37 protein-coding genes and 1 rRNA gene are annotated in these 43400 nt (G+C 67.9%); 9 read left to right on the forward strand and 29 right to left on the reverse strand.

Annotated elements, in window-relative coordinates; all coding sequences use genetic code 11:
* Positions 1–111 precede the first annotated feature (111 nt).
* From QTN24_RS03960 to QTN24_RS03970, 3 genes are all read left to right on the forward strand, one after another.
* Positions 112–615 (forward strand): DciA family protein, encoded by a 504-nt coding sequence (locus tag QTN24_RS03960; RefSeq protein ID WP_124683210.1) that lies wholly within the window; start codon positions 112–114, stop codon positions 613–615.
* Between the two features lie 141 nt (positions 616–756).
* Positions 757–1929: a M20 aminoacylase family protein gene (locus QTN24_RS03965; protein ID WP_409558974.1), complete on the forward strand. Its 1173-nt coding sequence runs from the start codon at positions 757–759 to the stop codon at positions 1927–1929.
* A gap of 13 nt (positions 1930–1942) precedes the next feature.
* Complete coding sequence (locus QTN24_RS03970; RefSeq protein WP_313835355.1) at positions 1943–2647, forward strand: hypothetical protein; 705 nt, start codon at positions 1943–1945, stop codon at positions 2645–2647.
* A 71-nt stretch (positions 2648–2718) separates the two neighbouring features.
* On the opposite strand, the gene lpxC is transcribed toward QTN24_RS03970, so the two are convergent.
* The 18 genes from lpxC to coq7 form a co-directional block, all read right to left on the reverse strand.
* A complete protein-coding gene (gene lpxC / locus QTN24_RS03975) occupies positions 2719–3636 on the reverse strand; it encodes a UDP-3-O-acyl-N-acetylglucosamine deacetylase (RefSeq protein WP_313835356.1) in 918 nt (305 codons plus the stop codon).
* A gap of 154 nt (positions 3637–3790) precedes the next feature.
* On the reverse strand, positions 3791–4297 hold the full coding sequence (locus QTN24_RS03980) for a peroxiredoxin (protein ID WP_124683206.1): 507 nt from the start codon (positions 4295–4297) through the stop codon (positions 3791–3793).
* A 405-nt stretch (positions 4298–4702) separates the two neighbouring features.
* On the reverse strand, positions 4703–5893 hold the full coding sequence (ftsZ, locus tag QTN24_RS03985) for a cell division protein FtsZ (protein WP_124683205.1): 1191 nt from the start codon (positions 5891–5893) through the stop codon (positions 4703–4705).
* 197 nt (positions 5894–6090) lie between these two features.
* On the reverse strand, positions 6091–7323 hold the full coding sequence (gene ftsA, locus QTN24_RS03990; RefSeq protein ID WP_061955279.1) for a cell division protein FtsA: 1233 nt from the start codon (positions 7321–7323) through the stop codon (positions 6091–6093).
* Positions 7320–8231: a cell division protein FtsQ/DivIB gene (locus QTN24_RS03995; protein WP_313835357.1), complete on the reverse strand. Its 912-nt coding sequence runs from the start codon at positions 8229–8231 to the stop codon at positions 7320–7322. Before QTN24_RS03995 ends, ftsA begins: the two co-directional genes overlap by 4 nt.
* Positions 8232–8286: 55 nt before the next feature.
* Complete coding sequence (locus QTN24_RS04000; RefSeq protein ID WP_313835358.1) at positions 8287–9270, reverse strand: D-alanine--D-alanine ligase; 984 nt, start codon at positions 9268–9270, stop codon at positions 8287–8289.
* Positions 9267–10682, reverse strand: a complete 1416-nt coding sequence (murC, locus tag QTN24_RS04005) for a UDP-N-acetylmuramate--L-alanine ligase (RefSeq protein WP_124683202.1) — start codon at positions 10680–10682, stop codon at positions 9267–9269. The genes QTN24_RS04000 and murC overlap by 4 nt, the downstream gene beginning before the upstream one ends.
* Before the next feature lie 10 nt (positions 10683–10692).
* Positions 10693–11760 (reverse strand): undecaprenyldiphospho-muramoylpentapeptide beta-N-acetylglucosaminyltransferase, encoded by a 1068-nt coding sequence (gene murG, locus QTN24_RS04010; RefSeq protein WP_124683201.1) that lies wholly within the window; start codon positions 11758–11760, stop codon positions 10693–10695.
* A complete protein-coding gene (gene ftsW / locus QTN24_RS04015) occupies positions 11757–12998 on the reverse strand; it encodes a putative lipid II flippase FtsW (protein ID WP_124683200.1) in 1242 nt (413 codons plus the stop codon). Before ftsW ends, murG begins: the two co-directional genes overlap by 4 nt.
* Positions 12995–14506 (reverse strand): UDP-N-acetylmuramoyl-L-alanine--D-glutamate ligase, encoded by a 1512-nt coding sequence (gene murD / locus QTN24_RS04020; RefSeq protein WP_313835359.1) that lies wholly within the window; start codon positions 14504–14506, stop codon positions 12995–12997. Before murD ends, ftsW begins: the two co-directional genes overlap by 4 nt.
* Before the next feature lie 57 nt (positions 14507–14563).
* The gene (gene mraY, locus QTN24_RS04025; protein WP_124683198.1) at positions 14564–15733 is read right to left on the reverse strand and encodes a phospho-N-acetylmuramoyl-pentapeptide-transferase; all 1170 of its coding nucleotides are present in this window, start codon (positions 15731–15733) and stop codon (positions 14564–14566) included.
* Between the two features lie 12 nt (positions 15734–15745).
* Positions 15746–17146, reverse strand: coding sequence for a UDP-N-acetylmuramoyl-tripeptide--D-alanyl-D-alanine ligase (gene murF, locus QTN24_RS04030; RefSeq protein ID WP_313835360.1), 1401 nt, complete (start codon positions 17144–17146; stop codon positions 15746–15748).
* Positions 17143–18690: a UDP-N-acetylmuramoyl-L-alanyl-D-glutamate--2,6-diaminopimelate ligase gene (locus QTN24_RS04035; protein WP_313835361.1), complete on the reverse strand. Its 1548-nt coding sequence runs from the start codon at positions 18688–18690 to the stop codon at positions 17143–17145. The genes murF and QTN24_RS04035 overlap by 4 nt, the downstream gene beginning before the upstream one ends.
* A complete protein-coding gene (locus QTN24_RS04040; protein WP_124683195.1) occupies positions 18687–20507 on the reverse strand; it encodes a peptidoglycan D,D-transpeptidase FtsI family protein in 1821 nt (606 codons plus the stop codon). The genes QTN24_RS04035 and QTN24_RS04040 overlap by 4 nt, the downstream gene beginning before the upstream one ends.
* Positions 20504–20821, reverse strand: coding sequence for a cell division protein FtsL (gene ftsL / locus QTN24_RS04045; protein ID WP_124683194.1), 318 nt, complete (start codon positions 20819–20821; stop codon positions 20504–20506). Before ftsL ends, QTN24_RS04040 begins: the two co-directional genes overlap by 4 nt.
* Positions 20818–21795 (reverse strand): 16S rRNA (cytosine(1402)-N(4))-methyltransferase RsmH, encoded by a 978-nt coding sequence (gene rsmH / locus QTN24_RS04050; protein ID WP_124683193.1) that lies wholly within the window; start codon positions 21793–21795, stop codon positions 20818–20820. The genes ftsL and rsmH overlap by 4 nt, the downstream gene beginning before the upstream one ends.
* Positions 21796–21802: 7 nt before the next feature.
* Complete coding sequence (mraZ, locus tag QTN24_RS04055; RefSeq protein ID WP_124683192.1) at positions 21803–22231, reverse strand: division/cell wall cluster transcriptional repressor MraZ; 429 nt, start codon at positions 22229–22231, stop codon at positions 21803–21805.
* A 462-nt stretch (positions 22232–22693) separates the two neighbouring features.
* Positions 22694–23317: a 2-polyprenyl-3-methyl-6-methoxy-1,4-benzoquinone monooxygenase gene (gene coq7, locus QTN24_RS04060; RefSeq protein WP_313835362.1), complete on the reverse strand. Its 624-nt coding sequence runs from the start codon at positions 23315–23317 to the stop codon at positions 22694–22696.
* Positions 23318–23660: 343 nt separating this feature from the next.
* Between coq7 and QTN24_RS04065 the strand changes: the two genes are divergently transcribed.
* From QTN24_RS04065 to QTN24_RS04080, 4 genes are all read left to right on the forward strand, one after another.
* Complete coding sequence (locus tag QTN24_RS04065; RefSeq protein ID WP_124683190.1) at positions 23661–24845, forward strand: porin; 1185 nt, start codon at positions 23661–23663, stop codon at positions 24843–24845.
* Between the two features lie 173 nt (positions 24846–25018).
* Positions 25019–26020: a tripartite tricarboxylate transporter substrate binding protein gene (locus QTN24_RS04070; protein WP_313835363.1), complete on the forward strand. Its 1002-nt coding sequence runs from the start codon at positions 25019–25021 to the stop codon at positions 26018–26020.
* Positions 26021–26089: 69 nt separating this feature from the next.
* Positions 26090–26599 (forward strand): MarR family winged helix-turn-helix transcriptional regulator, encoded by a 510-nt coding sequence (locus QTN24_RS04075; protein WP_124683188.1) that lies wholly within the window; start codon positions 26090–26092, stop codon positions 26597–26599.
* Between the two features lie 26 nt (positions 26600–26625).
* Positions 26626–27078: a hypothetical protein gene (locus tag QTN24_RS04080; protein WP_313835364.1), complete on the forward strand. Its 453-nt coding sequence runs from the start codon at positions 26626–26628 to the stop codon at positions 27076–27078.
* Positions 27079–27140: 62 nt separating this feature from the next.
* Here the strand turns inward: QTN24_RS04080 and QTN24_RS04085 are convergent, their stop codons facing one another.
* The 4 genes from QTN24_RS04085 to QTN24_RS04100 form a co-directional block, all read right to left on the reverse strand.
* Positions 27141–28823, reverse strand: coding sequence for a long-chain fatty acid--CoA ligase (locus QTN24_RS04085; RefSeq protein WP_124683186.1), 1683 nt, complete (start codon positions 28821–28823; stop codon positions 27141–27143).
* 194 nt (positions 28824–29017) lie between these two features.
* Entirely contained in the window at positions 29018–29686 is a 669-nt protein-coding gene (locus QTN24_RS04090) for a TetR/AcrR family transcriptional regulator (RefSeq protein WP_216643972.1), read from the reverse strand.
* 51 nt (positions 29687–29737) lie between these two features.
* On the reverse strand, positions 29738–30880 hold the full coding sequence (locus QTN24_RS04095) for an aminopeptidase (protein WP_313835365.1): 1143 nt from the start codon (positions 30878–30880) through the stop codon (positions 29738–29740).
* Positions 30877–32982 (reverse strand): molybdopterin-dependent oxidoreductase, encoded by a 2106-nt coding sequence (locus tag QTN24_RS04100; protein ID WP_124683183.1) that lies wholly within the window; start codon positions 32980–32982, stop codon positions 30877–30879. Before QTN24_RS04100 ends, QTN24_RS04095 begins: the two co-directional genes overlap by 4 nt.
* Before the next feature lie 329 nt (positions 32983–33311).
* On the opposite strand from QTN24_RS04100, the gene QTN24_RS04105 reads away from it, so the two are divergent.
* Complete coding sequence (locus tag QTN24_RS04105; RefSeq protein ID WP_313835366.1) at positions 33312–34508, forward strand: ABC transporter substrate-binding protein; 1197 nt, start codon at positions 33312–33314, stop codon at positions 34506–34508.
* A gap of 177 nt (positions 34509–34685) precedes the next feature.
* Here QTN24_RS04105 and QTN24_RS04110 read toward each other — a convergent pair whose 3' ends face one another.
* The 5 genes from QTN24_RS04110 to QTN24_RS04130 all read right to left on the reverse strand — a co-directional run bounded on the left by QTN24_RS04110 (position 34686) and on the right by QTN24_RS04130 (position 40442).
* Positions 34686–35744 carry an ABC transporter ATP-binding protein gene (locus QTN24_RS04110; protein ID WP_313835367.1) on the reverse strand — a complete coding sequence of 353 codons (1059 nt, stop codon included), beginning with the start codon at positions 35742–35744 and terminating at the stop codon, positions 34686–34688.
* Positions 35741–36739 carry an ABC transporter ATP-binding protein gene (locus QTN24_RS04115; RefSeq protein WP_313835368.1) on the reverse strand — a complete coding sequence of 333 codons (999 nt, stop codon included), beginning with the start codon at positions 36737–36739 and terminating at the stop codon, positions 35741–35743. Before QTN24_RS04115 ends, QTN24_RS04110 begins: the two co-directional genes overlap by 4 nt.
* A gap of 18 nt (positions 36740–36757) precedes the next feature.
* A complete protein-coding gene (locus QTN24_RS04120; protein WP_124683179.1) occupies positions 36758–37690 on the reverse strand; it encodes an ABC transporter permease in 933 nt (310 codons plus the stop codon).
* Between the two features lie 3 nt (positions 37691–37693).
* Entirely contained in the window at positions 37694–38671 is a 978-nt protein-coding gene (locus tag QTN24_RS04125; protein WP_313835369.1) for an ABC transporter permease, read from the reverse strand.
* A gap of 169 nt (positions 38672–38840) precedes the next feature.
* On the reverse strand, positions 38841–40442 hold the full coding sequence (locus tag QTN24_RS04130) for an ABC transporter substrate-binding protein (RefSeq protein ID WP_124683177.1): 1602 nt from the start codon (positions 40440–40442) through the stop codon (positions 38841–38843).
* Positions 40443–40758: 316 nt separating this feature from the next.
* Here QTN24_RS04130 and QTN24_RS04135 point away from each other — a divergent pair, with 316 nt between their 5' ends.
* A complete protein-coding gene (locus QTN24_RS04135; protein WP_313835370.1) occupies positions 40759–41952 on the forward strand; it encodes a M20 aminoacylase family protein in 1194 nt (397 codons plus the stop codon).
* 43 nt (positions 41953–41995) lie between these two features.
* Here the strand turns inward: QTN24_RS04135 and QTN24_RS04140 are convergent, their stop codons facing one another.
* Together QTN24_RS04140 and rrf are read right to left on the reverse strand one after the other, a co-directional pair.
* Complete coding sequence (locus tag QTN24_RS04140) at positions 41996–42931, reverse strand: DUF3047 domain-containing protein (RefSeq protein WP_409558979.1); 936 nt, start codon at positions 42929–42931, stop codon at positions 41996–41998.
* A gap of 250 nt (positions 42932–43181) precedes the next feature.
* Positions 43182–43295: ribosomal RNA gene (gene rrf, locus QTN24_RS04145) — 5S ribosomal RNA — on the reverse strand.
* Positions 43296–43400: the final 105 nt, after the last annotated feature.

The raw sequence follows: 43400 nt of genomic DNA on the forward strand, positions 1-43400 counted from the left end.
CCGGCGGGCCGGCACGGCGCCCTCCCAGTGGCACATCGCGCACACGCGGCCGGGCGGGCGGCCGCGCATTTCGGCCCGTGTCCGGCCGGGATTGCGCGATAGAATGCGCGCATGCGCATGTTCACCCACCACGCCCTCCAGACGCCCAATGCCAAGCCGCTGAACGACTGGCTGGCCAAGTCCGGGCCTGTGTCGTCCCTGATGCGGACGGCGCGGGAACTGGCGTCGCTGGAAGCGGAGGTCTTTGCGCTGCTGCCGCCCGCCTTGCGCGGCGGCATCGCGGTGGCCGGCGTCAAGACCGACAACCGCGGGCCGCAGGCCGAGCAGACGCTGCTGTTGCTGGCAGCCCACGGTGCGGCCGCCGCGCGGGTCCGGCAGGTGGTGCCCACCCTGCTCGCCCGGCTGCAGCAACGCGGCTCGCAGGTGACGGCGATCCGGGTGCGCGTGCAGCCCGAGGTGGGCCGCGCGGACTGGGACACCGGCCCGGTCGAGCGCAAGCCGCGCACGCAGAATCTGCCGCCGGCCGGCCTGCAAAGCATGGACGCGCTCGCGCGCGACCTCGACGACTCGCCGCTCAAGGACGCCGTCCGCGCGTTGCTGGCGCGCCACCGCTGAACCCGCCTCCCGCCGCTGATCCTTCCCTCTCGCCCGTCGTCGGCCAAACCATGACGCCGGGCAATTTGGTGCGTCTTCCCGGCCCATAGAATGGATTCGGTCGTGCTCACGGCCCTTTGCACCGATCAAAGGAGAAGCGCCATGTACCAACGCATGCTGAATGCCATCGCCGAGACCGAGGACAAGTTCGTCCAGATCCGGCACGAGATCCACCAGCACCCGGAAATCGGGTTCGAGGAAACCCGCACCAGCGACCTGGTGGCCCGGCTGCTCGAAGGCTGGGGCTACGACGTGCATCGCGGCCTGGCCAAGACCGGGGTGGTGGGCACCCTGAAGGTCGGCAGCGGCGGCAAGCGGCTGGGCATCCGCGCCGACATGGACGCGCTGCCGATCATGGAGGCCAGCCACAAGGCATGGAGCAGCACGGTACCCGGCAAATTCCACGGCTGCGGCCACGATGGCCACACCGCCATCCTGCTCTGCGCCGCCGAGTACCTGGCCAGGACGCGCAATTTCGACGGCACGCTGAACCTGATCTTCCAGCCGGCCGAGGAATTGCTGTACGGCGGCAAGGTCATGGTCAACGACGGCCTGTTCGAGCGGTTCCCGTGCGATGCGATCTTCGCCATGCACAACATGCCCGGCTTCAAGGAGTGCGAGTTCTACTTCCGGCCGGGCGCGTTCATGGCGTCGTCGGACACGCTGCACATCGAAATCCAGGGCGTCGGCGGCCACGGCGCGATCCCCGAGAAGGCAATCGATGCCACGCTGGTCGCGTGCCATATCGGCACGGCGCTGCAGAGCATTGTTTCGCGCAATGTCTCGCCGTTCGAGGCGGCGGTAATCACCATCGGCAGCATCCAGTCGGGCGAGGCGCCCAACATCATCAACAGCAAGGCGCTGATGAAACTCAGTGTCCGCTCGCTGCATCCCGACGTCCGGACGCTGCTGCTCAAGCGGATTGGCGAAGTTGCGCAACTGCAGGCGCAGAGCTTCGGCGCCACCGCCGAGGTCACGCACGTCAACGGCAGCCCGGTACTGGTCAACGGCGGCGAGGCCACCGAGTTCGCGGCCCAGGTGGCGCGCGAGCTGTTCGGCGCCGACAAGGTGCACACCGACGCCCCGCAACTGCCCGGCAGCGAGGACTTCGCCTTCATGCTGGAAGCCCACCCCAACGGTAGCTACATGATCATCGGCAGCGGCGACCAGCCCGGCTACTGCATGGTCCACAACCCCGGCTACGACTTCAACGACAAGTGCCTGGTGCCAGCCGCCGCCTACTGGTGCGCGCTCGCCGAGCGCTACCTGAAGTGACCGGCGCCCGGCGATGAAACTTCAGGACCTTGCGCTGGCCGCGCTGCTCTGCCTGGTGCTGGTGCCGTTCGCGGTGTTCCCCGACTGGCTGGCGGCCTACAAGACCGTCAATGCGGAGCACGGCATGGTGATGGCGTTCTTCAAGTTTGGCTTCCTGGCGACGCTGGGCGAGGTCATCGGGCAGCGCATACGGACCGGCCACTATCCGGGGCGGGACTTCGGCATCGTGCCCAGGATCGTGGTCTGGGGGATTCTTGGCCTGTTCATCAGCATGGCGTTCAAGGTCTTCGCCGTCGGCGCGCCCTACTTTGCGGAGTACCTGGGCCTGGACGGGGTGGTCGCGGCCATGGCCGGCGAGTTCACGGCGCTGAAACTGGCCGGCGCGCTGGTCATCAGCACGCTGATGAACCTGACGTTCTCGCCGGTGATGATGACCGCGCACAAGGTCACCGACATGCATATCGCCCGCCATCGGGGCGGCCTGCGGGCGCTGTGCCGGCCGATCGCCGTTGCGGACCACCTCAAGGCACTCGACTGGCAGACCCAGTGGGGCTTCGTCATCAAGAAGACCATCCCGCTGTTCTGGATTCCGGCCCACACGCTGACGTTCCTGCTGCCGCCCGACTCCCAGATCCTGTTTGCCGCGCTGCTCGGCGTCGCCCTGGGGATCGTACTGGCCGTAGCCGGCCCCAAGCCGCCGGTGCCCGTGGCCGCGTAACGCATGCCCCAAACAAAAACCCCCGCTCTTGCGAACGGGGGTTTTGATCTGGCGCAGGCGCCAGGGGCAGATCAGGCGAAGGCCGGCTGGGCCTGCGGCAGGAAGGCCACTGGCGCTTCCTCGACCTTGTCGAAGGTCACGATCTCGTAGGCTTCCTGGTCGGCCAGCAGCGCGCGCAGGAGCTGGTTGTTCAGGCCGTGGCCCGACTTGTTGGCGATGTACGCGCCAATCAGCGGATGGCCAACCACGTACAGGTCACCGATCGCGTCGAGGATCTTGTGGCGCACGAACTCGTCGCCGTAGCGCAGTTCCTCGTTGTTCAGCATGCGGTGCTCGTCGAGCACGATCGCGTTGTCCAGGCTGCCGCCGCGGGCCAGGCCCATCTCGCGCAGCGCCTCCACCTCGTGGGCAAAGCCGAACGTGCGGGCACGGGCGATCTCGCGGACGTAGCTGGTATCGGCAAAGTCGATCGAGAACGTCTGGCCGGTCTTGTCGACGGCCGGATGCCGGAAATCGATCGTGAACGCCAGCTTGAAGCCGAAGAACGGCTCCAGCCGCGCCAGCTTGTCGCCCTCGCGCACCTCCACGGCTTTCTTGACGCGGATGAACCGCTTGGCGGCCGGCTGTTCCTCGATCCCGGCCGACTGCAGCAGGAACACGAACGATGCCGCGCTGCCATCCATGATCGGGATTTCCTCGGCGTCGACGTCCACATAGAGGTTGTCGATACCCAGCCCGGCGCAGGCCGACATCAGATGCTCGACCGTCGACACGCGCGCGCCGTTCTTCTGCAGGACCGAGGCGAGTCGCGTGTCGCCAATGGCGCTGGCGGCCACCGGAATCTCCACCGGCTCGGGCAGGTCGACGCGCGTGAACACGATGCCGGCATCGGCGGGGGCCGGCCTCAGCGACAGCGTCACCTTGCGACCCGAGTGCAAACCGATGCCGACCGTCTTCACCACGGATTTGATAGTGCGCTGTTTGAGCATGACGGCCTCAACTATTATTAAAAGCTATTAGGCAAAATTTCCAATAACGCGATGCTACCACCAGTCAGTGTATTGCGCTGCACCACTTTGTGTCCGGGTGTTATGCATTGTTAATGAAAAGCCTAATAAATCACTTTTCCTGACACGGTTCGTGTCAGCCACGCAACGCCTGGAGCACGGCTTCGGCACTGCTGACCTTGAACTCGCCGGGCGCCTCGACCGACAGGTGGGTCACCACGCCGTCGTCGATCACCATCGCGTAGCGCTTGGCACGCACGCCAAGGCCGCGCTGGCTCAAGTCCTGGTCCAGGCCCAGCGCGCGCGCCCATTCGCCGGCGCCATCGGCCATCATGCGGACCTTGCCGCCAGCATTCTGCTCGCGACCCCAGGCGCCCATCACGAATGCGTCGTTGACCGAGTGGCACCACACTTCGTCCACGCCGGCGGCGCGCAGGTCATCGTTCAACTGGACGAAACCGGGCACATGCTTGGCCGAGCAGGTCGGCGTGAACGCGCCGGGCAGCCCGAACACCACGATCTTCTTGCCCTTGACCAGTTCGGCCACTGGAAACGCATTGGGACCGAGCGCGCAGCCGCCGGTCTCGGTCTCGAAGAACTCGTACAACGTGGCGTCGGGGACGCGCTGGCCAACGGCGATCATGGGAATTGTCCTTCAGGGGGGAGAAACCTGCCTGCATCATAGACCGAATGCCGTCGCGGAATGGGGTCGCGACAGGCCGTGCGGCCATGCGTGTGCAGCGGGCATACCTTGTACGGTCGAAACGCCGCGCGGCGCGTTACGGGAACGCGCCGCGCGGGCGGAGACATCCCGCCGCCGGGAGGGCGGGAAACCAGTCCGGGGAGGCGGCCGATGGCCTGCCTGCCCGGCAACGGGATGCGACGGACGACATGCGGCATGGCGCGGCGGCTATTCGCCGTGCGCGCTGACGGGCGACGTCAGTCCAGGCTATCGCCGGGCGGATAGGGAGCGCCCAGGCGATGCGTGACGGACTTCGGACAACCTGCCAGGCGCACGGCCGCAGCCGCCGCCCCGCCGGAGCCCAACTCAGTCTGCCTGCTTGCGCAGGAAGGCCGGGATGTCGTACGTGTCCACGCCCTTTTCCTGCAGCGCCGCGACGTGGGCCGATGCCGACTCACGCGAGCTGCGCCACACCGCCGGGGTGTCCAGGTTGCTGTAGTCGGGCGAGGCATGTGCCGGCGCGGCGGTCAGGCCGGCCATCATCTGCACGGGGATGTTGTCCGTGCCGGTCTTCAGCAGCGTCATCGGCTGCTGCTTCTTGGCCGAACGGCCCAGGCCCGTCGCCACCACGGTCACGCGCAGCGCGTCGCCCATCGAGTCGTCGTACACCGTACCGAAGATCACGGTCGCGTCTTCCGCGGCGTAGCTGCGGATCGTGTTCATGACTTCCTTGGTTTCCGACAGCTTCAGCGAGCGGCTGGCCGTGATGTTGACCAGCACGCCGCGCGCGCCGGACAGGTCCACGCCTTCCAGCAGCGGGCTCGCCACGGCCTGCTCGGCGGCCAGGCGGGCGCGGTCCACGCCGGACACGGTTGCCGTGCCCATCATGGCCTTGCCCTGCTCGCCCATCACCGTCTTCACGTCCTCGAAGTCGACGTTCACCAGACCGTCGACATTGATGATCTCGGCGATGCCGGCCACGGCGTTGTGCAGCACGTCGTCGGCGCACTGGAAGCACTTGTCCATCTCGGCGTCGTCGCCCATCACCTCGAACAGCTTCTCGTTGAGCACAACGATCAGCGAGTCCACCGACGCTTCCAGCTCGCCCGAGCCATGTTCGGCCACCTTGGCGCGGCGTGCGCCTTCGAAGTCGAACGGCTTGCTGACCACGCCCACGGTCAGGATGCCCATTTCCTTGGCCACCTGCGCCACGATCGGCGCGGCACCGGTACCGGTACCGCCGCCCATGCCGGCAGTGATGAAGACCATGTGGGCGCCGCGTAGCGCGTCGGCAATCTGCTCGCGCGCCGATTCGGCGCAGTTGCGGCCCACTTCGGGCTTGGCACCGGCGCCCAGGCCGGTGTTGCCGAGCTGCAGGACGCGCGACGCCGTGGAACGCTTGAGCGCCTGGGCATCGGTATTCATGCAGATGAATTCCACGCCCTGCACACCACGGCTGATCATGTGCTGCACGGCATTGCCGCCCGCGCCGCCCACGCCCACCACCTTGATGATGGTGCCGTCCTGAATCTCCGTTTCGATCATGTCAAAGTCCATCACTGCCTCCGAGAAAAATCAGTCCCCAAACGCTGCGGCCTCCCCGCCGCAACCCTTGGTTCCTGAACAAGAAACCATCAAAGAACTACTCGCCAATACTGCTGAAAAACTGCCTGATCCTGCTCAACGTGCCACGCGCCGATCCGCTGACTGCAACAGGCGCGTTGCACTTAAGAATTTCCTGACACGCTTGCGGCTCAGAAGTTGCCAACAAACCATTCCTTCATGCGTGTCCACACCTGCTTGACCTGCCCGCTCTGCACCGCCACCTTGCGGCCGCGCATCCGCTGCACGCAGCCTTCCTGCAGCAGGCCCATCACGGTGGAATAGCGCGGGCTCTTCACCACCTCGTGCAGGTTGCCGCGATACTCGGGCACGCCCACGCGCACCGGCTTCAGGAAGATGTCCTCGCCCAGCTCGACCATGCCCGGCATCATCGCCGTGCCGCCCGTGATCACCACGCCCGACGACAGGAGCTCCTCGTAGCCGGATTCGCGCACCACCTGGTGCACCAGCGAGTACAGCTCCTCGATGCGCGGCTCGATCACGGCGGCCAGCGCCTGGCGGCTCAGCGTGCGCGTGCCGCGGTCGCCCACGCCGGGCACCTCGATCATGTCTTCCGGGTCGGCAATGGCCTGCTTGGCAATGCCGTACTGCATCTTGATGTCCTCGGCGTCGGGCGTCGGGGTGCGCAGCGCCATGGCAATGTCGTTGGTGATCTGGTCGCCGGCGATGGGGATCACGGCCGTGTGGCGGATCGCGCCTTCGCTGAAGATGGCGATGTCGGTGGTGCCGCCGCCAATGTCCACCAGCACCACGCCCAGTTCCTTCTCGTCCTCGGTCAGCACGGCCAGGCTCGACGCCAGCGGCTGCAGGATCAGGTCGTGCACCTCCAGCCCGCAGCGGCGCACGCACTTGACGATGTTCTGCGCCGCGCTGACCGCGCCGGTCACGATGTGCACCTTCACCTCCAGCCGGATGCCGCTCATGCCGATGGGCTCGCGCACGTCTTCCTGGCCGTCGATGATGAATTCCTGCGTCAGGATGTGCAGGATCTGCTGGTCGGTCGGGATGTTGACCGCCTTGGCCGTCTCGATCACGCGGGCCACGTCCGTCTGCGTGACCTCCTTGTCCTTGATCGCCACCATGCCGCTGGAGTTGAAGCTGCGGATATGGCTGCCGGCGATGCCCGTGAACACCTCGGCGATCTTGCAGTCGGCCATCAGCTCGGCCTCCTCCAGCGCGCGCTGGATGGACTGCACGGTGGCCTCGATGTTGACCACGACCCCCTTCTTCAAACCCTTGGACTCTGACTGGCCCATCCCGATGACCTCGTAGCTGCCGTCGGGGCGCAGTTCCGCCACCACGGCCGCCACCTTCGAGGTGCCGATGTCGAGACCGACCAGAAGGTCCTTGTATTCCTTGCTCATCGAGTTTTCTCCGCGTTCTTACTCTTGAGTCGCGTCGGATTGTTGTTGGAGTGGCCGGCCGAAGCCGCCTGGGCGGCACCCGCTGCCGCCGCCTTCGTTGCTTCCTTGGCCGCCGCCTTGGCCGCGGCCTTCGCCTGGTCCTCGGTCAGGAAGCGCACGTTCGCCGTGCGGATCGCAAAACCGTTGGGGTAGCGCAGGTCGGCGTATTCGATCTGCTTGCCCCACTGCTGCGTCAGCTGCGGCCACGACGCCACGAAGCGCTTGACCCGCGCCTCCATGGCACCGCGGTCCTCGTCGTTCTGCTCGCGGCCGAACTCGATCACCATCCCGTTCGACAGCCGCGCCCGCCACGCATAGCGGCCGGACAGCGCCACCGCCAGCGGCTCGGCCTGGATCGGCCTGAACCACTCGCGCATCGTTTCCAGCTTGGCGACCACGTCTTCCTCGCTGTCCGGCGGGCCGTCCAGCGCCAGCAACTGGGCGTCTTCCTCGGCCTCGGCCGTGTTGGCGACGAACACCTCGCCATAGGTGTTGATCAGCCGCCCGCTGTCCGTGCCGCCCCAGGTGCCCAGCGCCTCGTGCTCTTCCACCTGCACGGCCAGCCCGTTCGGCCATTCGCGCCGCACACTGGCATGGCGCACCCATGGCACCGATTCGAACGCCTGGCGCGCGGCGTTCAGGTCGAGCGTGAAGAAATTGCCCGACAGCTTGTTCAGCGCGTTGGCCCGCACGCTCGGCGCGTTCACGTGGCGCAGCTGGCTGCCGTCCGTGGACGTCAGCTCCACGTGCGTGATGGCGAAAACGGGCCGCTGCGCCAGCCACAGCAGGCCGGCGCCAAGCGCCATGAGCGCCACCAGCGCATAGAGCGCTGAGGCGATCAGGTTGAGCAGGCGCGCGTTGTGCCACATGGTCGTAGGTCGGGCGGTCAGCCGGTTCGGGTCGCGTTGAGGCGAGTTGGTCGGATTACTCGGGTTTCCAGTGCTCGTTCGGATGCAGGTCCAGCGTCGCGGCGGCCAGCACCTGCATCACGAAATCCTCGTAGCTGATGCCCTGCGCGCGCGCCGCCATCGGCACGAGCGAATGGCCGGTCATGCCGGGCGAGGTGTTCATTTCGAGCAGGTACGGCTTGCCGGCGCGCGTCAGCATCACGTCGGCGCGGGCCCAGCCTCGGCAACCCAGTACGCGGAACGCCTCCACGGCCAGCGCGCGGACTTCACGCTCCAGCGCGTCGGGCAGCGTCGAAGGGCACAGGTATTGGGTATCGTCAGTAAAGTACTTATTTTGATAGTCGTAGTTCGACTCGGGCGCCACAATCTTGATGACCGGCAGCGCCTCGGCCGTGGCGCCCTCGCCCACCACGGGGCAGGTCAGCTCGTCGCCGTCGATGAATTCCTCGGCAATCACGTCGGCGTCCAGCCCGGCGGCGCGCGCAAATGCGTCGCGCATCTGGCCGGCCTCGGTCACCTTGGTCAGGCCGATCGACGACCCCTCGCGCGCCGGCTTGACGATCAGCGGCAGGCCCAGGTCACGCACCACGGCGTCGAAATCGGTATCCGCATGCAGCATGGCAAAGCGCGGCGTGGCCAGCCCGTGCGTCATCCAGAGCCGCTTGGTGGCCTGCTTGTCCATGGCCATGGCCGATGCCAGCACGCCGCTGCCCGTGTAGGGCAGGCCAAGCTGCTCCAGCAGGCCCTGCATCGTGCCGTCCTCGCCGTAGCGGCCGTGCAGCGCGATGAACACGCGGTCGAACCTTGCCGCGGCCAGCTCCGCCACGGACTGCAGCGCCGGGTCGAAGCCGTGCGCGTCCACGCCGCGCGCCTTCAGCGCCGCCAGCACGCCGTTGCCGGACATCAGCGAGATCTCGCGCTCGGCCGACTTGCCGCCCAGCAGCACGCCAACCTTGCCCAGCGACTTCGGATCGATATTGGGATGGGCGACGAAGCTCATTGCTGGCCTCCTGCCTGGTGCGACACCAGTTGTCCCGGGACGGCGCCAATCGTGCCGGCGCCCATCGTCACGACCACATCGCCAGGCCGCACGGCATTCAGGATCGACTGGGGCATGTCCTCGATCTGCTCCACGAAAACGGGTTCCACCTTGTTGGCCACGCGCAGCGCGCGGGTCAGCGCGCGGCCGTCGGCGGCCACGATCGGCGCCTCGCCGGCCGCGTAGACCTCGGCCAGCAGCAGCGCGTCCACGGTGCCCAGCACCTTCACGAAATCCTCGAAACAGTCGCGCGTCCGCGTGAAGCGGTGCGGCTGGAACGCCAGCACCAGCCGGCGGTCCGGAAACGCGCCGCGCGCGGCGGCCAGCGTCGCGGCCATCTCCACCGGGTGGTGGCCGTAGTCGTCCACCAGCGTGAAGGTGCCGGCGCCGTCGGGCGTGGCCACCTCGCCGTAGCGCTGGAAGCGGCGGCCCACGCCGTGGAATTCGCGCAGCGCCTTGACGATGGCGGCGTCCGGCACTTCCAGCTCGGTCGCGATGGCAATGGCGGCCAGCGCGTTCTGCACGTTGTGCAGGCCGGGCAGGTTCAGCACCACGTCCAGCGGCGGCTCGGCGTGGCCGTTCAACTGGCGCAGCACCGTGAAATGCATCTGGCCGTCCACGGCGCGCGCATTGATCGCGCGGATCTGGGCGTCCTCGGCAAAGCCGTAGCGCACCACGGGCTTGGAGACGAACGGCATGATCTCGCGCACGTTCGGATCATCGACGCACAGCACGGCAATGCCGTAGAACGGCAGCCGCTGGGTGAACTCCACGAACGCCTGCTTGAGCCGGGCGAAGTCGTGCCCGTAGGTGTCCATGTGGTCGGCGTCGATGTTGGTGATGACCTCCATCACCGGAAACAGGTTCAGGAACGACGCGTCCGACTCGTCGGCCTCGGCCACGATGAAGTCGCCGGTGCCCAGCCGGGCGTTGGCGCCAGCCGAATTCAGCCGGCCGCCGATCACGAAGGTCGGGTCCAGCCCGCCCTCGGCCAGCACCGACGCCACCAGGCTGGTCGTGGTGGTCTTGCCGTGCGTGCCGGCAATGGCGACGCCCTGCTTGAGCCGCATCAGCTCGGCCAGCATCACGGCGCGCGGCACCACGGGGATGCGGCGCGCGCGGGCGGCCAGCACCTCGGGGTTGTCGTTGGTCACCGCGGTGGACACCACCACGGCATTGGCACCGTCCACGTTGGCCGCGTCATGGCCGTGGCAGACGCGGGCGCCCAGCGAGGCCAGCCGCCGCGTGGCGGCGTTGCTGCCCATGTCGGAGCCCGAGACCTTGTAGCCCAGGTTCAGCAGGACCTCGGCGATGCCGCTCATGCCGGCCCCGCCGATGCCTACGAAGTGGATGTTCTTGACGATATGCTTCATTGAATTCGATTTACCTTGCCATCTGGCGGCAGATTTCGGCCACGCGCCGCGTGGCGTCCGGCTTCGCCAGGTGACGCGCAGCGCGCGCCATGTCCTTCAGTTGCCCGCGGTCCAGGCTGGCCAGCGTCTGCGCCAGGCCCTCCGCGTTCAACGCATGTTGTTGCACCAGCAACGCCGCGCCCTGCTTCGACAGGAACTGGGCGTTGGTGGTCTGGTGGTCGTCCACCGCGTGCGGGAACGGCACGAACAGCGCGGCCACCCCGGCGGCCGCCACCTCGGATACCGTCATCGCGCCGGCGCGGCAGATGACCAGGTCGGCGTCGGCATAGGCCGCCGCCATGTCGTCGATGAATGGCACGGTCTCGCCGGCCACGCCCGCTGCCGCGTAGTTCGCGCGAAGCTGGTCGATCTGCTTTGCCCCGGCCTGGTGCGTCACCACCGGCCGGCTGGCCTCGGGCAGCAGCGCCAGCGCCTTCGGCACGACGTCGTTCAGCGCCGCGGCGCCCAGGCTGCCGCCCACCACGAGAATCCGCAGCGGCCCGGTCCGGCCGTCGTAGCGCGACGCCGGATCGGCAATCGACGCCAGCTCGGCCCGCACCGGGTTGCCGGTCCACTCGCTGTCCGGCAGCGCATCGGGGAACGCGCACAGCACGCGGTCCGCCACCCTGGCCAGCACCTTGTTGGTCAGGCCGGCGATGGAGTTCTGCTCGTGCAGCACCAGCGGCCGACCCAGCAGCGACGCCATCATCCCGGCCGGGAACGTGATGTAGCCGCCCATGCCCAGCACCACGTCCGGCTTGACCCGGCGCAGCGCGCCCAGGCTCTGCCAGAACGCGCGCAGCAGGTTCAGCGGCAGCAGGAACTTGGTCAGCAGGCCCTTGCCGCGCAGCCCGCCGAACTGGACGAATTCCATCGGGATGTCGTGCTTGGGCACCAGCGTGGCTTCCATCCCCGTGCGGTTGCCAAGCCAGACCACGCGCCAGCCCTCGTCGCGCAGCGCGTGCGCGACGGCCAGCCCCGGGAACACGTGGCCCCCGGTGCCGCCCGCCATGACGAGGAGGGTGCGGCCGTCGGTCATACCTTGCCCCCGCGCATCAGCACCCGGTTCTCGTAGTCGATCCGCAGCACGATGGCCAGCGCCACGCAGTTCATCAGGATGCCCGAGCCGCCGTAGCTCACCAGCGGCAGCGTCAGCCCCTTGGTCGGCAGCAGGCCCAGGTTCACGCCCATGTTGATGAAGGTCTGCCAGCCGATCCAGACGCCCATGCCCTTGGCCACCAGCCCGGCGAACGTGCGGTCGAGCTGCAGCGCCGTGCGGCCGATGTTGAAGCAGCGGCGCACCAGCCAATAGAACAGCACGATCATGACCAGCACGCCGACGAAGCCGAATTCCTCGCCGATCACGGCCAGGATGAAGTCGGTATGCGCCTCGGGCAGGTAGTGCAGCTTCTCGATGCTGCCGCCCAGGCCCACGCCGGTCCATTCGCCGCGCCCGAACGCGATCAGCGAGTGCGTGAGCTGGTACGCCTTGCCCAGCGCGTTGCTTTCTTCCCACGGGTTCAGGTAGGCGAAGATCCGCTCGCGGCGCCACGGCGACGCCGTGATCAGCAGCCCGAACGCCCCCACCGCCACGCCCACCAGCCCCGCGAACAGCTTGCCGTTGATGCCGCCCAGGAACAGGATGCCCATCGCCACGGCCGCGATCACCAGGAACGCGCCCATGTCCGGCTCCAGCAGCAGCAGCATGCCCACCACCACCACGGCCACGCCCATCGGCAGGAAGCCCTTGGAGACGGTCTGCATCCATTCCTGCTTGCGCACCGTGTAGTTGGCCGCGTACAGCACCACGGCCAGCTTCATCAGCTCCGACGGCTGGAAGTTCATGATGCCCAGCGGAATCCAGCGCCGCGCGCCGTTCACGCCCTTGCCCACGAACGGCACCAGCACCAGCACCAGCAGCACCAGCGCGACGATGAACAGCTTGGGCGCGTACTTGTCCCAGACCTTCACCGGGATCTGGAACGCCACCAGCCCCATCGACAGCCCGATGAACAGCGCGAACGCGTGCCGCACCAGGAAGTGGGCCTCGCGGTAATTGGCGTAGCGCGGGGAGTCCGGCAGCGCGATCGACGCCGAGTAGACCATCACCAGGCCGAACGTCAGCAGCACGATCGCCACCCACAGCAGCGGCTGGTCGTACTCCATCATCCGCGAGCGCGTGGGCTTGACGCCCGACACCGCGTCGCGCAGGCCACCCCAGGCGCTGCCGATGGTGGCGCCGATGAATCCGCTGCGCTTGACCTGCGTGTCGCTCATGGCATGATCCCCCGGGACAGGGCCAGTTCTTCCACCGCGCCGCGGAACACCTGCGCGCGGTGTACGTAGTTGCGGAACATGTCCAGGCTGGCGCACGCCGGCGACAGCAGGACCACGTCGCCGCCCTCGGCCAGCCGCGCGGCGGCCTCGACGGCGGCTTCCAGCGAGTCGGCGTCAACGATCTGCGTGCCGGTGTCGGCCAGCGCCGCGCGGATCTCGCCGGCGTCCTTGCCGATCAGCACCACGGCGCGCGCGTACTGGGCCACGGGCGCGGCCAGCGGCGAGAAGTCCTGGCCCTTGCCCTCGCCCCCGGCGATCAGCACCACGCGCTTGTCCAGCCCGTTCAGCGCTGCCACCGTGGCGCCGACGTTGGTGCCCTTGCTGTCGTCGAAGTACTCGACGTCGTCGATCGTCGCCACCCATTCCACGCGGTGCGGCTCGCCGCGATACTCGCGCAGGCCGTGCAGCAGCGCGTTCAGCGGCAGGTCGATCGCCCGGCACAGCGCCAGCGCCGCCATGGCGTTGGTGGCGTTGTGCATGCCGCGGATGTGCAGCGCATCGGCCGGCATCAGCCGCTTGTGGCGCACCGGCAGGGCGGCCTCGGGCGCGTCGTCCTTCTTGCGGCGGCGCGGCTTCTGGTCGGCTTCGGCCTCGTGGTCGGGCTCGGCCAGGATCAGCCACGGCATGCCGCCGTCGCGCAGCACGCCGTAGCTGCCCACCGTCTCGGGCAGGTCCGTGCCGAAGGTGACCAGCGCGGTGCCCGGGCGGGCCATGTCCATCGTCAGGCGGTCCTGGCGGTTCAGCACCTGCACGCAGCCCTTGCCGGCCGGGCCGAAGATGCGCGCCTTGGCGGCCGCGTAGGCCTCCATCGAGCCGTGCCAGTCCAGGTGATCCTGTGTGAGGTTCAGCACAGTCGCCGCGTGCGGCGCCAACGAGAATGTGTAGGCCAGCTGGAAGCTCGACAGTTCGAGCACCCAGACATCGGGCAGCGTGGCGCTGGCAATGCATGCCGAGAGCTTGTCCAGCGCCGACGGGCTGATGTTGCCGGCCACGCCCACGGTCTTGCCCGCCCGCTCGATCAGGCGGCCGGTCAGCGCGGTGGTCGTGGTCTTGCCGTTGGTGCCGGTGATCGCCAGCACCTTCGGCGCGTAGCCGGACGTGGCTTCCAGGTAGCCCAGTGCCTGCGCGAACAGTTCGATCTCTCCCCAGACCGGAATGCCGCGCGCCTGGGCGGCGTCCAGCAGCGCCTGCGTGGCGGGATCCAGCGGCGAGAGCCCCGGGCTGATCGCCACCAGGCCGATGCCGTCGAGCAGGGCATCCGCGAACGGGCCGCCGACGAACTGGGCCGACGGGAGTTCGGCCTGCAGGAAAGCCAGGTTGGCGGGCGCCTCGCGGGTGTCGGCCACGCGCACGCGGCAGCCGTTCAGGCCGCACCAGCGTGCCATGGCCAGCCCCGATTCGCCGAGGCCAAGTACCAGCACATGAGGTTTCTGCAACACGCCGAACACTTCGATTTCCTGCCTTTTCAGTCCGTAGAGAGAGATTTCCGCCGCATCAGCGCCGCGTCAGCGCAGCTTCAGCGTCGACAAGCCGATCAGCACCAGCAACATGGTGATGATCCAGAACCGCACGGTGACCTGGGTTTCCTTCCAGCCGCCCAGCTCGAAATGGTGGTGCAGCGGCGCCATGCGGAACAGCCGCCGGCCCTCGCCAAACCGCTTCTTGGTGAACTTGAACCACGTCACCTGCAGCATCACCGACAGCGTTTCCACCACGAAGATGCCGCCCATCACGAACAGCACGATTTCCTGGCGCACGATCACGGCGATGGTGCCCAGCGCGCCGCCCAGCGCCAGCGCGCCCACGTCGCCCATGAACACGCGCGCCGGGTGCGCGTTGAACCACAGGAACGCCAGCCCCGCCCCGGCCATCGCCGAGCAGAAGATCAGCAGCTCGCCCGCGCCCGGGATGTGCGGGAACAGCAGGTACTTGCTGTAGACCGCATTGCCCATCACGTACGCGAACACGCCCAGCGCGCCGCCCACCAGCACCACGGGCATGATCACCAGGCCGTCCAGCCCGTCGGTCAGGTTCACCGCGTTGCTGGAGCCGACGATCACCAGGTACGTCAGCACGATGAAGCCGGTCACGCCCAGCGGGTAGCTGATCTCCTTGAAGAACGGGACGATCAGGTTCATCTTGTACGGCACGTCGGCAAACATGCCGCCTTCGATCCAGCCCAGGAACAGGCTCCAGACGCGCACGTTGCTGGCCTCGGACACCGAGAACGCCAGGTAGACCGCGGCCACCAGCCCGATCAGCGTCTGCCAGAAGAACTTCTCGCGGCTCGACATGCCGCGCGGGTCGCGATACACGACCTTGCGGTAGTCATCCACCCAGCCCACGGCGCCGTAGCCGATCGTCACCAGCAGCACCACCCAGATGAAGCGGTTGCCCCAGTCGCTCCAGAGCAGCGTCGACACGCAGATCGAGATCAGCACCAGCACGCCGCCCATCGTCGGCGTGCCGGACTTCACCAGGTGCGTCTGCGGGCCGATGGTGCGCACGGCCTGGCCGATCTTCAACTCGGTCAGCCGGCGGATGACCCACGGCCCGAAGCCCAGGCCGATCACCAGCGCGGTGAGGTTGGCCATCACCGCGCGGAAGGTCAGGTAGTTGACGACCCGCAGGAAGCTGTAATCGTTTTGCAGCCACTGGGCCAGAGCCAATAACATCGTCTTTCTTTCTTAATGAGCGGAAGGTGATGCGACCAGCGCGTCGACCATCCGTTCCATGCGCATGAAGCGCGATCCCTTCACGAGCACGGCGGCCGCACCGGCCACCACACCCTCCCCGTCTGCCTGCAGCGCCTGCGCCAGCGCATCCGCCGTGGCGAAATGCCGGCCCGCGGCGCCGTACGACTGCACCGCGTGCGTGGCCAGTTCGCCGGTGGCCCAGAGCGTCTCGATGCCGCGCTCGCGCGCATAGGCGCCGATTTCCCGATGGAATGCCGGGCCCTGGTCGCCCACCTCGCCCATGTCGCCGATCACCAGCACGCGCGGCGCGGCAAAGCCGGCCAGCACGTCGATGGCGGCGCGCATCGAGTCCGGATTCGCGTTGTACGTATCGTCGATCACCACGGTCCCGGCCGGTGTGTGCTTGACCTGCAGCCGGCCCTTCACGGCCGCGAAGCCGGCAATGCCACGCTGGATGGCATCGACCGCCACGCCGGCGGCCAGCGCGCAGGCCGTGGCGGCCAGCGCGTTGCGCACGTTGTGGGCGCCCAGCAGCGGCAGGCGCAAGTCGAACGCCTTGTCCTCCGCCACCACATGCATGACCTGCACGCCTGCCTGGACCGACACGCTGGCCCGCACGTCGGCCGACGCGTCGGTGCCGAACGCCAGCACGCGCCGCGTGCCGGCCGCCTGGCGCCAGATTGCCGCGTGCTCGCCGCCGCTCTCGGCATCCACCGGAAACACGGCCACGCCGTCGGCCGCCAGGGCCGCGATGGCGCTGGCGTGCTCGTGCGCCACCGCCTCCACGCTGACCATGAACTCCTGGTGCTCGCGCTGGGCGTTGGTGATCACGGCCACGGTGGGCTGGGCGATACCGGCCAGGTAGACCGTCTCGCCTGGGTGGTTCATGCCCAGTTCCAGCACGGCCAGCCGGTGGTGCGCGCGCAGGCGCAGCACGGTCAGCGGCAGGCCGATGTCGTTGTTCAGGTTGCCGCCGGTTGCCAGCCGGTCGGCCTCGCCGACGGCCGCCGCAAAGATGGCCGCAATCATTTCCTTGACCGTGGTCTTGCCGTTGCTGCCGGTCACGGCCACCGTGGGCGGCGTGAACTGGCGGCGCCAGCCGGCGGCCAGCTCGCCCAGGCCGATGCGCGTGTCGGGCACCACCAGCGCGGGCACGTCGACGCCCGGGTCGCGGCTCACCAGCACGGCGGCGGCGCCGCGCGCCACCACATCGGCCAGGAAGTCGTGCGCGTCGAAGCGCTCGCCCTTGAGCGCCACGAACAGGTCGCCGGGCTGCACGGTGCGGCTGTCGGTATGCACACGCGAGAACGCACGCGCGGCATCGCCTGAAATACGCGCGCCGGCCATCCAGCCGGCGGCTTGCTGCAAAGTCGTCATCGGGGTTCCATTCATGCCGATACTCCCCGCGTGCCCAGGGTCAGGCGCACATGTTCGCGGTCGGAGAACGGCCGCTTGCGGCCCTGTATCTCCTGCGTGGCTTCATGGCCCTTGCCGGCCACGAGCACCACGTCGGCCGGGGCGGCGTGCCGGATCGCCTGCAGGATCGCGGCGGCGCGGTCCTCGATCAGCCGCGCGCGGCTGCGGTCCTGCATGCCGTCGGCAATCTGTTCGAGGATGTCGAGCGGGTCCTCGCTGCGCGGGTTGTCGCTGGTCAGCACCACCTCGTCGGCCAGCCGCTCGGCCACGCCGCCCATCAGCGGGCGCTTGGTGGCGTCGCGGTCGCCGCCGCAGCCGAACACGCACCAGAGCCGGCCCTGGCGGGCGTCGGCCACCGGACGCAGCGCGGCCAGCGTCTGCGCCAGCGCGTCGGGCGTGTGGGCGTAGTCGACCACGGCCAGCGGCGCGTCGTGGCCGCCGAACAGTTCCATCCGGCCGTCGACCGGCGCCAGCGTGCGCAGCGCGGCAATCGCGGCATCCCAGGCCACGCCCTGGGCCAGCGCGGCACCCAGCACGGCCAGCAGGTTGCTGACGTTGAAGGTGCCGATCATCGGCGTGGCCACGTCGGCGCTGCCGAAGCTGCCATCGACGCGGAACGCCGTGCCCGACGCCGTGGCGCGCACGTCGGTCGCCCGCAGCCACTGGCCACGGGCCGTGGTGGCGCCGGCCTTGCCGTCGATGCCGTATTCGATGACCTGCGGCGCGCTGACGGCGGCGGCGTTGCCGGCCAGCAGCCGGGTGCCCATCGCATCGTCGCGGTTGATCACGGCCGCGCGCAGCCCGTCCCACTGGAACAGCAGCGCCTTGGCCGCCTCGTACTCGGCCATCGTGCCGTGGTAGTCCAGGTGGTCCTGCGTCAGGTTGGTCAGCACGGCCACGGCAAACCCGGTGCCGGCCACGCGGCCCTGCTCCAGCCCGTGCGACGACACCTCCATGGCGATGGCGCGCGCGCCGGCGTCGTGCAGCTCGGCCAGGCTGGCCTGGAGCTGGACGGCGTCGGGCGTCGTGAATCCGGTGAGCTGCAGCGCGTCCGGGAAGCCGGTGCCCAGCGTGCCGATGGTCGCGCACGGCGTGCCGGTGGCCTGCAACAGCCGCGCCAGCCACTGCGAGCACGAAGTCTTGCCGTTGGTGCCCGTCACGCCGGTCACGGCGAGGTTGCGGCCGGCGATGCCGTACCAGCCGGCCGCGATCGGGCCGGCCAGCCAGTGCAGGCGCGACACCGGCAGACGCGGCACGGCGTCGCCATGCGGCCAGTCGAAGCCGTCAGCCTCGTAGACCACGGCCGACGCGCCGGCGGCGATGGCCTTGTCGATATGCGGACGCCCGTCGGTCGACAGCCGCGCGTTGCCCAGCACGTACGCGAAAAACACGTCGCCCGGACGCAGCCGGCGCGTGTCGCCGGTCAGGCGCGCGCCGGCCGGGGCGTGCGTACGCAGCCAGGCCAGCGCGTTGCTGGCCTGGGTGGACACCTCGATCGGGAGCATCGGCGTTGCCGTCATGGCGTGGCGCTCCAGGGCGGTTCGCTTTCCTGCACCTTGTCGGTGACCATGAGCTGGCGGATCGGGGAATCGGGCTGCACGTTCAGCGACCGCAGCGCGCCGCCGGTGATCGCCGAGAAGACCGGGCCGGCCACCGCGCCGCCGTAGTGGCTGCCGGCGGTCGGCTCGTCCACGCTGACCGCCACGATCACGCGCGGGTTGGACATCGGCGCCAGGCCGATGAACGACGCGCGGTACTTGCTGCGGTCGTAGCCGCGGCCCACGTGCTTGTACGCGGTACCGGTCTTGCCGCCCACGCGATAGCCCATGACCTGGGCTTCCGGCGCCGTGCCGCCTGGGGCGGTCACGGTTTCCAGCATGCCGCGCACGTCGCGCGCCACCTGGGGCGACAGGATGCGCTCGCCGCTGACCGGGCCGTTGGTCTTGAACATCGACACCGGGATCAGCTCGCCGTCGTGCGCGAAGATGGTATAGGCGTGCGCCACCTGGAACAGCGACACGGACAGGCCGTAGCCGTACGACATCGTGGCCTGCTCGATCGGGCGCCAGCTCTTCCAGGGCCGCACGCGGCCGGCCACGGCGCCCGGGAAGCCGATCTTCGGCGCCTGGCCCAGGCCCACGCTGGTGAACATGTCCCACATTTCCTGCGGCTTCATCATCATCGCGATCTTGGTCGTGCCGATGTTGCTCGACTTCTGGATCACGCCGCCCACCGTGAGCGCGCCGTAGTTGTGGGTGTCCGAGATCGTGGCGCCCTCGAACGTGAACTTGCCGGTGGTCTGGATCGTCGTGGCCGGCGTCACGCGGCCCAGCTGCAGCGCCAGGCCCACCGTGATCGGCTTCATCATCGAGCCGGGCTCGAAGGTGTCGGTCAGCACGCGATTGCGCAGCTGTTCGCCCGACAGGCGGCTGCGGTCGTTCGGGTTGTAGGTCGGCCAGTTGGCCAGCGCCAGCACCTCGCCGGTCTGCGCGTCCAGCACCACGGCGCTGGCGGCCTTGGCCTTGTTGCGCTCGACCACGGCCTTGACCTCGTTGTAGGCCAGGTACTGGATCTTGGCGTCGATCGACAGCTGCATGTCCTGCCCGTCGCGCGGCGTCTTGAGAATGCCGACGTCTTCCACCACGCGGCCCAGGCGGTCCTTGATGACCTGGCGGGCGCCGGGGCTGCCGGCCAGCACGCCCTCGCGCGCCAGTTCCACGCCTTCCTGGCCCTTGTCCTCGACGTTGGTGAAACCGACGATGTGCGCCATCGCCTCCCCTTCCGGGTAAAAGCGCTTGTATTCGCGGGTCTGGTGCACGCCGTCGATCTTGAGCGCGGCGATCTTGTCGGCGGCGTCGGGCAGCACCTGGCGCTTCAGGTAGACGAAGCTCTTGTCCTCGTTGAACTTGGTGCGCAACTCCTTCTCGGACATGTCCAGCAGCCTGGCAAGCTGGCGCATGCGCTGCGGTTCCAGGTCGTTCGGCACGTCCTCGGGCACGGCCCAGATGGCCTTGACCGGCAGGCTGGTGGCCAGCACCAGGCCGTTGCGGTCCAGGATCTTGCCGCGCGTGGCCGGCAGTTCCAGCGTGCGCTGGAAGCGCTTCTTGCCTTCGGCCTCGTAGAACTGGTTGCCCGGGCCCTGGATCCACATCGCGCGCCCGGCCAGCGCCAGGAACGCGGCGAACATCAGGAACACCACGAACTTGGAGCGCCACATCGGCAGGCGCAGGCCCAGGACCGGGCTGGCCGAGAACTGGCCGGTGCGCGGACGCGCGGCGTCGCCACGCGGCTTGTTGCCGGTGCGGGCGCGGTTCAGGGACGGACGGGCCAGGCTCATTTCGCGGCGCCTCCGGCCGGCTGCTGGGCATCCGGCGGGGTATCGGGCAACACCACGCCCTGCAGGTACTGGGTGCGGCCGGCCATTGCCGGGGCCATCTTGAGCTGCGCGCGTGCCGCGTCGGCAATCCGCGCGCTCTTGCTGAGCGAGCTTTGCTGGTACTGCAGCCGCGCCCAGTCGATATCGAGCTGCTTCTCCTCGGCCTGCGCGCGCTCCAGCGCCACGAACAGCGTGCGCGCCTGGTGCTGGGCGCTGACCAGCGACAGCGCGCACAGCATCAGCGCGGCCAGCAGGAAGAAGGTCAGGCGGTTCATGCCGGCTGGCCTCCGAGCTTTTCAGCCACGCGCATCACAGCGGAGCGGGCGCGCGGGTTGGCGGCCACTTCCTCGGCGCCGGGCTTGAAGCGGCCCAGCAGCTTCATGGTCGGCTGGGGCAGGTCGGCGGCGCGCAGCGGGGCGCGGCGCAGCGCCGGGTCCGCGTCGCGGCCCGGTTGCGCATGCGCCTGCATGAACCGCTTGACGATGCGGTCCTCCAGCGAGTGAAAGCTGATCACCACGAGGCGGCCTCCGGCCTGCAGCAGTTCGTACGCCGCCGTCAGGCCTCTTTCGAGGTCCTCAAGCTCTTGATTGACGTGAATCCGTAGAGCTTGAAAGGTGCGGGTCGCAGGGTCCTGACCCTTCTCGCGTGTCTTGACGGTTTTCGCCACGAGCGCGGCAAGCTCTGAAGTAGTGGCGACTGGTCCGCCATCGCCGGGTTCGCGCCGGCGAGCAACAATCGCCTTTGCAATCTGTACAGCAAACCGTTCTTCCCCATAGTCTCGTATCACCCTGGCAATGTCCTGCTCGTCCGCCTGCGCGAGCCACTCGGCGGCGGTGACGCCGCGCGTGGTGTCCATGCGCATGTCCAGCGGGCCCTCGAAACGAAAGGAAAATCCCCTCGCCGCCTCGTCGATCTGGGGCGAGCTGATTCCCAGGTCGAGCAGTACGCCAGCCACGCGGGGTCGCCCGGCCAGCCGGGTGCCCATGTCCGCAAAGCTCGCGTGCTCAATGGAGAAGCGGGCATCCTTGATGGTGCCCGCTTCTGCGATTGCTGCCGGATCCTTGTCGAAGGCGACGAGGCTGCCGGCCGGCCCAAGCCGCGCCAGCACGGCCCGGCTGTGACCGCCTCTTCCGAAGGTGCCGTCCACGTAGGCGCCGTCGGGCCGCCAGACGAGCGCGTCGACGGCCTCGTCCAGCAACACGGTGCGATGGCGCAGGGCGGTGGTCCCCGGCGTTTCGGTAGGGGTCATGACCTCTTCAGAAAGAGAAATTCTTCAATGCGTCCGGCATGCCTTGCGCCATCGCCGCCTGTTCCTTGGCGGCGTAGGTGGCGGCATCCCAGACTTCGAAATGGCTGCCCATGCCGAGCAGCATCACTTCCTTGTCGAGCATGGCGGCACTGCGCAGCTCCGGTGCGATCAGCACGCGGCCTGCGCCGTCCATCTCCACGTCGGCGGCGTTGCCCAGGAAGATGCGCTTCCACCAATGCGCATCCATCGGCAGCGCCGCGATGCGGCCGCGAAAGACCTCCCATTCGGGCCTGGGAAAGAGCAACAGGCAGCCATCCGGGTGCTTGGTCAGCGTCACCCGGCCCTCGGCCTGCGATTGCAGCGCCTCGCGGTGCCTGGCCGGAATGGACATCCGGCCCTTGGCATCGAGCGACAGCGCCGATGCTCCCTGAAACAAGCTCTTTCCCCCGGTAACCGCCGGCTATTCCAGCCTTTGGCAGGTCGATTCGTCATTGACCGCAACCGATTGTTCCGACGCGAATGATCGCAGACAGAGGTCGGTTTAACACACAAAAATACACTTCCTCACACTATTTCCCACTTTAGAGGAAGCATTTTGGCCGGTCAAGGCTCGAGATGGGGCAAAAAAGGGGGTTTTTTTAATCAGAACAAAGACTTAGCGCGCCAACTTCACGCACCGCAACAGTGAATCCTTAATGAAATGAAGCACTTGGGGAGCAAAGCAGAGAAACCACCTGAGAACGACTCGCGGGAGGGACTGCTGACGGCGCGGACACATTTGCGTTCCTAGCCGTGGGGAAGGATACAACGTTTTGCCGCCAGCCCCGTCCGGCCAAGGGCTCGCGGCGGTTTTCCACAGGCGGGGCAGGCAGCGACGGCCCGCCCGGCTCGGATGTACTCAGATGCGATAGGCCGTGGTGGTCATCACCCGGGACGCGGCACGCATCAGCGCGCGCACCGGCCCGGGCAGCGGCACGCCGCCGGCATCGCGCGCGGCATCGCCATGGCGGACTTCGTCGTCGCGCATCTGTTCGAGGATCGCGCGCGAGCGGCCATCGGCGGCGGGCAGGCGTTCCAGGTGTCCGGTCAGATGGTGCTCGACCTGGCGCTCGGTCTCGGCGACGAAGCCCAGGCTCACGCGGTCGCCAGCCCGGCCCGCAACAAAGCCGATCGCGAACGCGCCGGCGTACCAGAGCGGATTCAGCAGGCTCGGCCGCGAACCCAGTTCGCGCAGCCGCTCGGCGCACCATGCCAGGTGGTCTTCTTCCTCGCGCGCGGCGGCGTCCATCTGCGCGCGGACCGGCGCGCTGTGCGCGGCCAGCTTCTGCGCCTGGTACAGGGCCTGGGCGCAGACCTCGCCGACATGGTTGATGCGCATGAGGCCGGCCACGTGCCGGCGTTCCTCGGGGCTCATCTGCTCCGCGTCAGGCGCGAGCCGGTCCGCCGGGTTGTCCCGGCCGCCGCGCGTGGCGCCGGCGATGGCGCGCAGCGCCACGTCGAATTCTCTGATCAGCGTGTCCATGCGTGTGTCAATGGAGAGTCTGCGGAGCCGGCACGCGCGATGCCCCACTGATGGGTAGAGGGTTGTCTCGGCACCGTTCCGGGATTTCCCGCATTGTACCCGCGCAGTTTTGTGCAGGTTTGCGCCATGCCATGGCACGGCGTGGTTTCGCTAAGGCCGGGTCCCCAATAACCCTTAGTTGTGAAAACCAGACAAGACGTTTACCACAGGGTCAAAAAAAGAGCGCTTTTGCTAGAGTGGTCGGCAGCTTCCCAGGAAGTCAAGCACGGAAGGATGAAGAGGGCTCACAGGAGGTCCTTCCGCATAGCTTCAACTAATAATTCTTAAGTGGAGATCACCCAGCATGAAAAAATCGCTACTCGCGCTTGCCGCGATGAGCGCTTTTGCCACGGCTGCAAATGCGCAATCGAGCGTGACCCTGTACGGCGTCGTTGACGTGCCGATCGAATACAACAACCACCTGGCACCGGGCGTCAACACCACGCCGGCTGGCCTGAACGCCAGCGGCATCCCGCAATCGCTGCCGGGCGGCGGCAGCCGCGTTGGCCTGCAGACCGGTGGCGGCCTGTCCGGCTCGCGCTGGGGCCTGCGCGGTACCGAAGACCTGGGCGGCGGCAATTCGGCGCTGTTCGTGCTGGAAAGCGGTTTCGGCCTCGATGACGGCCGCTCGCAGCAGGGCGGCCGCCTGTTCGGTCGTCAGGCGTACGTCGGCCTGCAGAGCAACACGCTGGGCCGCCTGACCTTCGGTCGCCAGTACACGACGATGTTCGACATGTTCGCGAACTTCTCGCCGACCGGCTACGCGACGATCTACGAACCGGTGGTGGCGCAGCTTGGCACCAACTTCCGTTCGGACAACACGGTCAAGTACACGGCCAAGGCCGGCCCGCTGACGGCCGAGGCGCACTGGAGCTTCGGCACCGGCGTGGCCGCCATCGGTCCCGTGCCGCTGGCTGGCGCGGGCGCCGGCGAAGTGCCGGGCAACTTCAACAACAACGCGGGCGGCGGCGCCGGCCTGCTGTACATGAGCGGTCCGTTCGGCCTGACCGTTGCCTATGACGAATGGCGTCCGGCCGTCGTGATCGGCCAGCAAGGCCGCTCGCGCAAGATCGGCGTGGCCGGCAGCTACGCGGTGGGCCCGTTCAAGGGCATGATCGGCGCCCGCTACGGCCGCCTGACCGCCGCCGACGGTGCCGAACTGCAGCGCGACAACTACTACTGGGCCGGCCTGAACTACCAGGTCACCCCGCCGCTGGGCCTGACGCTGGCGTACTTCTACGACGACATCAGCCAACTGCGCGCGGCCTCGGGCCTGGCGTCGAACAACCCGGCCAACCCGTGGCAGATCAGCTTCGTGGCCGACTACAACTTCTCGAAGCGCACGGACGTCTACCTGACGGCCGGCTACGTGAAGAACTCGGGCCTGAACTTCGACACCTCGGCCGTGAGCTTTGCCAACGGCTACTTCCTGCAGCAGGGCAAGAACAGCCAGATCGGCGTGGCCGTCGGTATCCGCCACAAGTTCTGACCGCCTCGCGCCGTCGACATTGTTCCTTATCTTCCAAGGCGCCTTCGGGCGCCTTTTTTCATGGCGCGCGGTGAATGTCTCAACGGGTTTCACCTCATCCGCGAAGTGGCGCCCGCCAAACTAGAATGGCCTGCAGACCGGAACACCCGGCCGCCATACCTGGAGACCTTGCCATGCACGCACCCCGCCGGCGCACCCTCGCGCTGTTCCTGTCGATCGCCCTGGGGCCGCTGGCCGCGGCGTCCGTCCATGCCAGCGACGCCTATCCCGCCCGGCCGATCCGGCTGGTCGTGCCGTTCCCGGCCGGCGGCACCACCGACATCATGGCGCGCGCCGTATCGGCCGAGCTGTCGAAGCTGCCCGGCTGGAACGTGGTGGTCGACAACAAACCCGGCGCGGGCGGCAACATCGGCTCGGACATCGTCGCCAAGGCGGCGCCGGACGGCTACACGCTGCTGATGGGCACGGTCGGCACGCACGGCATCAACCAGTCGCTGTACGGCAAGCTGCCGTTCGATCCGATCAAGGATTTCGCGCCGATCACGCTGGTGGCGGCCGTGCCGAACGTGCTGGTGGTCAACCCGGCGTTCGCGCAGCAGAACAAGATCAACTCGGTGAACGACCTGATCGCCTACGCGCGCGCCAATCCGGGCAAGCTGAACATGGCGTCCAGCGGCAACGGCACGTCGATCCACCTGGCCGGCGAGCTGTTCAAGACCCAGACCAAGACGTTCATGGTCCATTTTCCGTACCGCGGCAGCGGCCCGGCGCTGACCGACATGACGGGCGGCACGATGCAGGTGATGTTCGACAACCTGCCGTCGTCGATGCAGCTGATCAAGTCCGGCAAGCTCAAGGCGCTGGCGGTGACCAGCGCCAAGCCGTCGCCGGCGCTGCCGGGAGTGCCCACGGTGGCCCAGGCCGCGAACCTGCCCAACTTCGAGGCCAGTTCGTGGTTTGGCCTGCTGGCGCCGGCCGGCACGCCGCCGGAGATCATCCACCGCATCCAGCAGGAAGTGTCCAAGAGCCTCGGCACGCCGGCCGTGCGCGAGCGGCTGGTGGCCCAGGGCGCCGAGCCCAGCGGCAACACGCCCGAGCAGTTCGCCGCGCTGATCCGCGCCGAGACCACCAAGTGGGCCAAGGTGGTCAAGGACTCGGGCGCCAAGGTCGACTAGGCCGGGCGCCAGCCCGCCCCGGCAGCGCATATACTTGAGGCATCAAATGTTCGAGCTTCCCGGATCACGATGCCCAATCCTTCCGCCGCCAGCAGCGCCGCCACCGAGGGCGCCCCGGTAGACCTGGAAACCAGTGCCGGGGAATCGGAGCACGAGGCGCTGCGGCTCTGGCTGCGCCTGCTGACCTGCACCACGCTGATCGAGGGCGACATCCGCTCGCGCCTGCGCCAGGAGTTCGCGGTGACGCTGCCGCGTTTCGACCTGATGTCGCAGCTCGACCGCCATCCCGAGGGACTCAAGATGGGCGAGCTGTCGCGCCGCATGATGGTGACCGGCGGCAACGTCACCGGCATCACCGACCAGCTCCAGCAAGAGGGCCTGGTCACGCGCGAGGCACTGCCCACCGACCGCCGCGCCTACCTGATCCGCCTGACCCCGGCCGGCCGCGAGGCCTTCTCGCGCATGGCCAGCGCCCACGAGGGCTGGGTGGAACAATTGTTCGCCGGGCTTGCCGAAACGGACAGGCGCGCCCTCTTCCGACTGCTGGGACGCCTCAAAACCAGCCTGAGCTCGCCATGACCCAATCCGCCCGCCCCGCCCGACCCATGCTTCCCCGCGTCCTCCCCGCCATGGCCGCCGCCTGCCTGCTGGCCGCCTGCAGCAGCACGCCCACGCCACCGCAGGTGACGCCGATCAACGCCACGGTCAAGCTGGGGCGGGTGACGGAGAAAACCTTCGTGTCGCGCGTGGAAGTGCCGCAGGGGTCCAGCTACGGTGGCTACAGCAGCGTGGGCGGCGTGGCCGCGGGGGGTGGCGGTGGCGGTGGCGGCGGGGGTGCGTTGGGCGTGGGCTTCGCGGTGGATCTGACCCAGCTTTTCCGCAAGCCGCAGCCGCCGCTGCTGATGGACCTGTTCCAGTACAAGGTCCGTACGGCCGACGGGCTGGTGGCCGAAGTCAACGGCCCCGCCGCGCCGGGCCTGGAGCCGGGCGCGTGCGTCAGGCTGATCTATCCGGACGGGACCACCCAGCCGCAGCTTGCGCCGTCGAACGAGTGTTGAGGAGGGAGGGGGCGGCCCCCCTGCCGCAGTGCGGCAGAGAGGCGCGCGTCAGGCAGCCGTGATCAGGCCGCCTTCCTGCTGTCGCGCAGTTCGCGGCGCAGGATCTTGCCGACGTTGGTCTTCGGCAGTTCGGTGCGGAATTCCACGTACTTCGGACGCTTGTAGCCGGTCAGGCGGTCCTTGCAGTACGCGATCACGTCGGCCTCGGACAGCGCCGGATCCTTCTTCACGACGAACAGCTTGACCACCTCGCCCGAATGCTGGTCGGGCACGCCCACGGCGGCCACTTCCAGCACGCCCGGGCATTCGGCGACCACGCCTTCCACCTCGTTCGGATACACGTTGAAGCCCGAGACCAGGATCATGTCCTTCTTGCGGTCGACGATCTTCGTGTAGCCGCGCTCGTCCATGATGCCGATGTCGCCGGTCTTGAAGAAGCCGTCCGGCGTCATGACCTTGGCGGTCTCGTCCGGGCGGTTCCAGTAGCCGGCCATCACCTGCGGGCCGCGCAGGCAGATCTCGCCCGGCTGGCCCAGCGGCAGTTCGTTGCCGTCGTCGTCGCGGATCGACACCTCGGTGGACGGCAGCGGCAGCCCGATCGTGCCCGAGAACGTGTCCGTATCGGTCGGGTTGCAGGTGGCCGAAGGCGACGTCTCCGACAGGCCGTAGCCCTCGATGATCGGGCAGCCGGTCTTGGCCAGCCAGTTCTTGGCCACCGCTTCCTGCACGGCCATGCCGCCGCCGTTGGCCACGCGCAGGCCCGAGCAGTCGATCTTGCCGAAGTCCGGGTGGTTCAGCAGCGCGTTGTAGAGCGTGTTCACGGCCGGGAACATGTGGAACTTGTACTTCTGCAGTTCCTTGATGAAGCCCGGGATGTCGCGAGGATTCGGGATCAGGATGCTCAGCCCGCCGCTACGCATGCCCAGCAGGCAGCAGACCGTCAGCGCGAAGATGTGGTACAGCGGCAGCGCCGTGATCGTCACCACCTGGTCGATATGGGCGCCCTTGGCCAGCGCCGGCTGCATCCACGCCTCGGACTGCAGCACGTTGGCCACGATGTTCCGGTGCAGCAGCGTGGCACCCTTGGACACGCCCGTGGTGCCGCCCGTGTATTGCAGGAACGCGATGTCGTCCGGCCCGGTATCCACCGGCTTGAGTTCCATGGCGCGCGATTCGGCCAGCACGTCGTTGAAGCGCACGCAGTTGGGCAGCTCCCACGCCGGCACCATCTTCTTGACGTTGCGCACCACGAAATTGACGATGGCGCCCTTCAGCCCGCCCAGCATGTCGCCCATGCTGGCCACCACCACATGCTTGACCGGCGTGGCCGCCAGCACGGCCTGCAGCGTGGCGGCAAAGTTTTCCAGGATGAAGATCGCCTCGGCGCCGCTGTCCTTGAGCTGGTGCTCCAGCTCGCGCGGCGTGTACAGCGGGTTGACGTTGACCACCACGTAGCCGGCGCGCAGCACGGCGGCCAGCACCACCGGGTACTGCAGCACGTTCGGCATCATGATGGCCACGCGCGCGCCCGGACGCAGGCCGCGCGACTGGAGCCACGCCGCCACCTGGCGCGACAGGCGGTCGAGTTCGCCGTAGGTAATGGCGCGGTCCATGCAGATGAACGCGCGCCGGTCGGCGTAGGTACGGAACGAGTGCTCAAGCAACTGGGCCAGCGAACGGAACTGACTGGCGTCGATCTCTGCCGGTACGCCTGCCGGATAGTGTTTCAGCCACAGCTTTTCCATACCGTCTCCTGAATTTCTGAATGGTCGTTCGATTTTTGGGGAATGCTAAACGCGTGCCCCATGTAAAGACAACCCGTTAGACGAAGTCCTCCACGAACGGGAGCGTAGAAATCGTGGATTATGCGGCACCCGGCGCCGGCTTCAAGGGAATACCCTGACAAAATCGGCGCCCATCGCCACAACCTTGGCCGCGGTCAAGCCGGCGGCAGCACCAGCTTCATCATGTTGCGCGCCAGTTCCTGGGCCAGCGCCTCGGCGTCCATGCGGCCGGGCTCGTGCCAGGTGTACATGAAGCCGATCACACCGCCCATGGAATGCGCGGTCACGCGCGCGTCGCCGAACGCGAACACACCGGTGGCGCGCCCTTCCTCCAGCAGGCCGTACAGGTCGCGGTAGAAATCGCGCGCCATGGCGTTGAGCCAGTCCACGGTGTCCGGCTTCAGGTACTGGTTGTCGCGAAAGCTCAGCGCGGCGGCCACGTGGCAGCGCACGCAGCGGCGTGCCATTTCCAGCAGGCAGGCGTGCAGCCGCTCGCGCACGGGCAGCGCCGGGTTGGCGGTCTCGCGGATCACCGGCAAGCAGGTCTGGGCCGATTCGCGGCACAGGATGTCGAAGATCTCGTACTTGTCGGCGAAGTAGTAGTAGACGGCCGGCTTGGTCACGCCCAGCGCCCGGCACAGGTCGTTCATCGTCATGCCAGGGTAGCCCTTGGTGTAGAAGAGCTGCGCGGCCGTGTCCAGGATCTGGCGGCGGCGCGCTTCCTGCCGTTCGGCGATGTGCGAACGCGCGGGGCCGTCGTCGCTCAGGGACGCGGCTTCGGCGGCGCGCGGCGGGCTGCCGGCTTTTCGGGGGGCGTGAGACATGGCCGCCATTTTCGCATGCGTACCGCGCGTCACCATCGGGAAACTCCCGTGTCAGGGTTTCGACGTATCGGCACCGGCGCCGCCGCTGCCGCGCGCGGTGAGCGGCGTGACCTCGGTGGCCGGCGGGGCCAGCTGGCGCAGCGCGGCGTCGCGCTGGGCGGGCGGCAGGTCGCCGATCTGGCGCGCGGCGGCGTAGAAGCGCGTCCAGTCGCCACCGGACTGCGCCAGCAGCGCCGTGAACGCCGGCACCCATTGCTGGTACGTGGCCACGGCGGCCAGGTGGGCGTTGGTCAGCGGCTGGTCGAACCAGCGGTCGTAGCCGGTATAGCCGCCCCATTCGGTCTTCAGCGCCGCGTACTCCTGCCGCAGTTCGTCGAAGATCCGCGCCTTGCCCTGGCGCTTGGCCTCGTCGTCCAGCGGCGACTTGTAGAGCGTGACGAGCTTGTCGCGGGTGCCCAGCAGCATCGTGCGGAACTGGCGGCGGCGGCCGTCGTAGATCCGGTAGCTGGCGCGCGCGTCGGCCGAGCCCTCCTGGGCCAGCCAGCGCTCCACGCCGGCCACCTCGACGGCCGTCGCGAACGACTCGTTGAACGCCGTGTCGTTGCGCACGTAGACCACCTGGTGCGCCAGTTCGTGGAAGACCAGCCGCGCCAGTTCCCCCTCGGGCTGGTAGACGAAGGTGTTGAGCAGCGGATCGTCGAAATAGCCGAGCGTCGAGTAGGCGGGGATGCCGGCCACGTAGGTCTCGAAGCCGCTGCGGCGCAGGCCCTGCGCGTACTGTTCGGCATCGTCCTGGCTGTAGTAGCCGCGGTAGGTGATGCAGCCGACGATGGGGAAGCACCACTTGCGCAGGTCCATCGACAGCTCGGGCGTGGCGAACACGCTCCAGACCACGTAGGGCCGGTGCAGGTTGGCGTAGCGGCGGTAGCTGCCGTTGTCCGGCAGCTTCAGTTCACGCGAGGCGTAGTCGCGGATGCGGCGCGCCAGTTCCAGCCGCTGGGCCAGCCGGGCGTCGTTGGCGCCGTTGGCGGTGGCGATGGCGTCGTCCAGCGACTGCGCCGACGCCATCACGCCCAGGTGGCCGCCGATCGACTGGTAGTAATAGCCGACCGTGTCGCAGCCGGCCGCCAGCGCCAGCACGGCCAGTCCGGCAAGGACCGCCGCCACGCGCCGCAGGGCCGGCCAGCGCGTCATGATGCCAGGGCCCCGGTGCGCACCGCCTCCACTTCCACGAGGCAGTCATAGAACACCGGCGCGCGGCCCAGGTCGGTCAGGCGCTGGCTGGTCAGCTCGTTGGCGTTCTTGCCGTCCGGCGCCAGCTTCTTCCACCAGATCGACAGCCCCACCACCAGCCCCTGCCGGGCCTTGTCGGTCACGCGGGCGCGTGCCTGCATGCTGCCGCGGTCGTTGTAGGCGCGCACCATGTCGCCATGGGCAATGCCGCGCGCGGCGGCGTCCGCCGGGTGGATGTCCAGGTGCGGTTCGCCTTCGGTGGCGCGCAGGCTGTCCACGTTGACGAACGAGCTGTTGAGGAAGTTGCGCGCCGGCGGAGAGATCATCGACAGCGGGTAGCGGGCGGCCAGCTCCGGCGCCGAGGCCGGGGTCTCGTACGGCGGCACGTAGGCCGGCACGGGGTCGAGCCCGTCGCGGGCCATCGCTTCCGAATAGAACTCGCACTTGCCCGACGCCGACGGGAAGCCGCCGTTGGCGAACGGCGCGGCGCCGATGTTGAGCCGCTGCCAGCCCTTGTCCTTCAGCGTCTCCCAGCTGATGCCCTCGGCGCGCGCGTCGCCGCGCAGGATGGCCTGGCTGGCGATGGTCTCGTCGCTATCGGCAAAGCACGGGTCGGTGAAGCCCATCCGCGCGGCCAGGCGGCGGAAGATCTCGGTGTTGGGCAGCGCCTGGCCCAGCGGGGCCACGGCCTGGTTGTTGGCCATGAAGTAGACGTGGCCGTAGGTCTTGTGCACGTCCACGTGTTCGAGCTGGGTCGTGGCCGGCAGCACGATGTCGGCGTAGTCGGCCGTATCGGTGCGGAAGTGTTCGAGCACCACGGTGAACAGGTCTTCGCGCCCGAACCCCTGGGCCACCTTCGACGATTCCGGCGCCACGGCCACCGGGTTGCTGTTGTAGACCACCACGGCCTCGATCTTCGGGCCGTTGCCCTGCGTGCCGTCGTCCAGCAGCGCGTCGCCGATGGTGCTCATGTTGACCGTGCGCGGTACGCGCGGCCAGTCGGGCAGCAGGTCCGGACGCTGCAGCGCGGCGGTGTCCACCGGGAAGAAGCCCGACGTCGACAGTTGCAGCCCGCCGGCCGCGTGCCGCCAGGCGCCCACCAGCGACGGCAGGCACGCCACGGCGCGCACGGCCTGGCCGCCGCCGCGCACGCGCTGCATGCCGTAGTTCAGGCGGATGGCCACCGGCTGGCGGTCCGTGACGGCCATCCTGCCGTACAGGCCGGCCAGCCATTCGATGTCTTCCACCGGCACGCCACAGATGCCGGCGGCCGTGGCCGGCGGAAAGTCCATCGCCCGCTCGCGCAACGCGTCAAAGCCCACCGTGTGCCGGGCGATGTAGTCGTGGTCCAGCAGGCCGTCGCGGATCAGCACGTGGATCATCGCCAGCGCCAGCGCGCCGTCGGTGCCGGGCATCGGCGCGATGTGGCGATGGCATTTCTCGGCCGTCAGCGACCGGTACGGATCGATCGCCACCAGCGTGGCGCCGCGGCGCTTGGCCTCCTGCACGCGCGTCCAGAAATGCAGGTTCGACGCGATCGGGTTGCCGCCCCAGATGATCACCAGCTTCGCGTCGACCACGTGCTCGATGTCCATCCCGACGCTCGCGCCATAGGTGTAGCGCAGCGCCGTGGCGCCGGCATTGGCACAGATCGTGCGATCAAGCAGCGACGCGCCGAGCTTGTGGAAGAACCGCGCGGCCATGCTTTCGCCCTGCACCAGCCCCATCGTGCCGGCGTAGCTGTACGGCACGATGGCCTCCGGGTTGCGGGCGGCGATGGCGGTCAGGCGGGTGGCGATCTCATCGAGCGCGGCGTCCCACGAGATCGGCTCGAACCGGCCCTCGCCCTTGCGGCCCACGCGGCGCAGCGGCGTCAGCACGCGGTCGGGGTGGTAGGTGCGCTCGGTGTAGCGCGACACCTTGGTGCAGAGCACGCCGCCGGTGGTGGGATGGTCCGGGTCGCCGGCAACCTTAGTGGCGCGGCCGTCCTCGACGGTGACGAGCAGCGCACAGGTATCGGGGCAATCATGGGGACAGGCGGCACGGACGATGCGGGTGGCCATGGTGGAATTCGGCAGGCAGTCAGACGGTGGGGGCGCCCGGCGCGGGCATGGTGGGGCGGATGGCCTGGCGCGCCTGTCAACGGCGACTGTGGCGCAGTGGCCTCGGCCGAACATTCCGGACCGGGAGAATTTGTTTGGCTCCGATTGTATTCGATTATGATGTGCCGGCGCAGTCAGGGCCCGCCCCGCACTGTCCGGCCCGGCACGGGCCGGCACCCGTACCGGCACAAGATCCGGACGGGGTGCGCGGGGTCCGCAAGCTGCGACAAAGCAGCGGGTAGCAACAACAAGCAACAACAACGTTTGACGGATTTTTGACGGGGATTCACATGGGTTTCACATACGGGGTCAAGCGCCGGCGCGTGGTCGGCCTGATGATGGCGGCCGCGCTCGCGGCCAGCGGCGCCACCGGGGCCGCCTTTGCCGCGAACACCACGGCCGGCGAGTCCGGCGTTACCGCAGACACCATCCTGCTCGGCCAGTCCGCCGCGCTGTCCGGCCCCACCGCGGTGCTCGGCAAGCAGATGAACGCCGGCGCCCGCCTCTACTTCGACGCCGTGAACAGCCAGGGCGGCGTGTTCGGCCGCAAGATCGAACTCCGCGTGCTGGACGACGCCTACGAGCCCGACGAGGCCATCAAGAACACGAAGAAGCTGATCGAGGAAGACCACGTCTTTGCGCTGTTCGGCTACGTGGGCACGCCGACCAGCCAGGCCGCGCTGCTGCTGGTCAACCAGGCACGCATCCCGTTCTTCGCGCCGTTCACGGGCGCCCAGACGCTGCGCGAGCCGCACAGCCGCTATGTGTTCCACGTGCGGGCCGGCTACGAGGAGGAGACGGCCGCCATCGTGCGCCAGATCCGCACCACCGGGCTCAAGCGCATCGCCGTGGTCTACAACGATGATGGCTACGGCAAGGCCGGGCTGGCCGGCATCGAGCACGCGATCAAGTTGCTGCCGGCGGACAGCGGCGTGAAGCTGGTGGCGCAGTCCAGCGTGATCCGCAACACCGTGGAGATTGGCGACGCGATGCAGGAGGCCATGAAGGCCAAGCCCGACGCCGTGGTGCTGATCAGCGCCTACCGGACGGCCGGCGCGTTCGTGAAGGAAGCGCTGCGCCGCAACTACAGCGGGCAGTTCTACAACGTGTCGTTCGTCGGCACGCAGGCGCTGGCCAAGGAAGTGGGCCCGCAAGGCAGCGGCGTGATCATCTCGCAGGTGATGCCCCACCCGGGCAACGCCACGCTGCCCGTGGTGCGCGAATACCTGCGCCTGCTCCAGGCCGCCGGCAAGCAGAACGCGTTCGACTACGCCAGCATCGAAGGCTTCATCGCCGCCAAGGCGTTCGTCGAGGGCCTGCGCCGCGCCGGCAAGGACCTGACCCGCGAGCGCTTTGTCATGGCGCTGGAAAGCATGCGCAACGTCGATCTGGGCGGCTTCATCGTCCAGTTCGGCCCGGACAACCACGTGGGCTCGAAATTCGTCGAAATGACGATCATCAACTCGCGGGGGGTGGTGATTCGGTAGAGGCGGGTTCGCGCGTCCTCGCTGGTTTGCTCCCCTCTCCCGCCTGCGGGAGAGGGGTCGGGGGAGAGGGCCGGCGGCTCACATTGCGACCGTGGTCGGCAAGCAGCGCCTCAATGCCCTCTCCCCCAGCCCCTCTCCCACGTTGTGGGAGAGGGGAGCAAACCAATCTGTCCCTCGCTAGCCCATGTCATTCAGATGGCAAGCCGACCACCGCAACGGGGCGATTTCCTTCAGCGCGGGCTGTTCGGTGGTGCAGCGGGGCATCGCGTGCGGGCAGCGCGGGTGGAAGTGGCAGCCCGTGGGGGGATGGAGCGGCGACGGAATCTCGCCGCGGATCGCCACGTAGGTTTTCTTGCCGACTTCGAGCTTGGGCGCCTCGGCCAGCAGCGCCTGGGTGTACGGATGGTTGGGCGCCGCGAACACCTGGTCGGTGGGCGCGGACTCCACCACGCGGCCCAGGTACATGATCACCACGCGGTCGCTGATGTGCTTGACCACGCCCAGGTCGTGGCTGATGAACAGGTAGGTCAGGTTCAGCTCTTCGCGCAGGCGCATGAACAGGTTCAGCACCTGGGCCTGGATCGACACGTCCAGCGCGGCCACCGATTCGTCGCAGACCAGGAATTCCGGCTTGACCGCCAGCGCCCGCGCGATGCCGATGCGGGCCCGCTGGCCGCCCGAGAACTGGTGCGGAAAGCGCCGCAGCACGGTCGGGTCCATGCCCACGCGCACCAGCATGTCCTCGACGTAGGCCTGCTGGGCGCCCTTGTCGACCATGCCGTGCACCACGGGCGCCTCGCCGACGATGTCCAGCACGCGCAGGCGCGGGTTCAGCGACGCGTACGGGTCCTGGAAGATCATCTGGATGCCAAGCTGCTTCTCGCGCTTCTTGTCGGGCGGCAGGCGGTCCAGGTCGGTGCCGCGCCAGAACCGCTCGCCCTCGGTCAGCGTATGCAGGCCCACGGCCATGCGGCCGAGCGTGGACTTGCCGCAGCCCGATTCGCCCACCAGCCCCACCACCTCGCCGGTGCGGATGGCGAGGTCCACCTTGTCCACGGCGTGCACCACTTCCATCTTCTGCTTCGCGCCGAAGACGTTGGCCAGCTTGGCTGCCACGTCCAGCGTCTTGACGAAGCGCTTGGACACGCCGCGCAATTCCAGCAGCGGCGCCGGCGGCGTGGCCGTTTCGGCGGGCAGCGGCGCGGCGGCCGGGTTGTCGATCACGGGCGTGTTCATGCGGCCTCCTGCTGGGCGTGCACCGGGTGGAAGCAGCGCAACTGGCGGCCGTCGGGCGCGACGTCGAGCGGCGGGTCGGTCTTGCAGACGTCGGTGGCGTAGGGACAGCGGTTGCGGAACGCGCAGCCGCCCGGCAGGTTCAGCAGCGACGGCGTCATGCCCGGGATCTGCCGCAGCGGCGTGCCGCGCGGGTTGCGCGACGGCGCCGAGCCGATCAGCCCGTGCGTATAGGGATGCTCCGGGCGCTCCAGCACCTGGCGGACATCGCCCGATTCGACGATGCGGCCCGCGTACATCACGCAGACCTTGTCGGCCAGGCCGGCCACCACGGACAGGTCGTGCGTGATCCAGATCAGGGCCGTGCCCGATTCGCGGCACAGCGTCTGCATCTCGTAGAGGATCTGGCCCTGGATGGTGACGTCCAGCGCCGTGGTCGGTTCGTCGGCGATGATCAGGTCGGGCTTGTTCAGCAGCGCAATGGCGATGGCCACGCGCTGCCGCATGCCGCCCGAGAACTGGTGCGGATAGGCCAGCAGCCGCTCGTCCGGCGACGGGATACCCACGCGGGCCAGCGCGTTGCGGGCCCGTTCGCGCGCGGCGGCCTTGCTGACGTTGTCGTGCGCGCGCACCGCCTCGATCATCTGGGTGTCGATGCGCAGCACAGGGTTCAGCGTCATCATCGGGTCCTGGAAGATCATGGCGATGCGGTTGCCGCGCACGTCGCGCTGCTGGGCCGGCGTCAGCGCGCGCAGGTCGCGCGTCACGCCGTCGCGGCTGGTCAGGGCGATGCGGCCGTCCACGACCTTGCCCGGCGGATCGATCAGTCCCATGATCGAATAGCCGGTCATCGACTTGCCCGAGCCCGATTCGCCGACCAGGCCCATGATCTCGCCACGGCCGACCGAGAACGAGACGTCGTCGACGGCCCGCGCCACGCCGGCACGCGTGAAGAATTGCGTCTTGAGGTGTTCCACGACCAGGGTGGGCTGTGTCATCTTGGCGCTCCTGGCGGGTTATTGGGTCTGCAGGCGCGGGTTCAGCACGTCGCGCAACTGGTCGGCCACGAGGTTCATCGCGACGATCGTGATGACCAGCGCGATGCCGGGGAAGAAGCTGATCCAGTACTTGCCGGACAGCATGTACTGCTGGCCGTTGGCGATCAGCATGCCCAGCGACGGCTCCGTCACGGGCACGCCCAGCCCCAGGAACGACAGCGTGGCCTCCAGCGTGATGGCCGACGCCACCTGCAGCGCGGCGATCACGATCAGCGGCGGCAGGCAGTTCGGCAGCAGGTGGCGGAACATGATACGGCGCGGGGGCAGGCCAAGGCAGGTGGCGGCCTCGATGTATTCCTTGCGCCGCTCCACCAGCGCCGCGCTGCGCGTGGTGCGCGCGTAGTACGCCCACTGCACGGCCACCAGCGCGATCACGATGTTGCCGATACCGGGCCGCAGGAACGCCAGCAGGATCAGCGCCAGCAGGATCGGCGGGAACGAGAGCTGCAGGTCGGCCACGCGCATGATGAACGCCTCGGTGCGGCCGCCCAGGAAGCCGGCCAGCAGCCCGAGCGTGGCGCCCAGCAGCAGCGCGATCACCGTGCTGACCACGCCCACGCCGACGCTGATGCGCAGCCCGTACATCACGGCCGACAGCATGTCGCGGCCCTGCTCGTCGGACCCCATCACGAACGTCATGCCGGTGCCGGACTGCTCGCCCGGGGCCAGCCGGGCGTCGAGCACGTCCAGCGTGGCCAGGTCGTACGGGTTCTGCGGGGCCAGGAACGGCGCCAGGATCGCGATCAGCACGATCAGCACCAGCGTGGCCAGCCCCAGCACGGCCAGCTTGCTGGCGAAGAACTGCCGCGCGAAGCGGCGCCGCGGGGTCTCTTCCTTGACGGCGCGGGGCGCCTGGGCCGGTGCCGGCTCGGGGAGGGTCGAAGTGCTCATGGCTTACCCCTTGTTGTCGGCGATGCGCACGCGCGGATCGAGCAGGCTGTAGACGATGTCCACCAGCAGGTTGATCAGGATAAACAGCGTCACGATCACCATCAGGTAGGCGACGATGACGGGGCGGTCCAGCAACTGGATCGAGTCGATGATCAGCTTGCCCATGCCGGGCCACGCGAAGATCGACTCCGTGACGATGGCGAACGCGATGATCGAGCCAAACTGGAGCGCGATCACGGTCACGATCGGGATCAGAATATTCTTAAGAACGTGGACGCCGACGATGCGCGTGTTCGACAGCCCCTTGGCGCGCGCGAACTTCACGTAGTCCTGCAGCATCGCCTCCTGGGTGCCGGCGCGCGTGAGCCGGATCACCATGGCGATGTTCAGCAGCGACAGCGTCACGGCCGGCAGGATCAGGTGGCGGATGCCGTCCACGGTCAGGAAGCTCAGCGGCACGCCGAGCACGCGGACCGTCTCGCCGCGCCCGTTCGACGGCAGCCAGCCAAGCTGCACCGCGAAGACCATGATCAGCATCAGCCCGACCCAGAACGTGGGCAGCGAGAAGCCCAGGATCGACACCGTCATGATGGTCTTGCCCGCCACGCCGTTGGGCCGCAGCCCGGCCCACAGCCCCAGCGGGATACCGAGCACGATGGCCAGCAGGATGGCGCAGATCGCCAGTTCCAGCGTGGCCGGCATGCGTTCGAAAATAAGCCGCAGCGCCGGCGTGCCATGGGCGAACGAGATACCGAGGTTTCCGTGCAGGGCGTTCTGCAGGAAGATCCAGTACTGCTCCCATAGCGGTTTGTCCAGGCCGAGGGCGGCGATGGTGCGTTTGATGTCCTCCTGGTCGGCCTGCGGGCTGATCAGGATGTCGATCGGGTTCCCGATCGCAAAAACGCCAAGAAAGACGAGCAGCGACATGACCAGCAGCACGACCACGCTCTGCATCAGTCGCCGGATGATGAAGACCAGCATGTTCCAGACGCTTTTCCTTTCGCTGGCACGCGCGTGACGCACCGCCAGCGGGTTCGCGGCCCACGGGGGACATCGTGGGAAAACCGCCCCGGCGCCGCGTGGACGCCGGGGCCGCGATCATACCGGAGCCGCCGGCACCCGGCTGGCGGCCCCGCCCTGCCCGGCCGGCTTACTGGGCCGGCTTGAACAGGTGCGCGTAGGTGCGCTCGTCGGTACGCGGCACGTACGTGATGCCCTTCTGCGTGGCCCACGTGGTCACCTGATGGTGGACCGGGATGATGCCGCCGTCCAGCACGACAATGGCCGTGGCCTCCTGCAGCAGCTTGGAGCGCTCGGTGTCGTCCACCGTCGCCAGCGCCTTTTCCAGCACCGCGTCCATCTTCGGATTGCAGTACTCGCCCCAGTTGGTCGTGCCGAAGCCCTTCTTGGCGTCCTCGCAGGCCACCAGCGCGCGCAGCGGCGAGCTGACCTCGCCGGTCTGGGCGCCCCAGCCGACCAGGCCGAACGACCACTCTCGCTTGATCGCCTTCGACGAGTACGTGGCCATCGGCATGCCTTCCACCTTGGTATTGATGCCGATCCGCGTCAGGTTCTGGGCGATGGTCTGGGCAATCTTCTCATCGTTGACGTAGCGGTTGTTCGGCGTGTGGAGCGTCAGCCCGAAGCCGTTGGGGTAGCCCGCGTCGGCCAGCATCTTCTTGGCCGCCTCCGGGTCGTACTTGAGCGTCTTGAGCTGCGGGTTGTGGCCGAACAGCGTGGGCGGCACGAGGTTGTTGGTCGGCTCCGACAGCCCTTCCATCAGCCGGTCCTTGATGCCCTGGCGGTTGATGGCCGTGCTGATGGCGATGCGCACGCGCGCGTCCTTGAGCGGGTTCTTGTCCATCGGCTGGCCTTCCTTCGTCGTCACGAACGGCGACTTGTCGCGCTTGACGTCGAAGTACAGGTAGATCACGCGGTGCGAGATCTTGGAGAAGAACGACAGCTTCGGGTCATTGCGCACTTTGGGCAGGTCGGGCGTCGGCACGTTCTCGATGGCCTGCACGTCGCCGGACAGCAGCGCCGCCAGCCGCGTGGCCGGGTTCGGGATGAAGCGCAGCGTCACTTTGTCCCAGGCCGGCTTGGCGCCCCAGTAGTCGGGGTTGCGCACCAGTTCCACCCGGTCGTCGCGCGCGTAGCTGACGAACTTGAACGGGCCGGTGCCGATCATGCCCTTGCCCTGCGCGAAGTCGTCGGAGGACAGGCCCTGCGTGGCCTTCTTCTGGACCATGAACACCGACGTCAGGTCGTTCAGCATCAACGGGTACGGCTGGTTGGTGGTGAGCTGGATCGTGTACTTGTCGATGATCTTCTTGTTGATGATCGCCTTGGTGTAGACGTCGAACTTGCCGGGGCTGTTGACGATCGTGGCCGGGCGGTCCAGCGACCAGGCGACGTCCTCGGTGGTCAGTTCGGTGCCGTCGTGCCACTTCACGCCGCGGCGCAGCTTGAATTCCCACGTGAGGTTGTTCACCAGCTTCCAGGACTCGGCCAGGCCGGGCACGACCTTGCTGTCCGGATCGAGCTTGATCAGCGATTCGAACACGTGCTCGGACACGTTGATGTTCGAGAAGAGATTATAGAAATGCGGATCCATTGAGGTCGGCGGCGAACTCATGGCGATCTTCAGATCGGCCGCCTGGGCCTGTGCGGCCAGGCCGAAGCCGAGGGCGCCGGTCAGCAGGGCCATACCGACGGCCTTGCCGACAGCCTTCTTGACGTGACGAAGGGACATCGCGCGATTCTCCCTGTGGGACTTGAAATGACGTTTAGGATCGGCCGCGCGGGAGCGTTGCGTCGGGCCGCATTTTGGTGCGGCATCCGTGCAGGGCAACGTGGCGCGCGACCGGCCGGGCACTTCAAGCATGAACTGTTCCAGCAGTGCCGGCCCGCCGCCATGCGGGGAAACCCACCCGCCAGGCAGTGCACGCGCGATGCTGCAATGCACGGGCGCGGTCGGCCGGGTGCGCGGAACGCCTTGTTTTGGCGCTTCTGCGATAGCCGTCGTATGATCGGGGTATCCAACCGCCCCACTTGCCTGGAACGGCATCATGAAGCTCATTCCCGAAATCCTGCAGGCGCAAGCCGAAATCCGCACCATCCGACGCGACATCCACGCGCATCCCGAACTGTGTTTCGAGGAGCAGCGCACCGCCGATGTGGTGGCGCAGAACCTGGAATCGTGGGGCATCGAGGTCCATCGCGGACTCGGCACGACCGGCCTGGTCGGCGTGATTCGCAACGGCAGCAGCAAGCGGGCCATCGGCCTGCGCGCCGACATGGACGCGCTGCCGCTGCAGGAAGCCAACACCTTCGGCCATCGGTCGCAGCACGCCGGCAAGATGCACGCGTGCGGCCACGACGGCCACACCGCGATGCTGCTGGGCGCCGCGCGCTACCTGGCCGAGCACCGCAACTTCGACGGCACCGTGCACCTGATCTTCCAGCCGGCCGAGGAAGGCGGCGGCGGCGCGCGCGAGATGATCAAGGATGGCCTGTTCGAGCGGTTTCCGTGCGACGCCGTGTTCGGCATGCACAACTGGCCCGGCATGCCGGTGGGGTCGTTCGGCACGACGGCCGGCCCGCTGATGGCATCGAGCAACGAATTCCGCATCACCGTGCGCGGCAAGGGCGCCCACGCCGCGATGCCGCACAATGGCTGCGACCCGGTGTTCACGGGCGCGCAGATCGTGTCGGCACTGCAGGGCATCATCACGCGCAACAAGCGGCCGATCGACACGGCCGTGATCTCGGTCACCCAGTTCCACGCCGGGGACGCGACGAACATCGTTCCGAACGAAGCCTGGCTGGGCGGCACCGTGCGCACGTTCACCGTGGAGGTGCTGGACCTGATCGAGCGGCGCATGGAAGAGGTTGCCCGGGCCGTGGCGCAGGCGTTCCATTGCACCATCGACTTCGAATTCCGCCGCAACTACCCGCCGACCATCAACAGCGCGGCCGAGGCGGCGTTTGCGGTGGAGATTGCCAGCGAGCTGGTGGGCGCGGAGAACGTCGACGGCAACGTCGAGCCGACCATGGGCGCCGAGGATTTCTCGTTCATGCTGCAGGAAAAGCCAGGCTGCTACCTGTTCATTGGCAACGGCGAAGGTGGGCACCGCGAGGCTGGCCACGGCATGGGGCCCTGCATGCTGCACAACCCGAGCTACGACTTCAACGACGAACTGCTGCCGGTGGGCTCGACGTTCTTCGTCAAGCTGGTGGAGAAGTGGCTGGCGCCAGCCTGATCACGGGACAGCCGGCTGGCCGCCCCTGCGTGGCGCCCGTCGCTCAGTCGATGGCGATGTCGCCGTACCACGCTTCCGCGCGACTCTTGGTGTTGTCGGTATCGGTCATCAGCCCCACCGCGAGCACCTTGCCCGGATCGGCGCCAAACGCCTTGCGGTAGTCGGCACGCAGGTCACGCTCGTGGCAACGCCATTCCTTGGTGTGCCGCGTGCCGGAATCGACGACGATCATGCGCACGCGGTCGGTGTGCGGATTGTTCAGGACAGTACCGGGCGGGCGCTTGCCGGCCCAGATGTACATCAGCGTGGCATAGGGCATCTCCCGCCCCGTCGTGATGCGCGCCATCTCGTACATCAACTGGTCTTTCAGCGACAACGTGGTCCGATCTCCGTCGAACGCCACGAAAATCCGTAGCGGCGCGTCTTCGCGATGGCTGACGGCGTTGTCGGCGACACGGATGACGTCGCTGGTCTTCCACATCCATCGCAACGTGCCCGGATCGCGCTGGACGAGCGGCACATAGAGGCCGGATGCCGAGGCGTCGGCCTGGGCATGAAGCACCAGGCGCCGGTCATCTTCGGTCAGCGAATAGCGGGTGGGCAGCTTGTTGCGATTGACGGTCCACGGGTGCCAGCCGGAGGGCTGGGCCATCGGACCCGAGGCTGCCGAGAACAGTGGCAACTGCGACAGCAACGGCAGCGAAGCCGGATCGGTTTCCGCTTCGCCATCGCCACCGGCGTCGGCGTCGGCCTCCGCGCCGGACTTCGCGATGCGATTGGCCAGCTCGAGCGGATCAGTCGGGATGGGGGATGCGGCGGCCTGCAACAGGCCCTTCCCCTTGAACGCCGCGCAGTTTCCATCGGAAACGGCAGCCATTTTGGACGGATCGATCGACACGACCGACGTGGATGCACAACCGGCAAGCGCGACCACGCTCACCAAACAAGCCAATGCTGGCCGAAACTTCATGGCCACGATACCCCCCGGACCCTGATACTTACCCGTTCGTCGAAATCCCAAGTTCCTGGCTATTCGGCGCCGAGGCTTTTGGTCTTGCAGACTGCTTCGTGCTGAATTTTTCAGCGCTTGAGCGAGAACATATCAGATGCCTCGGGGCGCCGGAATGCTCCGGTACCCTGAAAACAACAGGCAACATGACGGATCGCAATTCCGCCGCTGCCAAAGCAAAACCCCCAAGCTTTTGGGCTTGGGGGTTCTGGGTATAAGAGCCTGGCGATGACCTACTTTCACACGGGTAGTCCGCACTATCATCGGCGCAAAGTCGTTTCACGGTCCTGTTCGGGATGGGAAGGGGTGGTTCCAACTCGCTATGGTCACCAGGCATGAGGGGTTGCCGGCGCTGACGTGTGGTCAGCGCGGGCGAATCTGGGTGTAGTAAAGATATGGGGTTGTGCTGTATGCCTGTGGCACAGCGGAACACCAGGTA

Source organism: Cupriavidus sp. SZY C1 (assembly GCF_032190535.1).
GTDB classification, from domain to species: Bacteria; Pseudomonadota; Gammaproteobacteria; order Burkholderiales; family Burkholderiaceae; genus Cupriavidus; species Cupriavidus pauculus_C.

Bases quoted from the DNA above. Each gene is read 5' to 3' on its own strand.
- QTN24_RS04135 (WP_313835370.1), top strand. From the start codon at position 40,759: ATGAAGCTCATTCCCGAAATCCTGCAGGCGCAAGCCGAAATCCGCACC.
- mraY (WP_124683198.1), bottom strand. From the start codon at position 15,733: ATGTTATTGGCTCTGGCCCAGTGGCTGCAAAACGATTACAGCTTCCTG.
- ftsW (WP_124683200.1), bottom strand. From the start codon at position 12,998: ATGAGCGACACGCAGGTCAAGCGCAGCGGATTCATCGGCGCCACCATC.
- murG (WP_124683201.1), bottom strand. From the start codon at position 11,760: ATGACCGACGGCCGCACCCTCCTCGTCATGGCGGGCGGCACCGGGGGC.
- QTN24_RS03960 (WP_124683210.1), top strand. From the start codon at position 112: ATGCGCATGTTCACCCACCACGCCCTCCAGACGCCCAATGCCAAGCCG.
- ftsA (WP_061955279.1), bottom strand. From the start codon at position 7,323: ATGAGCAAGGAATACAAGGACCTTCTGGTCGGTCTCGACATCGGCACC.
- QTN24_RS04090 (WP_216643972.1), bottom strand. From the start codon at position 29,686: ATGTCTCACGCCCCCCGAAAAGCCGGCAGCCCGCCGCGCGCCGCCGAA.
- QTN24_RS04130 (WP_124683177.1), bottom strand. From the start codon at position 40,442: ATGTCCCTTCGTCACGTCAAGAAGGCTGTCGGCAAGGCCGTCGGTATG.
- QTN24_RS04095 (WP_313835365.1), bottom strand. From the start codon at position 30,880: ATGACGCGCTGGCCGGCCCTGCGGCGCGTGGCGGCGGTCCTTGCCGGA.
- QTN24_RS03995 (WP_313835357.1), bottom strand. From the start codon at position 8,231: ATGTGGCACAACGCGCGCCTGCTCAACCTGATCGCCTCAGCGCTCTAT.
- QTN24_RS04035 (WP_313835361.1), bottom strand. From the start codon at position 18,690: ATGACGGCAACGCCGATGCTCCCGATCGAGGTGTCCACCCAGGCCAGC.
- QTN24_RS04120 (WP_124683179.1), bottom strand. From the start codon at position 37,690: ATGAGCACTTCGACCCTCCCCGAGCCGGCACCGGCCCAGGCGCCCCGC.
- QTN24_RS04110 (WP_313835367.1), bottom strand. From the start codon at position 35,744: ATGAACACGCCCGTGATCGACAACCCGGCCGCCGCGCCGCTGCCCGCC.
- QTN24_RS03980 (WP_124683206.1), bottom strand. From the start codon at position 4,297: ATGATCGCCGTTGGCCAGCGCGTCCCCGACGCCACGTTGTACGAGTTC.
- murC (WP_124683202.1), bottom strand. From the start codon at position 10,682: ATGAAGCATATCGTCAAGAACATCCACTTCGTAGGCATCGGCGGGGCC.
- murF (WP_313835360.1), bottom strand. From the start codon at position 17,146: ATGAATGGAACCCCGATGACGACTTTGCAGCAAGCCGCCGGCTGGATG.
- QTN24_RS04075 (WP_124683188.1), top strand. From the start codon at position 26,090: ATGCCCAATCCTTCCGCCGCCAGCAGCGCCGCCACCGAGGGCGCCCCG.
- QTN24_RS04125 (WP_313835369.1), bottom strand. From the start codon at position 38,671: ATGCTGGTCTTCATCATCCGGCGACTGATGCAGAGCGTGGTCGTGCTG.
- QTN24_RS03970 (WP_313835355.1), top strand. From the start codon at position 1,943: ATGAAACTTCAGGACCTTGCGCTGGCCGCGCTGCTCTGCCTGGTGCTG.
- QTN24_RS04040 (WP_124683195.1), bottom strand. From the start codon at position 20,507: ATGAGCCTGGCCCGTCCGTCCCTGAACCGCGCCCGCACCGGCAACAAG.
- ftsL (WP_124683194.1), bottom strand. From the start codon at position 20,821: ATGAACCGCCTGACCTTCTTCCTGCTGGCCGCGCTGATGCTGTGCGCG.
- ftsZ (WP_124683205.1), bottom strand. From the start codon at position 5,893: ATGGACTTTGACATGATCGAAACGGAGATTCAGGACGGCACCATCATC.
- QTN24_RS04070 (WP_313835363.1), top strand. From the start codon at position 25,019: ATGCACGCACCCCGCCGGCGCACCCTCGCGCTGTTCCTGTCGATCGCC.
- QTN24_RS04115 (WP_313835368.1), bottom strand. From the start codon at position 36,739: ATGACACAGCCCACCCTGGTCGTGGAACACCTCAAGACGCAATTCTTC.
- QTN24_RS04100 (WP_124683183.1), bottom strand. From the start codon at position 32,982: ATGGCCACCCGCATCGTCCGTGCCGCCTGTCCCCATGATTGCCCCGAT.
- QTN24_RS04065 (WP_124683190.1), top strand. From the start codon at position 23,661: ATGAAAAAATCGCTACTCGCGCTTGCCGCGATGAGCGCTTTTGCCACG.
- lpxC (WP_313835356.1), bottom strand. From the start codon at position 3,636: ATGCTCAAACAGCGCACTATCAAATCCGTGGTGAAGACGGTCGGCATC.
- QTN24_RS04085 (WP_124683186.1), bottom strand. From the start codon at position 28,823: ATGGAAAAGCTGTGGCTGAAACACTATCCGGCAGGCGTACCGGCAGAG.
- QTN24_RS04105 (WP_313835366.1), top strand. From the start codon at position 33,312: ATGGGTTTCACATACGGGGTCAAGCGCCGGCGCGTGGTCGGCCTGATG.
- coq7 (WP_313835362.1), bottom strand. From the start codon at position 23,317: ATGGACACGCTGATCAGAGAATTCGACGTGGCGCTGCGCGCCATCGCC.
- rsmH (WP_124683193.1), bottom strand. From the start codon at position 21,795: ATGACCCCTACCGAAACGCCGGGGACCACCGCCCTGCGCCATCGCACC.
- QTN24_RS04000 (WP_313835358.1), bottom strand. From the start codon at position 9,270: ATGAGCTTCGTCGCCCATCCCAATATCGATCCGAAGTCGCTGGGCAAG.
- QTN24_RS04080 (WP_313835364.1), top strand. From the start codon at position 26,626: ATGCTTCCCCGCGTCCTCCCCGCCATGGCCGCCGCCTGCCTGCTGGCC.
- QTN24_RS03965 (WP_409558974.1), top strand. From the start codon at position 757: ATGTACCAACGCATGCTGAATGCCATCGCCGAGACCGAGGACAAGTTC.